Origin of the sequence: Methanoregula sp. (genome assembly GCF_028712425.1) — an archaeon.
In the GTDB taxonomy this organism is placed as follows: domain Archaea; phylum Halobacteriota; class Methanomicrobia; order Methanomicrobiales; family Methanospirillaceae; genus Methanoregula.
On record NZ_JAQTQD010000006.1, the window covers coordinates 111371 to 152410 of the forward strand.

Sequence of the window (41040 nt, forward strand, 5' to 3'; positions counted from 1 at the left end):
GTCCCGAGCCGATGCCGGATGCAGCGGCAATGGATGAATTTTCTGAGAGGCAGCCGGCGCAGATAATGCAAGCGGCAAGGATCAGGAGGGTGATGGCAATATACCGGGAAACAGGCTTGTAACGGTCTCGTATGTCCGCACTATCACCATCTTTTCCCGATTTCATCCCGGATAATCTCGTCTTTTCCCTGTATTACTCTTTGTTTTCCTGCCGGCCAAACCTGCCTTCAAGAGAGAAGCCGGTGTACCAATTCGTACACCAGTTCCTTCTTCCCTTTAATCTCCCGGATATCCTTCACCGCGTCCACGCTGTCGATCAGTACTTCGCCCGCAGGTTCGATCCCGCAGTTCTGGAAAAATGCCTTTGTGACCTTTGTTATGCAGACAAAATTATCCCCACCCTTCCGGCCGGCGACCGAGAAGAGGAGCCCCTGCTGGTCGCTCCTGCCCCCGGATAGCGTCCGTTCTGCGTGATAGGCCTGCATCCGGTCGATCACAAGCTTGAGACCGGCCGTGACGGTGTTGGTATAAACCGGAGAACAGACAATGATGAGCCGGGCCCTCCTCACCGCATCGATGATCCCGGTCATGTCATCGCCAAACACGCAGGTACCGGTATTGTAGCACTGGTAGCAGCCGATGCAGCAGTGGATGTCGAGGTCGTGCGGGTAGATCACTTCCACCGTCCGGCCGGCCTTCCGAGCCGCCTCCGATGCCCAGCCGGAGAGGATTGCACAGTTGCCGTCCGGACGCGGGCTGCCCTGCAGGATCACGAGATCTGCGGCCGGTCGTTTCGCCGGCTTTGGCTTTCTGTCCGGGAAATCATGGAGAATGCGGGCCGGGTCTGTTTTGAGTTCATTTGCCCATTCGCCGGCCTTTTCCAGCGCCACCGATTCAGCCGTGAGCGGCGAGAGCGGGGAGTACTCGAAGGTGTTGGTCCGGAAGATTGCAAGCCGGTTCGTTCCGGCCGAGACTGCGAGGACATACCGGACCATGCGGGGATAGAGGGCCGAGAAGTCCTCGCGGTCGAGCGTGAGGGTGTATTCACGATCCCCGTTTTTCACCAGGACTTCCCGCAGCCGTTCCCGGACCGGATCCATGAGGGATCATATCGCGGGGGGGATGAAAGGATTAACGATGGGGGTCATTGCATTGGTTTCCTGAACAGGACCCAGAACCCGGATTCATCGTCAACCAGGTCGTACTCCCGGATCCCTGCACTCTCAAGGGCCGGCCGGAACCGTGCAGCATAGTACTGGCGGGATCGTTCCTCCCACTTACCCTCCCACGCCGGATCACGCTCCCGCATGGTGGTAAGAATCTCATCGCGGATCCGGGCACTGCCAAACCCGTTGCCGATGCACGCGGCCCCCCCGGGCCGGAGCACCCGGAGGCATTCCGAAAAGCCACGGGAGAGGCTGTTCCAGTAGGGGACCGTTCCCCTGCTGACCACGAGGTCCATGGACCCGGAGTTCAACGGGATCGCGTCCACATTACCGAAAATGGCCCGCACGCGCTGCTCCAGGTGGTACTTCCGGATGTTCTCCCCGGCAATGCTGCACATCGGGGAGGAATTGTCCATTGCGCAGACCTTCAGGTTCGAGAGGGTGGCAAGGGCAATGGCGAGATGTGCCGGGCCGCTCCCGATGTCGAGGCAGAAGCCGTGATCAATACCGGAGCGTTCAAGGATCTGGTTGGCGATGACCGGGTACGCGGGAAAGAAGACGGTCTGCGCCAGGGTATTGTAATATTCGGCCTTTTTCTGGTTTTCAGGATCCTGTTGCTGGCAACCGGCATTCATGTTGCGATGACCTCCTGGCTGTCAGCGATCCGGCTATCCGGAATCTCAACCCTCACCTCCGACTGCCATATCATAGATACTACGCAGAGACTGATAGAGAAGATACCAAACGCGATCATCTCAAAAAACGAGACATGGACCGCCGACTGGATGAGCAGGAAAAAGAAGAGGACCGTGGCGTGGTACACGTAGAACCCGGTAATCCGGCGGTCGATAACATCACAGGGCCGGATTGAGCCGTAAATCCGGGTATCATTGAAGGGATGGAAGAGTGCGATTCCCTTGCGGCAGCAGCAGTCCTCTGCAAGGTGGAGAATCATCCCGAACAGCAGTCCGGCAAGGAACCCCATGACAAGTATCACGGAAATCTCATCCCCGAATACAAATACCGGGACAGACGCGATTGCTGAAAGAATACCGAAGTTCAGGATTAACCCGGGAAGGGAATGGGTCAGCCATTTGTCGCCAGGATTACAATCAATCCTGAAGATCCTGCGATAAAACATGCACATGATCGGTGTGCAGATCCGCCGGCCAACCTGGGCAACCACCCATGCACTCGTCCGGAGCGGATTGTTCTTCGGCCGTTTCATCTGGATATCCGGAATGATGGCACCGAGACACGCACCGATGGCAAGCAGGAATGCAAGGAGCGGATCATAATCCATAATGGCGCTGCTGAGGATAACGCTGCACAACAGTACGAGCAGAAGATGCTGACGCGTGATCATTGCCGAATTCCGGGATTATGATGTCGGAGTCGCGGGAGTGGTAACCGGTTCAGGTGCCGGTGTTGCAGGTTCACAGGTATACTGCCGGGAATTCTTCTTCTTCGTGACCCAGACCAGGTCCCCCTCGGCAAACGCGAACGCCTGCATCAGGAGGACCTGCACATGAGGCGGGACAAACGAGGTGTCGGTAGCCTGCGGCGTGAGCAGGAATTTCTTCACCCGCGATCCCCGGCTTGAGGGAAGGGCGTCGAGCGCGGTTATGCACTCATTTTCCGGGATCTGATCGAACGATACGGCAATGAAGGCCACTTCATCGTGATACGATCGGTTGCGGGATGCCCGGTACAGGCCAGCCGGTGACTGCACTCCGGTGATCGGTGCACAATTCCATCCGTCGAATTCGGAAAAATACTGGCGGATGTCCCGCTCGGCAAAGGTTGTCATGACATCTTTTGAGCCCATAGTGATCAGGATCCGGTTGTGCGTTTGCCAATATAAGTTTTGGGAATTTGATTGATTTTATTATGATGTAAAATACAATTAATTACCTTGCAGGTTTTTTGCCTGCACCGGGCACTACCGGAAAAACCCATTATTCTTGCCGGACAACGGATTGGGGATGTAACAATGAGCGATTATGATATTCTGTTTGCAAAGGCACGGGAATTCCACGGCCATGTCTGCGCCGGGATCGTGCTGGGGACCCGGCTGACAATTGCCGGCCTCCGGGAACTGGCCATGAATCCCCACGAACACCACCGGGACCTCATTGTGTACATGGAGATCGACCGGTGCGGTGCCGATGCTGTGCAGGCGATTACCGGGTGTTCACTCGGCCACCGGAGCCTCAAGTTCCGGGACTACGGGAAGTTTGCGGCAACGTTTGTCGACCTGAAGTCCGGCCAGGCCGTGCGGATTGCCGTTGACGAGAAGAACCGGGCAAAGCACGACCAGATGGACCCAAAGGAGATGCTGGAGCACCTGGGCACGGTTCCCGAGGACGAGATCCTGAGGATCCAACGTGTCTCCATTGACATTCCCGAGAACGATATCCCGGGGATGCCGAAGCACAAGACGGTCTGAACGAGATGCGGCGAGCGGGTCATGGACGGCCGCGAGGTTGTGCGGGACGGTAAAGCCGTGTGCAAAGCCTGTGCGGACGGGGCGTATTACCGGGTATTGTGATCCCGGTCCCGGATCAGAGCCCCTCCCGGACACTCCGGCCGGGCTCATGTCCGGATTATCCCCCTTTTTTCGAACTAAAAGGCACCAATTAAGCTATTTTTGGAGCCTGAAATGACCTCCAGATACATAAAATAACGTTAATTTAACCGTTTTTTCAAAACTGTACCCTGTAATTCGGCAAAAAAAGCGATTTGTACAAAATCCGTTTTCCAAAATGGCCTCCGATCCGAAAAATAAACCCAAATTGAAGAGATAATTTTTCCACAAACCTGAACTCGAAGAACGCCGACGCGTTCTTCTCGACCTCCTGGTCTGATGACCAGTCGGTTTTTCAAAATGGGCTCCGTGTTCGAAGATTTCTGGAGAAATCTTCTCGACCTCCTGGTCTGATGACCAGTCGGTTCCGAAAAATAAGTCCAAATTGAAGAGATAATTTTTCCACAAACCTGAACTCGAAGAACGCCGACGCGTTCTTCTCGACCTCCTGGTCTGAAGACCAGTCGGTTTTTCAAAATGGGCTCCGTGTTCGAAGATTTCTGGAGAAATCTTCTCGACCTCCTGGTCTGATGACCAGTCGGTTCCGAAAAATAAGTCCAAATTGAAGAGATAATTTTTCCACAAACCTGAACTCGAAGAACGCTGATAGGTTCTGTTAACTCCTCGTGAGATCCAAAAGAGTGTTAACTGGCGTGGGATACTTTCATTTTTCATCTTTCAAATCCCATCCAAACCTGATGAGAGATCCAGCAAGAATCGCGACTATCCTTGAAAAGATGAATGCGCTGTGGCAACAGTATCCGGACATGCGGTTCGGGCAACTGATGTACACATTATTTGCCATGCTCCCGGAAACCAAGAGAACCGCCGGAAGCGGGATTGATTCTTTCCACGTTGAAGATGCCGATTTTGAAAAACTGGTAGACCGAGTGCTGGAAAACGGACTGGATTAAAAAGAGTTATTTTGCCTGTGCTGCGTTCTGGATCAGGGTCATCCACTTGTTTTCTCCCTCGACTACGATCCCGCAGGCTTCAGCTGGAGTCTTGCCATCAAGTGCTTCGTGCGGGCAGTACCTCGTTCATCCGGTCCCTTAGTTCCATGATGGAACAGACAAGATCGCGGTGAGCCGCTTCAAGTTTCCAGTACGGGATTTCCGGGTCTCGTTCACGCAGCTCATCCTCGGTATTTTTCCGGACTTTCCGGCTGGTGGTGTTCCTGCTCCGAACTGGAGTGCGCGGAGGCCGGTCCGGCGCTCCACGAGATGCGGGGTAGTCTTTGCAGGATCTGTACATGCGGAGGGACGAGCGAGATATCGCTAGCCTGGGGCGTGAGAAGGACCATTTTCACCCTTGACCCGCGGCTGGAGGGAAGAGCGTCAAGCGCGGTTATGCACTCATTTTCCGGGATCTGATCGAACGATACGGCAATGAAAGCCACTTCTTCGTGATACGATCGGTTGCGGGAGTCCCGGAACAGTGCAACAGACGATTGCATGCCATTGATCGGCGCTACATTCCACCCGTCGAATTCGGAGAACTGCTGGCGGATGTCCCGCTCAGCGAAGGTTGTCATGACATCCTTTTGTGAGCCCATAGTTATCGTGATCGGGCAGTCTGTTGGACCATGTAAGTTTTAGGAATTTGGTTAATTTTTTTAAAAATTAAACAAAAATAGTTAAATAACACCCTGAATCATTGGATATGGTTAAACCTGAACCCAATTTTCAAGGGAGAAATACGATGAATATCAACCCGGGCGAGAAGAAAAAACTGATCATCATTGGGGGCTTCTGCCTCCTTGCAATCACAGCACTCTGCGTTGCTGCATGGGGTACAGGATCCGCGATGACTGCCAACAAGAATGTAACCGGGAACCCGCAGCTCTCTGTAACTGAAGTCATTATCCCTGTCAGCTCGCCCTCATCGGTTACCTATTCGAGCAGTATGCAGAAAGGCGGCGTACCTCCAGGGATTTACCAGGGCCTGGTCATAAAGGATCTCAATGGTACGTTCGATCCCGCCCTTGCGGAGAGCTGGGAAGTATCTGCCGATGCGAAAACCTGGACATTCCACCTTGCGAAGGATGCCTTCTGGAACGATGGCGTCCCATTCACCTGCTCCGATGTGAAGTTCACGAATGATTACCTGAAAGCCAACAATGTTACGCTGGCATATGTACTCCATGATGTGCAATCTGTCGATTGTCCAGATGACCACACGGCCGTTTTCACGCTGAAGACTTCATATTCCGCGTTCCTTGACCAGATTTCACGCCAGCCGGGGATCACTATTTCTCCCCGGCATATCTGGCAGAATATCACTGACCCGCAGCATTATGAGGATACGAAGTTTATCGGAACGGGTCCGTTCATCTTTGATCAGAATACTGCCGGTTACACCCGTGTCCTGAAGAACGATGCCTACTATGGCAAAAAGGCACAGGTCAGCGGCGTTGTCCTCAAGGTGATCACCAACCCGGACAGCCAGGTGCTGGCACTGAAGAACGGAGAGATCGATGTCGTGTCCGATATCTCCCCTGCAGTGGCACAAAGCCTGAAGGGTGAGAAGAATATCGCGCTGTACTCAATAAACGATACAGGTGCATACGAAGTCGCTTTCAACCTTGCGCAGTATCCGTCCAACATCCCTGCGTTCAGAAAAGCGATGAGCCATGCCGTGGACCGCAACACGATCAGTTCGCTCTTTGGCACCGGTCGTCCCACAGAGACAACGTTCCTGATCCCAAGCCTTGCCGGAATTTATGTCAATCCGGCTGACGTGGGGATGTATAACTATGATCTGGCCGAAGCAAAGAAGATCTTATCGGACGCCGGGTTCACCTGGGATAAGAGAGGGAATCTTCTCGGACCTGATGGAAAAGCAATCACCCTGACAATCCCGACCAACACTATGGCCCAGACCGGCGGGACTGACAAGATCCTCTCGGTCCTGAAAAATGACTGGGGTAAGCTTGGTATCAGTATGAGCACGGTCACCTATGATGACAAAAAACAGTACCGGAAGGCTGTTAACGCCAATGCGGTCTTCATTGACTCGTTCCCCGTGACCCTCCATGACGATGCTGATGCGCTCTCGAATTTTGCCGTCACGCCACTCCAGGAGACGAATTATTACAACTATAACAACCCGGAATACAATGCACTGCTGGATGAAATTCATGATACCACAGATCAGCAGGAAATTCTGAAGAAGGCATATCAGCTCCAGGATATCCTTTCCCGGGACATCCCGACTGTACCAGTCTGCACTTCCGATACCATTGTTGCCTACCGGTCTGACCGTTTCACCGGCTGGGATCTCGGGCCCGGTTATTACAGTGTAACAGATCCACGAGTGCTGACAAATCTCATCCCTGTCCGTTGACCGGGTGTTCTCACCGGGACTCCTCCATGATTGACGGGCAGTATCTCCTTAGGAGGATCGGGTACAGCGGCGCGGCGTTCTTCGTCTGCGTCACGATCACCTTTTTCATCCTGCACCTGATGCCCGGTGATTACATCACCAATTACCTTCTTTCCCTGTCGAACACACTTCCAAAAGAGGCTGTGGAACAGTTCTACCAGCAGTATGGGCTGGATCGCCCGCTGCCGGAACAATACATGATCTATATTCTCAACATCCTGCAGGGCAACTGGGGGTATTCGTACCAGTACGGCCTGCCGGTTTTTCCCATGATCATGGAAAAGCTCTCCTGGTCGCTTGTCATCCTGCTCCCCGCTACGGTTACCGGTATCCTCATCGGGACCGTACTCGGGGCATGGTCCGGCTGGAAATCCGGGGGAAAGAAAGATCTCGCGCTGTTCAACATCATGATTGTCTTCCGGGCAATTCCGGAATTCTGGTGGGCGATCATGGCGGTATGGATCTTCGCTTTTTACCTCCAGTGGTTCCCGCTCGGGGGGTTCACGAGCATCAGTGTCCTGACCTCAGGGATGGATCCCTGGGATGTGCTGTACCACGCAATTCTCCCGATAGGCCTTATGGCGTCGTTCATCGCGGCCGGGAACTACTACGTGATGCGCAATTCGATGATCGCGGTAATCGGTGAGGACTATATCACGACAGCCCGGGCAAAGGGGCTTGACGAACGTGCCGTTCTCTGGCGCCATGCGCTGAAAAATGCACTTCTTCCAATGGCGACAATGACGACATTCCAGATCGCCGGCATTATCATGGGCAATGTCTTCATCGAGACTGTCTTTTCCTGGCCGGGCATCGGGCTTCTGACAACCGAAGCGCTCAGTATACGGGACCTGCCGCTGCTCGAAGGGATCTTCCTGTTGGATGCTCTCATGACGATCGGGGCCATGCTGACAGCCGACATCCTTGCATCGTACCTCGACCCGCGGATCCGGATGGGTGGCCATGACTAGGAATATTCTTCTCCTGTTGAGCGTGGCGATCCTCTGCATGTACTTCGCGATTGCCGCATGTGCTCCATTCATTGCACCCTATACCGCCTCGGAGATCACCGGGGCCCCACTCCAGCCCCCGGGCAACGGGCATCTGTTCGGGACAAATCAGGTAGGACAGGACATTTTCAGCCAGCTGGTTTACGGGGCGCAGATCACTTTGGTATTCGGGTTTGGATCAGCATTGCTGTCAGTGGCGATCAGTACCTGGGCCGGAACCGTTCTCGGTTATTATGGGGGGAGAGTTGATGAGGTGGTCTGCAGGATTCTCGATGTCATGATGCCCATTCCCACCTTCCCCCTCCTTATCGTGCTGACGGCATTCTTTAATCCCGGGGTTATCCAGGTCAGTATTCTTATGGGTGTCCTCGGGAGCATCCACGGGATCCGTCTTATCCGGGCTCCGGCACTCTCTCTATCGCAGACGCCGTTTGTTGAGGGGGCAAAATCCATCGGCGCTTCGGATTTCCATATCATATCCCGCCATATCCTCCCGAACCTGATGCCGATCGTAACAACGAAGTTTGTCTCATCCTCTCAGCACTATCTCGTCATGGGTGTGGGACTGAGTTTCATCGGGCTCTGGGACACGATGACGGTTGACTGGGGTTCGATGATCCAGAACGCCTACGCGTACGGCGCACTCTCTCTGGGGCTCTGGTGGTGGATCCTCCCGCCGGGCATCGCGGTTGTCGGCATCTCCCTCGCCCTAGCCCTCGCCGGGTACAGCCTTGAAGAGATCTTCAATCCAAGGGTCGGGGTAAACCGCATATGAGCCTGCTCACGATCAACAACCTTTCCGTCCAGTTCGAAACCGCAGGTGCTACAGTACCGGTGCTCGACAGGATCGATTTTGAGGTGGCAGCAGGCGACCATATTGCCCTCATCGGGGAGTCCGGGTGCGGCAAAACCGTACTCGGCATGTCGGTGATGCGCCTCCTGCCGCCCAATGCACGGATCACCGGAGCGATTCGGTACGCCGGTTCCGATCTCCTGCAGGTGGCTGAACGGGAGATGCAGCAGATACGCGGGAGAGGGATCGCCCTGATATCCCAGAATTCTGTATCTTCGCTCAACCCGGTCGTCAGGATAGGCGACCAGATCGCAGAATCGCTCTCCCTCCATACTCAATACAGGGGAGATGATCTACGCCATGAGGTTATCCGGCTGCTCGCGGAACTCGGGATCGAGCAGCCGGAAGAGAGTGTGCAAAAATTTCCCCACCAGTTCTCCGGGGGTATGAGGGAGCGCATCCTGGTTGCCATGGCACTTGCATGTAATCCGGATATTATAATTGCCGATGAGCCAACCACCGGGCTGGATGCACTGGTGAAAGTCCAGATCCTCCGGCTCTTAAAGAAGGCTATGCAGGGGCGGACACTCCTCTTGATCACCCACGACCTGGGGACAGCTTTTACCCTGGCATCCCGGACTGCCGTAATGTATGCCGGAGAGATCCTTGAGTGCGGCCCCACTTCAGAGGTATTCTCGCATCCCCGGCATCCGTACACGCAGGGGCTCCTTGCATCTTCACCGTCAGCAGGGTTCCACCCCATTCCCGGCCTGAGCCCGGCTCCCGGGCAGGTCCCGTCCGGCTGCCGGTTCTGTCCGCGATGCTCCTGTGCTATGGATACGTGCAGGTCTCTGCATCCCCATCTGAAAGAGACCGGCCGGGGCCGTCGGGTCAGGTGTTTCCGGTATGATTGAACTCTGCTCGGTCTCGAAGTATTATACGTCAGGCTTCTTTAAACAGAAACAGACGTACGCGGTACGGGACGTTTCGTTCTCCATCCGGAAGGGCGATACGCTCGGCCTTGTCGGGGAGAGCGGCAGCGGGAAGTCGACGATCGGGAGGATGGCGCTCCGGCTCACGGAACCAAGTGCCGGAAGGATCGTGTTTGACGGGATCGACCTGCTTGCCCAGAAAAAACCGGCCCTGCGGGAGATCCGGCCCCGGATGCAGATCGTCTTCCAGGATCCCGACACGGCGCTCGACCCGAGGTTCCCCATCGGCGAATCCGTTGCCGAGCCCCTGGCCGTGTGGCACCGGGCCTTTCGCCACGAGCGGGAGGACCGGGTTGCAGCGCTCTTCGAGATGGTCGGGCTCCAGCCGGAACTTGCGGGCCGCCGGCCCTTCGAGCTCTCGGGAGGCCAGAAGCAGCGGGCGGCCATTGCCCGGGCCATTGCGCTCGAACCGGAGTTCCTTGTGCTGGATGAACCGACCGCGGCGCTCGATCTCTCGGTCCAGGCCCAGATACTGAGCCTGATCCAGGTACTCAAAAAAAGGATGAACCTCACCATCCTCTTCATCTCCCACAACCTCGCGGTTGTAGAGCGGATGAGCGATTCTCTGGCCGTGCTGCATAAAGGAGTGCTGGTGGAATCCGGCAGGACTGCTGAGGTACTGGAGCACCCGCAGGATCTCTTCACCAGACAACTCGTTGATGCCGCGAACGGGAGTTATCCATTCTTCAGAAACCGGATTATCAGCGTAAACGAATAGAACCGGCCTGGAACAGTTTAGTGTGTTTTTGTGTTATGCGCATAGCCCGATGTTGTATTCCGACGTTAAGCAATAGTGATCTTAGCCCTGGAACCACGAATATGAGGTAAATAATTATTGTTTATATTACCTGACGAATTCCACCGGATTTATCAATAACAGGTATTCGCCGTGATAACCAAAGGTGCTTTAATAATACCATGCACTTCGGACTTTTTTTCAAATCGAAGTATTAATAATTAACATAAATTCATTAACAAATGATCGTTGTTAAATACTTTTAATTAAAATTACATGGCTGGCATGGCAGGACAGGTATACAGCTATGTGGCTGTCGCTCGTGCTCCGCCATGACTCGTCTCATGGACATTTGAGCAAGAGGAAATTATATGCATTATCTGAAAAGAATGACAAGAAAAAAAGGCGAAGATGCCGTTTCACCGGTGGTTGGCGTTATGCTGATGCTGGTCGTGACGGTCATCATTGCAGCAGTTGTCAGTGGATTTGCCGGGGGCCTTGTGGACGGTAAAGAGAAGGCGCCAACCATTACAATGAATGTGGAGATCAAGAACACCGGATCCTTTGCATCGAGTATTTTCAAAGCGGACGTACTCGCGGTGACTGAACCGATTGCCACAAAAGACCTGAAACTGGTCACCAGCTGGACAAATTCCGACGGGACACAGGGCGGTGCAGAAGTGACCGGGGTCAATAATACCTTTGGATGGGGTGGTGCAGGATTCCCCGATGAGGGTGTTGCCCCGTGGGGATATGGTCAGGGGGTTAAGAGTGTCAACACTGGAAAGCCAGGAGAAACTGAGCAGCAGTTCGGTAACTATATCCTTGTCGGTGGAACGACAATGTACGCCTACCCGGCAGGTCAGAGCGGAGGATACATGACCGGTAATGCTACTGCAGGATACGGTGTTGAGACAAATGGCGAGTACACAGATTGGGAATATACTGCTGGCACAACAGTTGATGGGATGCAGGCAGTCCTTGGTAAGGACTGGGAGACCCTGAAGACCGGTGACGTTGTGAGTGTCAAACTGGTCCATACCCCAAGCGGTATGACAATCTTCAAGAAAGATGTGGTGGTGGGCTGAAATGATCAAGAAGCGTATATCCTACAAAGATGATGCAGTGTCCCCGGTCGTTGGCGTGATGCTGATGCTCGTTGTGACAATCATCATTGCTGCCGTTGTCTCGGCATTTGCCGGAGGTATGGCCGACTCCCAGAAAGCAACGCCGTCAATGGTTCTTGAGGCTACCTACAGTCAGGCAGATGGTATGACCATCTCACACTCAGGTGGCGATCCGGTAGCACTCTCCGATGTTGAATTCCGGACCATCCCGTCGTCACTCTTCGGGCCTGATGCAGAGAAATTTGCCTATGCATTCCCCAAGACCATCCTCAATGCAACGGGCAGCAAACCCGTCATTAATGCAACAAGCGGCTACTATTACAAGTCTTCCTTCACTGCAGGGGATGTCCTTTCGATTATTCCTAAGGATGCTAAAGATTACATCACTGATGCTGAGATAGCGGCAAATTGTCCACAAAAGAGTGGAAAAGCCGCATGTCAGGCCCTCCAGGGTCAAATCAATCTAAATGCACAGATCTGGTGGGGAACTGTCAAAACAGATGATCCCAACGACAAGTCAGTCTATTTCCGCTCTTACCAGTTTGCCAACCCGGCCAACATCGGCAAGTACTTCTACTTGGAAATGGTTGACCCAACCGGAAACATCATCACTCGGACAAAGGTGCCCATCACCGCGTGAGAAGACAACAACCAACTTTTTCTTTTTTTCATGTCGTAAGAATTGCCAGACACAGAAAAGACATCCCCGGATGTCTGCCGGCAGATCTCCCACCAATAAAATCCCCAGGGAGAGGATCGTTTCTCAAAATAAAAGGGTCCCATTAGCGCACTTTTTCTTACAGAAGGAAAAAACCGAAATCCGGGCGCAATGCGAGCGATTTGAAACGATTTTGTCACCTTGTTTACACCAATTCCGCATTTTTTCGGCTGCCTGGAATGAGCGGCTTCCGGAGAAATCGCCCTAAAAATGCCCCGTTTCGGGAACGGGGCTCAATTTGAAAAGAGGGCGTCCCAACCCCGTGTGCCTCTCAAAAGCGGGAACTCCCACCAACGTAAGACGGTTTTCCGTCATGGAAGAAGCAAAGGATTGCCTGGTTTTCAAGCATTCACGGCAGTACCAGTCCCGGACCTGATCGGACATTCCGGGCGCGTGGATTTTTTAATTATTATTTTTTTAAAATATATGTTTTCGAATGGGTACTGTGCGAGTGCAATACAACAACGGTTTCTCCAAAGAGAGATGCCATCTTCCACGAATCGGAGATGAAGGTATAAAGTGAAAATATTGAACATCTTATCATTGATAATAACAAATAGTGATCGTATCATGCCCGGACTGACAACGGGGCTGCCCGCGGCGCACCTCCTGTTATCATAAGATACCGTGCAGGATATTCATGACCGACATCGATGCTATCGACTGGAACGACGCGTGGAAGACCCTCGACTTGAAGAAACGCGCTGAAGACGCTTTGGCGAACTGCACGGACCGGTGGAACGATACCGAACGGTGCAGGAAATTCAACCGGCGGGCACAGGAGAATAACTGGGAGCATGGGCGGGAACGGATCCAAATGATGCGGATCACCCCGACGGACCGTGTCCTTGATATCGGCGCTGGCCCGGGAACGCTCGCCATTCCTCTTGCCGTGATGGTCCGGCACGTGACTGCCGTCGAACCCTCTTCCGGCATGCTTGAATGCCTTCACGGGAATATCGCAGAGCAAAGGATTACCAACATCACGACACTCCAGAAAAAGTGGGAGGATGTCGATCCTGCAACGGACCTCGACTTGCCGTACGATGTTGTTGTCGCATCCTACTCGCTCGGCGTTTATGATCTTCGGGCAGCCCTTAAAAAGATGGATGCGGTCTCTTCGAAGTATGCCTATATCTTCTGGTTTGCGGACATGCAGTCGCCCCGGCTCCAGAACTATTGCCCGATATGGGAAGACCTCTTCGGTGTCCCCCCGAAAACCCGACATACACCAAACATCATATTCAACCTCCTTGGCCAGATGGGGATTTATGCAAACGTGGAGATCACCCGCACGGATCACGCGAGCCGGTTCTCGAGCGTGGACGAAGCTGTTGCCGACCAGCAGTACGATCTTGGCCTGACCGAGGAGCGGCAGGCAGACGTACTCAGGAGATTCCTGGAGAAAACCCTTGAGAGACAGAACGGGCATCTCATCCTGAAACGGAAGTCCTACCAGGCCAAGATCTGGTGGGAGAAGGAACTGTGAAATGAACCGATTTCTGCAAAGGAATGATTCCCCATGACCTCACCTCTTTCCCGGCCCGGTTCGATCCTTGACGAGACCATTGAGCAGGTCAGCGGGATACTCGGCAGCGATGCCGGGTCCCTCCGGATCGAGCGGGTGGTCATCGGGATCTTCTTCACCGCGGTAAAACTCAGCGATGGCTCCGCAGGCATTGCAGCAACGCCGATAAAAGAGATCCCGGAAGCAGTCTGCTGCCCGAGCTCGGCCCGGACCATGCCGCTTTCGGGACGGTTCACCGGCCGAGCCGCACTGGAGTTTGTCCGCAACCTCCCCGGGGAACCTCCCATGAAAAAGGCAGTTGGGATCGCGGTTCTCAATGCCCTCTCCGAATCATGCCGGCGCCGCAGTCCCGACCCGGACTGCAGGTATGAGACCGGCACGGATGCTCTCGATACGATCCCCCTGCCGGAGGAGGGGTACGTTGTCGTTGTCGGTGCGCTCGTTCCCGTTCTCAAGCGGCTCAAGATGCGGAATAAGCCATTCGGGATCCTTGAACTCGACCTGCGCACACTGAAGCCGGACGAGCTCCCCTTTGCGATCCCGCCTGAACGGGCGGACGAGGCTGTCGGCAGGGCAGACCTGCTCGTCATCACCGGCACCACGCTCCTCAACAACACGCTCGAACCACTCCTTGCCCGTGCAAAGCCGGGTGCAGAGATCGTTGTTGTAGGCCCCACGGCGGGCCTGCTGCCGGATGCATTCTTCCGGCGCGGCGTCACGGTACTGGGCGGGATAACAGTTACCCGGCCGGACGAGCTGCTCGGCATCCTTGCCGAAGGAGGATCGGGATATCATTTCTTTGGGAAATCTGCAGAGAAGGTGAATGTGCAGCGGCAAAGACCATCCTGAAGAACATGCTGAGAAAAACGCTGATCAACCGGAGTACACACGGATATCATGTTCTTGGGATTAGGGCCGGAAGGATCGCGTTCTCCCTGCAAATGTTATGGCAACACAACAGAACCAATTATTGTAATCGCACCTTGTCTTTCGGTCTTTTCCCTGGGCCACAGATGGATTGTAACGACGACGTCGCTAATAAAACGTAACTATTCTGCCTTCACGGATATCGCAGGAGGGACTGGAAAGACAATTCAAAAACATGCCGATGAACATCCTCCGGATTTTCGCCATGGTATGAGTAAGCGTATACCGCTCCGGCTATCCTTACCCGCTGCCTTGACCATGGCGTCACCGGATCCCAAGCCATGTTTTTATTGTGCCGGATTTCTCAACCGGCAGCTCCAGCAGCAGCATCCCCTCCGGTTCCTGCTCAAGGATCTCCTCGCACCTGAGCATGATCGGAGGGTTTCCCTCCGGGAAAAATGCAAGGACCTTATCACCCCGGGCAACCGGAGATGCACGGAATAGTATCCTTCTCCCGTCCTTTGTAACCAGGATGACGACTTTTTTGCCGGTATTCTCCGGGTTATGGTTCAGGATAGCGTACTTATCCCTGACCCTGAAGGCGAACAGCCGGGGGCCCTGTACGACTTCGTCATGTCCTGATGATGTGGTATCAGTGACGGTATTCGTCATGGATGTCATGTATTCCCCCGCTTTTCCAATTGGTGTTTAATTTAAAACACTTAACTTTTATGTTTTGTCAACAAAAATCACTTATCAAACGATTCGGCCTGCATCCGGTTCGATGCCGGTCCGGACAATAAAGACACAGGAGAATCACGACGATGGAATGCAGCTATTGTGAGCGGGCCTGCAACATCCCGGAGAACATGAGCGGGCACTGCCGGATGTACCGCAACGAACAGGGCATCATCACGGAGAATTACCCGGACGAATTCCTGAACATCTACCCGGTCAACAGCGAATCCATTCCGATGCTGCACTTCTGGCCGAACAGCACGTTCCTCCTTGTCAGCACCATCGGCTGTAATTTTGCCTGCGAGGGATGCATCTCCGAGTTCCAGACAATCCGGGAAGGCACGCTGGAAACGGTCCTCACCCGCTACACCCCGGAAGAGATCCTTGCCATCGCCCGCGAGGGGAACTGCCGGGGCATCTCCTTCTGCCTGAACGAGCCCGCCGTCTCGTTCCCGACCTTCCTCCGCGTTGCGCAGGCAGCGAAGAGAGCGGGACTCCTTGTCGGGTGCTCCAGCAATGGCTACATGACAGAACGTACACTTGCAGCCCTGATGCCGTATCTCGATTACGTGAATATCGGGCTCAAGGGGTCATCGGACGAGCGGTACCGGGAGTGCGGGGCCGCATCCGCAGGACCGGTCTACCGGAACCTGAAGATCCTGCACGATGCCGGCGTTGCTGTAGAAGTCTCGACAATGTACATCAGCGGCAGGGAACGCGAGATCATCGGGGCCGCTAAACGGGTCCATGCGATCTCACCGGAGATCCCGTTCCAGGTGATGCGGTTCATCGCCACGCATGAAGATATCGAACCATTGTCCCCGACCCGCGAGCAGGGGGAAGAGATGTGCCGCACGCTCCGGCAGCACCTCCACCACGTGTACCTCTTCAACACGCTCGCAACAACAGAACTTGACAGCCGGTGCCCGACATGCGGGGAGACGATCGTCCACCGCGTCTTCTTCGGCCCGATGGCAGCCCGGGTCCTCTCGGCCCGGAAAGACGGGGTCTGCACCTGCGGGTACAGGTTCCCCTGCCGGGGGGAGATCGAACCCGTCCCACAAGGTGAGATCCCGGTCCTTGGCGGGTACCGCTCGATCATGGGCGTCCAGTTCATCGGCGGGATCGCCCGGGTCCTTGGCGTAAATGACGAGCAGGAGATCGACCGCCTCAGCAATACCGTGATCGCGAACGGGTATCTCATGGGCCTTAACAAGCACACCGGGACTATTGCCGGATACCAGGATATGATCCGGTATGTCGGGTCGCTCTGCAAGCGGGAGGCGGCGGCACGGAGGATCGCGGACTACATCGGTATTGCAGTCGGGGAGGTCATCTCCCGTGCCCCGGGAACGGACAGGCCCCGTGTCCTTGCCTGCATGAGCCACCCGCTCCTTCCCATGTATGCCGACAAGGTCGTCAACCTGCTCGTGGAGATCGCTGGCGGCAGGAGCCTGAACCGGGAGCTTGACCTGCAGGAGAGCACTGATGCAGAGTACACGGTCGAGAAGTTCAACCAGCTCGACCCGGATATTATCCTCGTTGCCGGTCATTCCGAAAATCCGGTACCGGAATTTATTACGATCTGCCGGGAGCTGGGGATATCCGCCCGGGCTCTTGCAACCGGGAGAGTCTTTGCAGTCAATGCCACGTGCGCCTCCGAACCGCTCCAGCTGGTGCTCGGTCTTGAGGAGATTGCACATACCCTCCACCCGGAGATCTTCCGGTTTTCACCCGATGATGAGAAGGCCCGGTACGAACGGCTGACGAAACGCCCGGCCGGATGCGGGACGGGTTGCGGTTGTTCATCTGCGAGCGGTGAAGTATCCCCGGCAGTGCCGCCAGCCGGGTTCCCCGGGAAATGATCATGCAGCAGAATACTGATGTAAAAAACTGGCTGGACTGCTCAAGGGAATGGAACGGTCCGGACAACGATATCGCGAAACTCGGTTCGCCCGGGTTCTGGAATAAAGCATGGGAGAACCGCTCGGATCATACCGCAAAACGGCTCCGGCCAGGAAGGAAGGAACGGCTCATCTCCGATCTCTTCGGGATGCTGGAAGAGGCCGGTTTCCAGGCCGATGGTGCCCATATCCTTGATATCGGCTGCGGGCCGGGTGCGCTGTCAATACCGCTTGCCCGGGCAGGGGCGAAGGTGACCGCACTCGATATCTCATCAACAGCGCTTGATTTCATCCGGGAGACTGCAGACCGTGAGGGGCTCTCCATTGAACCGGTTGAGTGTTCCTGGTGGACCGCGGATATCGATAAGCTGGGGTTCCGGAACCAGTTCGACCTGGTGGTTGCCTCGATGACGCCGTCAATCAAGGATGTGAAGACGTTTGACCGGATGCGGGCCTGCTCCCGGAAGTTCTGTTACTACTCCGGCGGGGTCCCGGGTGGCAGGGAGAAACTGCACAAGGAGATCTTCCGTACCATCCTCAACCAGGATCCCCCGCAAAACCAACGGGGCGGATCCTGGTTCCTGTACCATTTCATGTACCTGTACCTGTGCGGGTTCAGGCCGGTTGTGAGGATCCATAAGATGAACCACCGGCGGGAGGCAGGGTGGGAAGAAGCGGCGGATATGGCGATCCGGTCCCTTGATCGCACGGGTGAATTCAGCGATGAATCAAAAGAGAAAATCCGAAAATATTACCGGAATGCTGCAGTCAACGGGAAATGCATATCACGGGCAGGAGGATACATGGGCATGATGGTGTGGGATGAGCGCCGGAGTAATCAATGATGACTGAGCGACCAAAAAAAACAGACATATCACAAACATACTGGCAGGACCGGTGGAAGGATCAGCGGCTCGCCCGGCTTGCCGTCCCGAAAAAAGACGGGCCTGATTCATTCTGGAACGATAAGAAACGGCTCTCGGACCATTTCATACAAAACCTTGACAGCTGGCGCAAAGGGGCTGAGGACAGGATTGCTGTCATGGGAGTAAAAAACGGCTCACGCGTACTTGACATCGGGGCCGGTACCGGCACGCTTGCCGTCCCGCTGGCAGTACATGACTGTGATGTTGTTGCTGTTGAACCCGCAGAAGCCATGCGGGACGCACTCGGGATCTATGCAGAACAGCAGAAGGTCCGGCCCATCCGGGTCATCCCGAAGCGATGGGAGGATGTGGAGCCGGAAGAGCTCGGGGAGCCGTTCGATGTCGTATTTGCATCGTACAGCCTCATGATCACGGATATTGTGCCGGCGCTGGCAAAGATGCAGGCGGTCTGTGACGGGCGGGTCCACCTCTTCTGGTTCCTGACCCAGCCGTACACCGCGATCCTCAACGAGGCACTCTGGCCGAGAGTTCATGGCGCGGAGTTCCCGGGCGAGCCTACGGCTGACTGCCTCTGGGAAGTGTTGTACGAAATGGGGATCTTTGCAAACCTTGCCGTGGAAGCGAGCTGCGAGCCGGCATATTTTGCATCACCTGCCGATGCTACAAAGGACTTCTGCAAACGCCTGGGATGCACAACCCGCGAACAGGAACAAGCTGTTCGCGAGTACTGTGAGACCTCGCTCGCGAAGACGGAACACGGGTACCGGGTTGCCGGTGATGCACTGGGGGCCCACCTCTGGTGGGATGTGAAACCGCGATGACAGAACCTGCGGGTGATCTGATGGGCTATTTTGATATAATTGTCTGGTGAACACCATGCCCCAGGTATTTCTTATCAGCGATATGCATTTTGGCGATGCTGATACACCCCGGGATATCATTCACCGGAAAAACCGCAGGGATCCGGGTACGGATGAGATGTATCCGGATATGGCCACGATGAATGCCGATCTGATTGCGCGGTGGAACCGGACGGTCCGGCCGGAAGATAAGGTATATTCCCTTGGCGATTTTGCAGAGAGCAGTGGCGAATTTCAGAAATACTCATCACAGCTGACCGGCATGAAACAATTCTTTTTGGGTAACTATGAGCTTGCATGGGATTTTGAAACACCAGATGACCGGAAGAATCCCGACCCCCTCTTTCCCGTCATGGGATTCCTTCCCGTGAAAAACCGGAATTTCCTGGTAACGCATGATCCGTGTGATGTTCCCTCCCGGTGGGACGGGTGGGTGATCCATGGACATTTCCACAACCATCCCAAATACCCCTTTGTCGATGGCAGACGAAAAAGGATCAATGTATCGTGCGAGCTCACCGGCTATGCCCCCGTGAATCTGGATTATATCGCATCTCTGGATCTGGACCGGATCGAATGGATGGGAGCCACCTATATGGAGCCGGCATTGTGGTGAGGGACTGATCGCCGGTATCAAGACCAATTCATCCGGATACGCATTCAGGGCATTATCGTGATAAAAAACAGGTGGACAGATGTATTACCAGTACGACGGACTGGGAAGCGTACGCGGCCTGAGCGACAGCAACGGAGACACCGTAAATGCGTATTCTTACGATGCCTTCGGAAAGCCAGATCTTGTAACGGTTTCTGCGGATAACAATTTCCCTTTCCCTGACCAGCTGCAAGATCCGAGAGAACCGTCCCGGCTGGTTCCCCGTTAAAGAGATCTCATCAGAATAGCATACCGCGGAATTGATGATATTATCATTACATATCATTGACAAATGAGATAAATTCAACAGATTTAATTACCCTATTTTTCAATCCTGATGAATGATACTTCAGAACGATAACGATTTTATGGCGGATCCGGGCAGGTGCGGCATATGCCCACACATCTCCGTATCTTACCGCAACAATCGTTTCAATCACAGGATGGTAGTGTTGCTCGTCCTGGGTTTCCTTCTCCTCGTCCCGTTCGCATCAGCTGCGGACTACATCCTTACCGCCACTTCATCCGACCAGTTCAGGAGCGGGATCCATTATACCGGAAAGGACGACCTCACGCTGGAGATCTGGGAAAATGTAACCATCGACAGCACCTCAGGAACCGGGATCGATTCCATTGTCCCTGTCATCATCAGGTCCCCCCAGGGAAAAACGCTTACCGTCAGGGTCAGGAACGATACCGGTGTTCTCTTTGGCATCACCGCGCCGTCCGTCTCGGTTGAAAGCGGAAATCTCGATATAACCGTAACGGGGAATATCGATGGAGAGAAAGGGCTTGCCTGCGGTATTTACTCCAGTGCGGGGAATGTCACCGTTTCCGGAGGATCCGTGTCCACGACCGTTGAGACAACCGGGCACAAGAACAAGGGCATCTATGCATCGCGCTATATCATCATCTCCGGCGGCAGGGTCAACGCAACCCAGCAGGGTGGGGCCAACACGTTTGGTCTCGACGGGGGCAATGCAGATATCAAAAAAACCGACACCGGGGTACAGGTGACGGGAGGATATATCCAGGTACATTCCGCGGGCGGACGGGCAAGGAATATCGGTATTGATTCCAAGTTCGGTACGGTGGATATATCCGGAAATACCGTCCTTGTCATCCGCACCGATGGGAGCGGTTCCCAGCAGAACTATGCATTCAACCCGGTTATTACCACCATCCATGGGGGAGGCACGTAAAAGCAGCGGGTGACCTGCCTGCCAGCGATGACTAAAAACAACACTCCGGGCAATCCGTTTCTGAAAAGAAGGAAAAAGGATACGGATCTGAATACATGCCCGGAGTGTTAGGGTCCTCACAGAAACTTGACTCTTTCGTGCGGTGTATGAATCAGTTTCTTTCCCTCAAACAGTAGTTTCCGGAAAAAAACCGGGATGTTTAAATCATATGATTGATAATGCGGTTAAATAAACCTATTTACATGAATACCAATCCACGGCAGGCCGACCCAGTCCGGGCGACGGCAGATGCCTGTCCCCCACTTCCCTTCCGCGAGCGCTGGCGCCAGCTGAAGCTTGCGCACTGCGCTGTCCCGAACTACGGCAACTCCCGGAAGTTCTGGGGCAGTAAAAAGAAAATCCATACCGTATACACGAAAGGCGATGGCAAACACGATGAGAAGACCGCCGCCCGTCTTGCTGCAATGAAGATTATGGAGGGATGCCGCGTCCTCGACATCGGTGCCGGGCCCGGGACCTACGCCATTCCGCTGGCAAAGATCGGGTGCAGGGTGACGGTTGTCGAGCCCTCACCTGTGATGCGCGACCTGCTCGCGACACGGATAAGGAAAGAGAAGGTCAAAAACATCGTGGTCATACCAAAGCGTTGGGAGGATGTGGATTTGGAAGAACTCGGGGAACCGTTCGATGCTGTCATCGCTTCCTTCTCGCTGACCATGATGGACATGGGCGAGGCCCTTGCAAAGATGAATGCCTGCTGCAAGGGAACCGTCCACCTCTTCTGGTTCCTGACAGAACCAACCTGGGCGCAAGTCAACAGAGATCTCTGGCCGCTGCTGCATGGCGGGACATTTCCCGGGGAGCCCACCGCGGACTGGCTCTGGCAGATCCTGTGCGAGATGGGGATCTATGCAAGCATCAGGCCCGAACCTCAGGTGTCGCAGTCGCGGTACGCAAATGAGGGTGAAGCTGCCGAGGAGTTCCTGCAGCGCCTGAATTGCACAACTGCTGCGCATGAAGAGATACTCCGGAATTATCTCCACAATGTCCTGAAGCGTGACGGCGACAGTTTCGTCCTCGGAAACGGGACCCGGAGCGCTCATATCTGGTGGAACGCGACCGATCAATAATTACCTGAACAGGAAACCCGAAGGAGAGAATTACGAGTACCATTATCGAATCCTGGTGAAGAGTATGAGTTTATACGAGACATTGTTCAACAAAGCAAAAGCATTTCACGGGCATGTCTGCCCGGGGATTGTTCTCGGAACGCGGCTGACCATCGCAGGGATGCGGGAACTCGGGATGGACCCGCTGGAACCCCAGCGCAACCTGATCGTGTACATCGAGATCGACCGCTGCGGGTCCGATGCCGTGCAGGCTATTACCGGCTGTTCGCTCGGCCACCGTTCTCTTAAGCACAAGGACTTCGGAAAGTTCGCGGCGGTCTTTGTCGACCTTGAAACAAAAAAAGCGGTCAGGGTTGCTGTTTACGAGAAGAAACGGGCCGAGCACGATAAACTCGACTCAAAGGACGTGATCCGGATCCTCGGCTCGTGCCCGGAGGAGGAGATCCTGAAGATCGAGCACGTAACGATAGATATCCCGGAAAACGACATCCCCGGCTATCCTCTCGGCAAAGCTGTCTGCAGTATCTGCGGGGAGCTGGTCATGGACAACCGGCATATTATTGTAGACGGGAAACCAGTGTGTAAAAACTGCGGAACGACCTCCTATTACACGGTGCTGGAACCGTGAAGGGTGTTCATCGCGGGGCACCGGATAATGCCGGCGACCCGGGTTCCTGTTCCTGGCAGGATCGCTGGCGGCAGATGAAACTCGCCCGCCTTACGGACCCGGCACTGGAACAGGCCGGAACGTACTGGAACAACCGGAAGAACGTGGCCGGGCTGTACGTGAAGAGCCGCACCCGCCAGGCCTGGCAGGGGAAGGTGGATGCGCAGTTCAGTGCCATGCGGATCCCGGAGGGTGCCCGGGTCCTCGACATCGGGGGAGGCACCGGGACCCACGCGGTCCCGCTTGCCACACGGGGCTGCGCTGTGACGGTGGTCGAACCCGCTACCGCCATGCGCGAGGAACTCGAAAAGAATCTGGCCGAATCGGGAGCCGGGAAGGTCACCGTCATACCCAAACGGTGGGAGGACATCGCGCAAGACGATCTCGGGAATCCGTTCGATATCGTGATGGCGTCGTACTCACTCTCCATGACAGATATCGGAGAAGCGGTTGCAGCAATGCAGGCCTGCTGCCGGGGATCGGTCCACCTCTTCTGGTTCCTGACGCCTCCGTCATGGGCCCGGATCAGCGCTGACCTCTGGCCGCTCATCTATGGCCGGGACTACCCGGGCGAGCCGCTCGCAGACTGCCTCTGGCAGGTACTGTATGAGATGGGGATTTATGCCAGCCTGACACCGGAGAGGAAGGGGGAGACAGTGTACCGCACGGTCGATGAAGCCGTAGAAGAATATCAGCAGCGCCTGAACTGTACCGGGCCCCGCGAAGAAGAGATCCTCCGCAGATATTTCACGGAGCAGTTGCGGCAGACTGGTGAGGGGCTGATTCTGGGGGGTGCGTCCTACAGCGCACATATCTCATGGCAATGCAAACAATCCTGAACTAATGGAGGTCCCGGTGAAAATCGAGAAAGAGATCCGGCTCGTGCACTGCAGTGACGGCAGGATCAAGAAGGAGTTCCTCCTGTCAGCACCGGTGACGAGGGAGTTTGCCGCAGCATGCCGTAAGTTCGGCGAGGTGAAAGAGATAGATGGCCTGAAAAAGCCGTTCTTCACCTTTCTCATACCGGACTGCCTTAACATCAAGGGATTCATCGGGGAGACCTCCATCGAGGCCTGGTTCCTGCCGGAATATGCCGGTGCAGGGGAGCGTTTCCTCATACAGCTTGTTGAAGGGGCGCAGGCAGCAGATGAGAGGCTCATGGAAGAGCGCCGGAGGCTGCTCGCTCTCATGGCAGGGTCACGGAAATAACCGTTGTTGTTTCCTTCGGGAAAATACGGGAATTGTCGCAGGGCCGGGACAGCAAAGATGCTTTATGGTTGCCGGACCACGAATAGAATGGGGAGCTATGTCCCCGCACGTGCTGTGCCGGACATAGTTCTGACAGGATTACCGTATGCCAGAACTCTTCACGGACCCGGTTCCCCCGTACCCGGGATGGGAACGGCGCCTATACCGGCTCTCCCGTCCGGTGACCGAAGCGGATATCCAGGCACTCTTAGGAGATCAGGATCTGTACATCCGCGAGACCCCGGGCGGCACGAGGGCCATAATCCACAAGTACGGACTGCTCGAGATTAACCTGATCATTGGCATGCGTGAGGCAGAGGTCTGGTTTGCACCGGGCAAAGGGGCCTATCCTTCGGAATACCTGGACGCACTCCTGCAGACCCGGTTTTAATTGCGGAAAGAGTAAAAAAAAGGGAATTAATCGACTGCCACCATCACTTCGGAAGCCTTGACAACTGCGTAGACTTTCGAGCCTTCCTTCAGTTTCAGGGATTCTGCCGAATGGGTGGTAATCGAGGAGACCATCTCATGGCCGCCGCCGATGTTGATCACGACTTCGGTGCTGACCGGGCCCTTCTTGATGGACTTGACGGTGCCCGCAATCTGGTTTCGTGCACTGATCTTCATGGTTTTCACCAGAGAGGAGATATACAGAATCCTTACATTATAAGGATATCCGTCTGTCTGGGATAAGGGGTTCAGTTGATTTTTGAATAGGTAAATCATTTTTTTTACTTTCACACGGGTACGGTCATCGACAATATCTGTAATAATGATGTCCCATGGGAGTGGAATGCGCGGATATGAAAATCATACAATTCTGCTAGTTCATAATATTCCATAGTAAAAGAACCTAAAAATGTTGATACGTGCTGTTGCTGGTTAATTATGAGATCTTTACAAAAACAAAAAATCAATAATTTGCCGTTAAAACAAGATTTTAATGCAATCCCTTTGAGTATCCGGCATAATGCCGGTAGAATACGGATTGGAAATCCAGACCAAACTGCATGAGGTATTCCCGCGGGATTACAAAATCATCCGCACGATCGCCGGTTTCCTTCTTATTCTGGGTGCACTATTCCTGCTCGATATTGTAACAACCGAGATCATTCTTCTGCGAGGAGGTATAGAGCTGAATCCTCTCATGGTGGGGATTGTTGAAATTCCGGCGCTGCACGCTGCTATCAAGATGGCAATCCTTTTCCTCATCTTTGTCGTATCGCTGGTTGCTGAAAAGTACATGACGAGATCGGGCACAATATTCTGTTGTATCATCATCACGCTCTACATACTCGTGGTTTCCAACAACCTGTTCGTCATCCTGCCTTGGCTTTCGGGATAATCCGACTTGACGGGGTAAGCGTCATATTCGCTGTGTCCGACCGGCCAAGTCGGATGAACATTCGCATGCCTGGCATGTCACCTCTGCACTCTCACTGTTTTTGAGGTGGCGATCAGTAGGCCTTGACCGTTATCTCGGTCGTCTCGCTGATAAGCGTGAGACTAGGGTAGGGTGCAGGTTTGAATGTCAGGCGGATCTCCCGCTTGGCGGGATCAATCAACGGGCGCTCCACATTCGCGCACGTAGCACGCATATTTTCAACGCTGTCGTTCACAGAGCCCCAGAGCGATGAGGAGAACCTGCTGGGGGGGTTCATGATCGTGAGGTTAAGGCTGGTTGCCTGCGGAACCGTAACTCTGGGTATCGTGGGTGGCGAGCTGCTGTTCAGGGCCAGCATGGCATTCCCGTTACCGCTTACCCGGTTGTACTTGGTATCCGGCGTGATATTAACCGTCCTCACGATGAGGGCAGAGCAGTTGCCGGGGGGATCGGAATACAATTCGACAGGCTCTATCTCTACAAGAATTCCGGCCAAGTCATAGGTAATATCATCGGGCTTCGCGTCCTTCAAGGGTGTTGTGAGGTTGCGCTCGCTGTTGAAAACATACACAATCCCGTTCTTCCACCCGTACCCCTGGTTCTGCCAGAAATTGTTCACAGGTTTGTAGGAGAACGCAACAAGGTTCAGGAAATGGTCCGGATTCTCCAGGCTCTTTTCTCCTGTCCAGTTCAGCCGCAGATATCCGTCAGGCGATGCATTATACACTTTTATTTCTCCCCCGGACCTGACAGGATCGAACAGGAAGTCACCGCCGCCAAGGGGGAGTGGTTCTGATAACTTTACATTCCTTTTCAGCGATACGGCTGTCTCTATATCGGAGGAAAACCGTAAGAAACCGGATTCAACATCCTTGATGTGGGCGATCTCGGACTGCGCCTTCATGGAAGGAACATAATATGCATTCCAGGCGGCAAAGAAGGTCACCACTACTGCAAGGATGAGCATCACGGCAACTACCGGGGCCACGCCATCCTCGCTCACAGGACAATCCTCCCGCTGAAGACTACCGTGCGGGGAGTGATGAGTTTAACCGTCTCATCCCCCTTGAATGAGTACTCCGTTCTCACGGTGAGGTTGCTTCCGACATCGAAAACGGTTTTGTCCGGAACAAGGATGAGATCACTTCTGGTAAACGATTGGCGGGATGTCTCGTTCATGATCACGATACTCAAATCCTCGGCCTGCACCCAGTCTCCCCCTTTGTGCCAGAGGGTAATATCCTGCCGGTCATTGGTCATCATAACACTGACGCTCGGGTCACGACCGGCAGGAAGGAAGTTGAAGAGGACGGCAGAGAACACAGAGAGCAGGATCACGACAAGAGCGATCATGAGCATCTCTCCGATAACTTCTGATGCACCTGATTCATTCAATCCTGATGTGTTCGTGTTCATTTTCCACCGGGATATTTCCTGAAGTAGTATTATTCGGAACTGCCGGACAATTCATGGAGATCTGAATAAAAGTCCTGTCACATTTGTTTGTCAAATTATTATGTTAAACTATTAGTATTGTTAAGTATAATTATTAAATAGATTTTCGAAACACACCATGCCCTAGAGATAATATGCAAAAACAGGTATGCAGAGATCTCCGGGTCATCCTGCCTGATAACCATGCGGAAACAATATCCCGATCGTTCCCTGAAAGATGATGGTGTATCTCCCGTAGTCGGGGTCATGCTCATGCTCTCGGTGACGATAATCATCGCCGCCATTGTCAGCGCTACGGCCGGTAGTTTTTCCTCTTCCCAGAAACCCGCACCATCGGCAGTTCTCGAAGTCCATTTCTACGAGAATAAATCCTATGGAACATTCTCGATCAACTCAATGACCATCGAGCATATCAGCGGGAGCCCCCTCCAGACAAAGGACCTTAGCATCTCCACCTATTTCCGGAATGAGTCCGGCCAGTTGATCAAAGGCACACTCTCAGGGGAGATGTCCGTGGAGATCGATTCGGGTCATTACTCTGCGCCCCTCTTCATCAATGACCAGGACCGGTTCGAGGGATCGCCCCTCCAGCATTCCTCATCAGCCCGGCACAGGAGCTGGTTTGGGAATTCATCTGCTGTCCTGATGGCCGGTGATGTCCTCGTCACTCCGGCTCAGTTCTGTGGATCGGTGGGCGACCATGAGAATCCCGGCCTGAACGCACTCCTGAATCTTGGCGAGAAGGCCTCGGATGACAGGTACAAGGCCGGGGATGTCATCACGGTGAAGATCGTCCATATCCCGAGCGGGCAGGTGATCTTTGACAAGGACGTGGTGGTTGTTTGAGGTCCCGGTCCGATCATGATACGGCTGTGTCACCGGTTGTCGGCGTCATGCTGATGTTATCGGTTACCGTCCTGATTGCGGCGATCGTGAGCACCTATGCCGGAGGATTCACCGGTGGCGCGGAAAAGAGTCCCCAGAGTTCAATCAGGGCAAGCCCGAACCTGCTCCAGCACCGGATCTATTTCGAGCACAATGGCGGCGACCCGTTCATGCTCAGTTCCATAAAAGTCGTTCTGAGGGAACATGATAATAAAACATCTTTTTCACTCAATGATGCCGAGACCAGCCTTGTCCGGAATTTCAGTGAAATTGGGAGCGGGGGTAATTTTAAGGACACAACAATTCAGGCAGGAGACACATTTTTCTCTGAGGGGGAAGACCTTGGCAGCAATGCTGGAATGAAATTCGGGAATGTTGTCCTGAAAACCGATACCCGGGCAACATGGCTTCTTGTGGATAAAGCAAGCGGCAGGACTATATCCATGGGATCATTTGTTGTCTAATCCCCATTGATCACAAACCAGGATTTATCACAATCTCTATGCTGAACGGGATCTCGCCCGGATATGACAGTAATGTCATAAAAAATGTTAAAAATTTTTTGATTTGTAAAACTTTTTTTGGAAAAAATCAATAAAAAGATATTGATTGCTAAAAAATGTTAATTTTAAAAACTAAACAAATTACAGCAATAAACCAGAGCACTTTTTAATACTGGACACAAAACATTATTCAACCTTCCATCATCGGATATATCGCGAAAACGGTTGCTGGTGATGCTGACACCACCTTTGCGGACTGAAGAATCTGAATATCGGAGGATTATGTTTCAGGAAATTCTGGTTGTTTCTTCAGCTGCCGTCATGCTTGTCAAAGCCGGTGGTTTTTTTCACTATTTAAGAATTTTACCAGAGAAAATCCGGATTCTCCAAACAACGTGCAACCGGTTTCCGGAATCAACCTGCCCGGAAAGGTACTCCCGGCAATGGAAACAAAAACCGCCAGTACAGGAATCATGAAGGTCTCTGCGCTTCTTGCAGAGCCGTCATGGAAAGGTCTGCTTGCATTCAGTATGGTTGCAGCCATCGCGTGCATCTCATCAGGTATTTTCCTCTTCATCGATCTCCCTCTTCCGGCCATGGCCGGCCTGGGACTTGTCACTCTTGTATCTGCTGGAATAACCCTTATAGTCCTGAAGGCCCGCTATACTGCGGGATCCTGGTTGCCTGGGGGCATATCCAGGAAAAAAACCACACCCGTCTCTTCTCCTTTGGATAAATCGCTGTTCGAACCTGAATCTACAGTACCATCGGGGTCATCAGGTCTTCCGGAAGGTAATACTCCCGCAACTCTCGAACGGTACTGGGTAGTCGAACCCTATTCATATGTTACAATAAAACGAGTGGGCAATGTGGGCTTTACATATGTCATCAGTGAACCTTCCATCTCGAAGAAAGAGATGACAATCCTTCTTGAGACTTACACGCATCTCAGGGACATTATTATCTATGATGAGACGGAAGACAGCCAGAAAACCCGTATCGACCCGGTTGCCGTCGCACGGATCATACGGGCTTTCGATCCGGAGATCGGCGAAGATCGTATTGCAATCCTGAATTATTACATCAACCGCGACCTTTCCGGTTACGGTCCGCTTGAGACCCTGATGCGGGACCCGGCCCTTGAAGATATCAGCTGCAACGGAAACGACCTCCCGGTCTTCATTTTCCACCGAGAGTACGGCAGCCTGCCTACGAATATCGTCTTCTCAGAAACGGAGCTGAACCAGTTCGTCCTGAGACTCGCCCAGAAAGCCAACAAGCAACTCTCGCTTTCGAGCCCGATGGTGGACGCAACGCTTCCCGATGGTGCACGTATCCAGATCACGTACAGCGAGGTTGTCTCGACAAAGGGCAGCTCATTTACGATCCGGAAATTCCGAGCCGAGCCCATGACACCGCTCGACCTGATCAGGTACGGGACGTATGACGCCAAGACTCTTGCATTCCTCTGGCTTGCTATCCAGCACCGGAAAAGCCTCCTTGTCGTCGGAGGTACCGCCAGCGGCAAGACTTCAATGATGAATGCGGTCTCTCTCTTCATCCCGCAAAACGCTAAGGTGGTCTCGCTTGAGGATACACGCGAGATCCAGCTCCCGCATAAGAACTGGCTTCCCACCCAGACCCGGGAACTCAATGCCGAAGGGATAAAAGGAGATATTGACCTCTTCTCGCTCCTCAAGGCCTGTATGCGGCAGCGTCCGGAATACATCATCGTGGGCGAGGTCCGGGGCAGGGAGGCCCAGACACTCTTCCAGGCAATGAACTCAGGCCACGCCACACTTTCGACAATTCATGCCGGGAGCGTGTACGAAGCTATCAACCGTCTTACCCATGACCCGATCAACGTGCCACCGGTCATGTTCCAGGCGCTCGACATTGTTGTTGTCCAGTCCATCTATACCCTCGGAAAAACCCGGATCCGCCGGTGCCTCTCAATCCACGAGATCGAAGTCAACAAAAACGGAGAGATCAACCCGACCCCGCTCTTCGAATGGGATGTCCAGAACGACACATTCCTGAAGCGCTATACAAAGTCCAGGGTCCTCGAAGAGATCGCATTCCATAACGCATGGGACGAGCAGGAGCTAAAACACCAGCTGGCAAAACGCGAGGAGTTCTTCTCCTGGGCGCTTGATGTACAGCCACCAACCCTGCGGGATCTGGCCAACGCTATTCATGACATGGGTGACTGAAAGGATGTTCATTCCCCCCGTTCTAAGGCGTGCCGAGAAACGGCTTACCGACTTTGAGCTGATACTCCATGGTACCACGTTGCGAAAAACCCTGCGTTCGGCCCATCTCCCCGTAACCGCGGAGGAATACCTCCGTACGGTCCGGGTCAACCTGGCCGGGACGCTGGTGATGTGCTTTACTCTGTGGCTCTTCTTTGCCCTCTTCGGGTTTGAACTGGAGATCTTCGGCCTGAACACAACCGGCACGCTTCTCTGGCTCCTGCTCTTTGTGCTCATCGTACCCGGGCAGTACGCCATGCATATGTACTACCCGCAGATCATTGCCCATGGACGGAAGAGCCGGATCGATCTCGATCTTCCGTATGCGATCTCCTATATGCAGGCCCTCTCCACGACGATGGCCCCGTACGCCATCATCCGCAAAGTATACGAAGAACATGACATGTTCGGGGAGATCGCCAATGAGTTCGGGATTATCGTCCGTGATGTCGAACTCTTCGGCGATGATCTGGACGCGGCGATAAAAGATCTCCAGCGGATCACGCCTTCAGCGAACCTCCGGGATTTCATCAACGACCTTGCAATTGTCATCGACAGCGGGGGCAACATCACGACCTATCTCGGCGCCAAGACTGAATATTATCGCGACCAGGCCAAGCAGGAAGTCGAGCTGGTCCTCAAGACCATCGAGATCATGGCCGAAGTCTATGTGACGGCATTCGTGGCCGGTCCCATCGCCCTTATCATCATGATCGTTGCCCAGGGCATGACCAACAGCCAGGAGATGTCCTGGATCCTCCCCATGATGTACATCTGCATTCCGGCCGGTGCGATCGTCATGATCTGGATCCTCTCTCTCATGCTCCCCCCGGAGAACCTCGAGATTTCCCGAAAAAAGACGATGGAGCAACATTTCGCTGCCGGTGTGACAACAACCGAAGGGACTGACTCAGATGACGATGAAGTGAGAAATAAGGCATTCTACAAGCGTATTGAGGACAACAAGCAAAAGAACTACTACCTGAGTTTGTTGCGTCATCCCATCAGGACATATATCCGGAGTTATTACTACGGGATTGCGCTTGGAAGTATTTTCGCAGGAATAATTGCTCTCATCTGGGTGAGCGGAGGATTAGGGGCATTGATCCCCCACGACCAGATGGAAACGGTCATCTGCCTTATGATCATCGGGTTCATGGCACCTGTTGCCGTCTCGTTTGAGGGCAGGCGATGGTATGTCCGGAATATCGAGGAACACCTGCCGGATTTCCTGCGCGAACTTTCCGATATGAAAGACATCGGGATCACCCTGCAGGAGGCCATTCACAGGATCTCCGGAGCAAAACTCGGGGTGCTGAGCTCCGAACTTTCGGTCGCATCCCGTGATATCGAATCAGGAGCGTATGTCAATTCCGCACTCATCAAGATGGAAGAGCGGATCGGTCTTGTATCCGTGAAACGTGCAATCTCCCTCCTCGTCCGGGCAAGCGAGATCACCACGAACTTAAAACAGATCTTCATCATCGCAATCACGGACTTCGAATACTATCTCAAACTCAAACGGGAACGGTCCAACACAACCATCATCTACGTGATGATTATCTACCTCTCCTTTGGCATCTATCTGTATACCGCGTACCAGCTCAATGTCCCATTCCTCTCTGCATTCAAAGGAATGAATATCGGCACCGATACCGCGGGAAACCTTACCGAGATGTTCCGGATCGGTGTCATCCTTGCAACATTCTCAGGTATCATGGCGGGCCAGTTCAGTTCTAACAGCATCCTTGCCGGATTTAAGCACAGCATCGTTCTCCTTGCAGCGACAATCGCGGTGTTTGTGTTCCTGATGTGATCAATGCGGGATGTCACAGATACCGAACAGTGATGATTCAGGAAAGAATCCATCTGGATAATCAATTTCCGGTCCAGTGAATCACCTAGAAGAATTCCTCATTCGATTCGGGTTCCGCATTTGAACTGGAAGTTGCGGGAGCAGAATCAGCTGGAGTTGCCCCGGTTTTGATCCGCATATCAACATCAAGGAAACTTCCCTCAAGGGTAATATGAAACACCCCGTCTCGGTATATTTTGATATACCGGGGGCCGGGAGTTGACGTTGTTGTAACCTCCTCATAACTGGCACTGGATAGCAGGCTGTCAGCAGTATTTTTTCCCGTATTACTATAGGTTGCCTTGCCAGTATCTGAACTGAACTCTCGTCCATATCCGTCTTCTGCAATAATCTCACGCGTTATGTTATCCCGCACCGTGATAGTAAGGTACGGCCGGTTAATTGATCGGGTTTTATCTCCGCGGCATGATGTTGGATCTTTCAGGCAGTCATTCTTGGGAGTGACGTCATAAATAATATAAAGGGGGCCTTTTGTTACATTGACAGTAAGGCCAACAGCATTCCCCGTCAGGGTATACTTCTTTTCGAATTCGTAAGGTCCGTTGATGATAGGATTGGTTGTTAGCGTCTGGTTGAATTGCGTGCCATGGATTACCGGGTAAGGGTCTGGTGTCAGGACCGGATCCGCTTCTTGTACAACGGCCGTTAACACAGGTTCTGGTTCAACAACAGAAATCTCAGGGACTATTGTGGCAGCTGGAACTGGGGTCGTAGGAGAACTACTTGGTGCAGGTATTTCCGGTGTTGCAGATGGTGGCTCAATCGTGTCCTGCACCTTTTTGATGCAACCACCGGTAAATACTAAACAAATACAGAAAATTATCACCAGAATGGGTATAATGGAACGGCCTTGCATAGAACTGCACAAGGGTATTGCAAAAATACTATTTATAGAGTATACAAATGTGTTTAACATCACACTAATGTTAAATGAACAATATTTCCTTCTCCTGAGGGCAATTTCATATATGATTACGCAATAGAATGATTGAAGATAGAGGTGCCTGAATCACTGGAAAGAAATTGAGTTATCAGAAATAATTTGGAATCTCGCTGACTTGGATCCGCTCTTTTCCTCTGCTGAAGGTCAGGCGATTTTAAGGGGCCAAATCTACTCACGATAAACTCCTGATGCTTGTTCAAAGAATGCATTACAGCCCTGATGTCAAATATCTTTGATCATTACATCAACCGGGTAATAATTCCCGGACGATTCTCTAACTCCTGTTTCAGTTTTCAGGGAAGTCGTTCGTCCAAAAGGGACGAAAAAGCTTTTCCGGGGATGGATATCTCACGAACTGATAAAAAAAAGGTATTCAACCAGTATTTCGCAATCAGTTTCATATAAATCGCCAAAAATCGCGACCTGAAAAATATCAGTTTTTCAAATCGGGAGCCGATTGGCAAACGGGGCATCTTACCTGGTTTAGTTCCCCAATCCATCCCTTGTAAAAAGTGAAAAAAGGGCATCAGGGTTTACCCTGACGGACTCCTGAACGGACTGAAATATTTCGCTACTATATCGTAAGATTCCCCCTTCACAGAGGATTGTTCCCGATCAGGAGCCGCATCACGGAATACCGGTCGCTCCGGCATCCGCCTCGCGGGAGAGCCGGTACATCCGGCGTGTCCAGCCCGGAAAAGGAGCAACCGGGTCGGTGAATGGTGAGGTCATCTGCTTCAACCATAGGTGATGGTTCCCGGTTCTTAATAATGGCGGAACCGGCCGAACGGATCAGAAAACAGCACCGGCAGGAGATGAGTTCCGGACGAGCGGATCACACCCTGATCGTTGTCATCACCGTACACGAAGAAGTAACAGGATGGGCGTATGCCAAACGAGTCGGGATTCGTCCCGGGAAATATTCACGGTGACAGGCACGGCAGTGGAGATTCTTACTGCCAGCCCGGACATGACGTACTGACTCACCGCTGCCGGTGCTGTTGGTCATCTCATGTCATAAAGGGGCGGCCTTCACGTGCCACCCCACCGGAAGATCCGCCCTTCTGCCCGGGTATGTCGAAGGCGATGGTTTTTCATGGCTGAAGGGCAATCACTCCGAAAAAAATCCTCGATTCCTGTCGGGAACCGGTCCAGAACGGAACCGGTCCGCTTCCAGGCCTGTCCTGCTTGATCGTTGATGAGATTCTTTGTGTGTGATCTTGTCCTGTTTGTATGTCCGTTCTGCTGACAACGCACCTCATTTCTCATGGCACCTGGTGTGTGATTACCGTGAATGGCATCGGTATTGTTCCTTCTCAGAAATGCGTTATCATCCATCTGGTACGCCGGAGCGGTATAAATAGTTAATGATTTCAATTTAATCTTAAGAGAGAATCAACATATTATAATTAATTATTCAGGATTTCGGTTCAGGAATCCCCGGCGGATCCATCGCGGACGCGAACAATCAGTCGTCGTCATCGTTCCGTGGCGACCCGTGCCGGTGCCGGCAGCCCTGGCCGGATTCCGGGATACGGGCGCCGGATCCACCCCTCTCCCGGACACTTTTGGCGGGCCGATGGACGAAAAATCCTTTTAGGCCCTGTTCGAAAAACGTCGCCGGCTTACTTCTCCAGCTCTTCCTACGCTTCGGGCAGGAATCGCTCATCCAAAAAGCACCAATTAAGCTATTTTTGGAGCCTGAAATACCTCCCATATCCGAAAAATACGCTCAAAAATCCAGTATTTCCAAAAACGTACCCTGTAATTCGCCAAAAAATGCGATTTCCCAAAACCCTGTTTTTCAAAATGGCCTCCGATCCGAAAAATAAGCCCAAATCAAAGAGATAGTTTTTCCACAAACCTGAACTCGAAGAACGCTGACGCGTTCTTCTCGACCTCCTGGTCTGATGACCAGTCGGTTCCGAAAAATACGCCCAAATAAAAGAGATGATTTTACCAGGGGGTGACAGTCGGATTTCCCCAAAAACCGGGGGTATCCCGGATCATCCCTCCGGCCCTCCCCCACCGCGACGGCCACCCACACGCCGCAAGAATATCCCTCCCCGTAATCCTGTCGCCCGCCGGTCCTTTCGCTGCAAGCGCTGACAGGGAGAGAATGGATCGCGGGAGCAGCATCCCGAAAAAATCTGCCTGCGGGACCTCAGGCATCGCCCGGTCCCGGTAATTCTTCCAGGTGGTGCGGTCGACCACGATACCCATCGCGGCAATGACACGGGCTGCCTGGCTTGAGGGCATTATAAGGGACTTTGTCAGATAAAAATCGATGACGGGAGACCCGATCCGCGTGCCGGGATAGAACGGTTCATCGGAGTAACAGAGCCGGCCACATGAGCGGCAGGTGAACCGTTTGACCCGGACCGTAAGGGTGCGTTCCTCGTCTCCATCCAGTACCACGGCGAACTTTTTCTGCCGGGTATCGTAGCCGGTCACCGGGCCGCCGCAATGCGGGCACTGTTCAAGGGTGGTGAATCCGGCTCCATCGACTACAGAAAGGGCGGTCTGCACAAGGTCAGTTACCATGGGGGGGATTCGGGGGGATCGCATACAGAATCGTGTATTTTTATGTTTTTGGAAATCGAGCTATGCTGTGCATTAGTGCTGCGCGATTTCTCGGTTTCCGATCACTTGGTTATAAGCTATCCGATATATGCCCACCGATAATCATCAAAAATCTGATGTAAACCCTATTCATTTAATAATGCCCTTTTGTCAACTATTATTGTTTGAGGATTGGAACATGGATTTCACGTACGTATCAAGCACCTGCCCCTACTGCGGCAACGGGTGTGGTATCAACCTTGTCGTAAAAGACGGCAGGGTTGCCGGGATCTCTCCCTGGCACCGCAACCCGATCAATGAGGGGAAGGTCTGTATCCGCGGCAACAAATCGTTCGAGTTTGTGAACAGCCCCGCCCGCATCACAACCCCCCTGATCAAGAAGGACGGGAAGTTTGTCGAAGCCAGCTGGGAAGACGCTTTTAAAGAAGTTGCCGATGCGCTCAAGGCCGCAAAAGGCGACGCAATCGGCTGCGTGGCCTCGGCCCGGACCTGCAACGAGGACACGTTTGTTTTCAGGAACTTCGCAGCAAACGTCCTGAAGACCGCAAACATCGACTACTGCGGGCGCAAGTGCAACGCGGACGCGGTCAGGGGACTTACCGACGCCTTCGGTGCCGGCACAATGACAAACTCGATCACGGACCTCTCCGATGCACAGGCCATCTTCGTTGTCGGCAGCAACCCGCTCGAAGAAAATCCTCTTGCAGGCCGGAGGATCATCCTTGCAAAGCAGAGAGGTGCAAAGATCATCGTCGCCGACTCCCGCAGGACCGCGACCGCAAAGATCGCCGACCTCTACATCGCAACCAATCCCGGAAGCGAGGTCGCACTGGTCAACGGTATCGTCAACGCGATCGTCATGGCCGGCAAGGAGAACAAAGACTTCATTGCCGAGAAGACCAGCAACTTCGACAAGTGCAAGGCAGCCGTTGCATCGGCAACTCCCGAAGCTGTATCCAAGACATGCGGAATCGCAGAAGACGTAATCACGAAGGCTGCAGAGATCTTTGCAGCAGCCCAGCCGGCAGCAGTCGTCACCTCAGCAGGAGCCGGCAGCGGCGACCTTGTCCGTGCTGTCGCAAACCTCCAGATGGTCACCGGTAATATTGGTAAGGCCGGCGCTGGCGTCAGCCTCCTTCGCGGCAAGAGCAATGCACAGGGCGCGGCCGATGTCGGTGCCGTGCCGGGCGAGAACGGCCTGACCCTTCCCGCCATGATCGATGCCGCGATTGCCGGCAAGATCAAAGTCCTGTACGTCATGGGAGAGAACATCGCGCTCGCGGGAGCCCACGTTGCCGATGCCCTTGGCAAACTGGACTTCCTCGTGGTCCAGGACATGTTCATGACCGAGACCGCTGCCCGGGCAAACGTTATTCTGCCCTCGGCATCATTCGCCGAGCGCGATGGGACGTACACCAACAGCGAACGGCGGGTCCAGAGAGTCCGGAAAGCCGTCGAACCGGTTGGCAGCACAAAGGCTGATTGGGAGATCGTTGCCGGAATCGCAAAGGCAATGGGACACGAAAAGGACTTTGCGTTCAAGGACGCCGAGGCAATCTTCAACGAGATCGCGAAGGCCGTGCCCGCATACGCCGGCATCACCTACGCGAAGCTCGAGAAGCCCGAAGCAGTCCAGTGGCCGGCAGCCGGCGGCGTATTCGGTACCGCGGTCCTCTATGCCGACAAGTTCGCAACCAAGGACGGCAAGGCGGCCTTCGCAGCTGTCGAGTTCAAGCCTGATGGCACCGCTGACAACGCGTTCCCGTTCATGGTCGCCAGCCAGTGGCCCATGGGAACCCTGTCGGTCAACACACCGTCCATTGTCCGCGAGTGGCCGAGCCCGGTCGTGTACATCAACAAGGAAGATGCAAAGGCGCTGAAGATCACGACCGGCCAGAAGGTCAGGGTCTCCGACAAAGCCGGCAGCGTAACCCTTGCAGCAAACGTGACATCCGACATCAAGAAGGGCGTTGTCTCACTGCCTGCCAACATGGCGGGGGCGGCTGTCAGACTCGAGATCGCCCCGGAGGGAGCATAACATGGCAAAGAAAGGCGACATGCTCTATGCATGGACCAATGATGCAGAGATCCAGAAGAAAGCCGAGCTCGGTGGCGCTGTCACCGCACTCTGGAAGTACGCCCTTGACTCAAAGGCAGTCGACGCAGTCCTCGTCATCTCCAAGGGTAAGGACCTCTACGATGCAAAGCCGACGCTGGTCAAGGACTCAAAGGAACTGGCAAACACCGCCGGGTCGCTCCACTGCGGAACGCTCCTCCTGCCCAAGCTGATCAAGAAGTACTTCGATGGCGCTGCTGACATGAAGATCGGAGTCACCGTCAAGGGCTGCGACGCGATGGCGTTCTACGAACTCGCCAAGAGGAAGCAGATCAACCTCGACAACATCGTCATGATCGGTGTCAACTGCGGGGGGTCGGTCAGCCCGGTCGTCGCCCGCAAGATGATCGCCGACAAGTACGGTGTTGACCCGGACGTTGTCCACAAGGAAGAGATCGACAAGGGCCAGTTCATCATCGAGTACGAAGGCGGACACAAGGGTATCTCCGTGGACGAGCTCGAAGAGCACGGCTATGGCCGGCGCTCCAACTGCCGCCGCTGCAAGATGAAAGTCCCCCGCCAGGCTGACCTTGCCTGCGGTAACTGGGGTGTCATCGGCCCGCGGGCCGGCAAGGCAACTTTTGTCGAGGTCTGCTCCGAAAAGGGCGCAAAGCTGATCGATGGTGCCGTCAAGGCCGGCGTCCTTGCAACCGAGGCACCCAACCCCAAGGGTCTGGAGATCCGCGGGAAGGTCGAGGGAGCCATGCTCAAGCTCGGCGACAAGTGGCGCAAGAAGGACTTCGAGGCACTCGGCGAGGGCAAGGACCGGTTAAGGAAGATCATGACCGAGACCTCCCGCTGCATCAAGTGCTACAGCTGCATCTCGGCCTGCCCGATCTGCTACTGCGTAGACTGCACGACCAGGAACCCGTCGTACGTCACCCCCGGCGAGGTCCCCCCGAACTTCATGTTCCACCTCATCCGCTTCGCCCACATTGCATCGAGCTGCGTGAACTGCGGCCAGTGCCAGGAACTCTGCCCGTCGGAGATCCCGAACGCACTCTTCATGCACTCCCAGCAGGTCGAGCTCGAGAAGATGTTCGGCCACGTCCCTGGCCGGGACATGGAACTCCCGATCCTTGCGTATGCAGAGGAGAGAGAGGAGCGCGCCCGCCTGCACAACACCGGCAGCGACATGATCTACGAGAACGTGTTCAACCCGATGCCGGGCAAACATTAATCTTTTTTTCCTTCTTTCCCACGCAGCGAACACTCCTGGCAGTTCCTGCTGTACGCTGCAATGGTTCAACCGGAAAATCCGGCTTTTCTGGTTAACAAATAAAACAAGTAAATCAATAATTATTTATTAGTGTCCGGTCGATCCCTGATCCTCGGAATGATTTCCATGACCCAGAAACAGAACACAACACTCATCATCAGTATCGCACTCGTCATCCTGTTCATCGCAGCGGCATGTGCCGGCTGCACCGCGCCATCGCAGGAGACAAAAAGCACCGCAGCGGCAACAACCGCAGTTCCCGCGGAGAGCATCCTTGTCTTCTCCGGCGCGGGCCTCAAGGCCCCGATGGAAGACGCCGGGAAGGCATTCACGCAAAAGTACGGCATCGGCGTCCAGTACAGTTATGGCGGAAGCGGGGTCCTCATCACGCAGATGAACCTGACCCACAAGGGTGATGTCTTCATCCCCGGTTCCACGAACGAGTGGAAGACCGCAAAGGCCCAGGGCCTTGTCGATTCCTACCAGCTTGTTGCCTACCACGTGCCGGTGATTGTGGTGCAGAAGGGCAATCCGAAGAACATCGCCACGCTGAAGGATTTTGCACAGCCTGGCATGAAGATCGCACTCGGTGATGTCGATGCAACGGCCATCGGCAAGGCAGGGGCGAAGATGTTCAAGAAGCTGAACATTACCGCTGACGTTGAGAAGAATGTGGTGACCCGCACACCGACCATCAACGAACTGGTCACGATCATGAATGCCGGGCAAGCCGACGCCGCCATCCTGACGCTTGACAATGTCAAAACCGACAAGATGGACATGATCGAGATCCCGCTTACAGTAAACGAGGTCCTGATCACCCCCATCGGCGTGACCACGTTCACCCGGAACCCGGATGCCGCAGCAAAGTTTGTCGCGTTCGTTGCATCGGACGAGGGCAAGGCGATCTTTGCAAAGCACGGGTTCCCGATCTACCCGGACCCGGTCTATGCGAATGTCCAGCCGTAAGAGAGACCGTGAAGAAACCATGATGGACTTCCGCCCGATAGGGATTGCGCATTCAGAGCTCACGACACGCGGTGCACCCCCGTTCCAGAGCTCGCTCTCTCAGGCAGGGGGGACGATCGAGGTCTTCCCCGAATACCGTGAGGGGCTCCGCGACATCGAAGGATTCTCGCACCTCATCATCCTCTCCCATTTCAACCAGGCAGAGAAGCGGGCCCTCGCGGAAAAGCCGCTCCTGGACGGGGAGGCAAACCACGGGATCTTTGCCACCCGCCACTTCAACCGGCCCAACCCGATCGGGATCTCGTACGTTGCCCTGACAGGGATCGCGGACGGGACGCTCTCGGTGAAAGGCATCGACCTTCTTGACGGGACACCGGTCCTCGATATCAAGCCGTATATCCCGGCATTCGATTCCATTCCTGATGCCGTCTCCGGGTGGGTCACCACGACACATGTCGGGAGGCTCCGGGAAGCGGGAACAGGGATCCGGCCGCAGTAGCCGGGCAGGCGGAGACGTGGATGCGGAAAGTATCGCTGGCCTTAACCCTCATCCTCTTTCTTGTTATCAGCGGGATGCTCCTTGGCCTCCTCTTCTACTCTCCGCTCTCCACGCTTCTTTCGAGCCTTGCAAGCCCCGAGATCCAGTTTGCGATCCT

Annotated in this window: 43 protein-coding genes and 1 pseudogene (1 of these 44 running past the window's edge); 32 read left to right on the plus strand and 12 right to left on the minus strand. The window is 54.0% G+C overall.

The window, feature by feature from the left end:
• The 5 genes from PHF39_RS04955 to PHF39_RS04975 all read right to left on the minus strand — a co-directional run.
• Positions 1-166, minus strand: partial view of a transglutaminase domain-containing protein gene (locus PHF39_RS04955; RefSeq protein ID WP_300220969.1) — the beginning only. It extends 692 nt beyond the left edge of the window; only the first 166 of its 858 coding nucleotides appear in the window; it begins with the start codon at positions 164-166; its stop codon lies off the left edge, out of view.
• Positions 167-227: 61 nt separating this feature from the next.
• Positions 228-1100, minus strand: a complete 873-nt coding sequence (locus PHF39_RS04960) for a flavodoxin family protein (protein ID WP_300220972.1) — start codon at positions 1098-1100, stop codon at positions 228-230.
• Between the two features lie 44 nt (positions 1101-1144).
• Positions 1145-1801, minus strand: coding sequence for a class I SAM-dependent methyltransferase (locus tag PHF39_RS04965; RefSeq protein WP_300220974.1), 657 nt, complete (start codon positions 1799-1801; stop codon positions 1145-1147).
• Positions 1798-2532 (minus strand): metal-dependent hydrolase, encoded by a 735-nt coding sequence (locus PHF39_RS04970; protein ID WP_300220976.1) that lies wholly within the window; start codon positions 2530-2532, stop codon positions 1798-1800. Before PHF39_RS04970 ends, PHF39_RS04965 begins: the two co-directional genes overlap by 4 nt.
• A gap of 15 nt (positions 2533-2547) precedes the next feature.
• Complete coding sequence (locus PHF39_RS04975) at positions 2548-2994, minus strand: hypothetical protein (protein ID WP_300220979.1); 447 nt, start codon at positions 2992-2994, stop codon at positions 2548-2550.
• Positions 2995-3159: 165 nt separating this feature from the next.
• Here PHF39_RS04975 and PHF39_RS04980 point away from each other — a divergent pair, with 165 nt between their 5' ends.
• The 3 genes and pseudogenes from PHF39_RS04980 to PHF39_RS04990 all read left to right on the plus strand — a co-directional run bounded on the left by PHF39_RS04980 (position 3160) and on the right by PHF39_RS04990 (position 4667).
• The gene (locus tag PHF39_RS04980) at positions 3160-3615 is read left to right on the plus strand and encodes a formylmethanofuran dehydrogenase subunit E family protein (RefSeq protein WP_300220982.1); all 456 of its coding nucleotides are present in this window, start codon (positions 3160-3162) and stop codon (positions 3613-3615) included.
• A gap of 15 nt (positions 3616-3630) precedes the next feature.
• Positions 3631-3717 (plus strand): annotated as a pseudogene (locus tag PHF39_RS04985) (formylmethanofuran dehydrogenase); the annotation flags it as partial.
• A gap of 734 nt (positions 3718-4451) precedes the next feature.
• Positions 4452-4667 carry a hypothetical protein gene (locus PHF39_RS04990; RefSeq protein ID WP_300220985.1) on the plus strand — a complete coding sequence of 72 codons (216 nt, stop codon included), beginning with the start codon at positions 4452-4454 and terminating at the stop codon, positions 4665-4667.
• 221 nt (positions 4668-4888) lie between these two features.
• Here PHF39_RS04990 and PHF39_RS04995 read toward each other — a convergent pair whose 3' ends face one another.
• Positions 4889-5287: a hypothetical protein gene (locus PHF39_RS04995; protein ID WP_300220988.1), complete on the minus strand. Its 399-nt coding sequence runs from the start codon at positions 5285-5287 to the stop codon at positions 4889-4891.
• 167 nt (positions 5288-5454) lie between these two features.
• On the opposite strand from PHF39_RS04995, the gene PHF39_RS05000 reads away from it, so the two are divergent.
• From PHF39_RS05000 to PHF39_RS05040, 9 genes are all read left to right on the plus strand, one after another.
• On the plus strand, positions 5455-7098 hold the full coding sequence (locus PHF39_RS05000; RefSeq protein ID WP_300220991.1) for an ABC transporter substrate-binding protein: 1644 nt from the start codon (positions 5455-5457) through the stop codon (positions 7096-7098).
• A gap of 26 nt (positions 7099-7124) precedes the next feature.
• Entirely contained in the window at positions 7125-8108 is a 984-nt protein-coding gene (locus PHF39_RS05005) for an ABC transporter permease (RefSeq protein ID WP_300220994.1), read from the plus strand.
• Positions 8101-8922, plus strand: a complete 822-nt coding sequence (locus PHF39_RS05010; RefSeq protein ID WP_300220997.1) for an ABC transporter permease — start codon at positions 8101-8103, stop codon at positions 8920-8922. The genes PHF39_RS05005 and PHF39_RS05010 overlap by 8 nt, the downstream gene beginning before the upstream one ends.
• The gene (locus tag PHF39_RS05015) at positions 8919-9854 is read left to right on the plus strand and encodes an ABC transporter ATP-binding protein (RefSeq protein WP_300221000.1); all 936 of its coding nucleotides are present in this window, start codon (positions 8919-8921) and stop codon (positions 9852-9854) included. The genes PHF39_RS05010 and PHF39_RS05015 overlap by 4 nt, the downstream gene beginning before the upstream one ends.
• Positions 9847-10650, plus strand: a complete 804-nt coding sequence (locus PHF39_RS05020) for an ATP-binding cassette domain-containing protein (protein ID WP_300221003.1) — start codon at positions 9847-9849, stop codon at positions 10648-10650. The genes PHF39_RS05015 and PHF39_RS05020 overlap by 8 nt, the downstream gene beginning before the upstream one ends.
• A 407-nt stretch (positions 10651-11057) precedes the next feature.
• Positions 11058-11756 carry a type IV pilin gene (locus PHF39_RS05025; protein ID WP_300221005.1) on the plus strand — a complete coding sequence of 233 codons (699 nt, stop codon included), beginning with the start codon at positions 11058-11060 and terminating at the stop codon, positions 11754-11756.
• 1 nt (position 11757) lies between these two features.
• Complete coding sequence (locus PHF39_RS05030) at positions 11758-12435, plus strand: type IV pilin N-terminal domain-containing protein (protein ID WP_300221008.1); 678 nt, start codon at positions 11758-11760, stop codon at positions 12433-12435.
• A gap of 718 nt (positions 12436-13153) precedes the next feature.
• A complete protein-coding gene (locus tag PHF39_RS05035; protein ID WP_300221011.1) occupies positions 13154-14002 on the plus strand; it encodes a class I SAM-dependent methyltransferase in 849 nt (282 codons plus the stop codon).
• Positions 14003-14035: 33 nt separating this feature from the next.
• Positions 14036-14890 (plus strand): DUF364 domain-containing protein, encoded by an 855-nt coding sequence (locus tag PHF39_RS05040; RefSeq protein ID WP_300221014.1) that lies wholly within the window; start codon positions 14036-14038, stop codon positions 14888-14890.
• A gap of 342 nt (positions 14891-15232) precedes the next feature.
• Here the strand turns inward: PHF39_RS05040 and PHF39_RS05045 are convergent, their stop codons facing one another.
• Positions 15233-15589, minus strand: a complete 357-nt coding sequence (locus PHF39_RS05045) for a hypothetical protein (protein ID WP_300221016.1) — start codon at positions 15587-15589, stop codon at positions 15233-15235.
• 143 nt (positions 15590-15732) lie between these two features.
• On the opposite strand from PHF39_RS05045, the gene PHF39_RS05050 reads away from it, so the two are divergent.
• From PHF39_RS05050 to PHF39_RS05095, 10 genes are all read left to right on the plus strand, one after another.
• Entirely contained in the window at positions 15733-17511 is a 1779-nt protein-coding gene (locus PHF39_RS05050; protein WP_300221019.1) for a radical SAM protein, read from the plus strand.
• 2 nt (positions 17512-17513) lie between these two features.
• Positions 17514-18395, plus strand: a complete 882-nt coding sequence (locus PHF39_RS05055) for a class I SAM-dependent methyltransferase (RefSeq protein WP_300221022.1) — start codon at positions 17514-17516, stop codon at positions 18393-18395.
• Positions 18392-19258, plus strand: coding sequence for a class I SAM-dependent methyltransferase (locus PHF39_RS05060; protein WP_300221025.1), 867 nt, complete (start codon positions 18392-18394; stop codon positions 19256-19258). The genes PHF39_RS05055 and PHF39_RS05060 overlap by 4 nt, the downstream gene beginning before the upstream one ends.
• Before the next feature lie 55 nt (positions 19259-19313).
• Complete coding sequence (locus PHF39_RS05065; protein WP_300221028.1) at positions 19314-19913, plus strand: hypothetical protein; 600 nt, start codon at positions 19314-19316, stop codon at positions 19911-19913.
• Between the two features lie 482 nt (positions 19914-20395).
• Complete coding sequence (locus PHF39_RS05070) at positions 20396-21154, plus strand: hypothetical protein (protein WP_300221031.1); 759 nt, start codon at positions 20396-20398, stop codon at positions 21152-21154.
• Positions 21155-21396: 242 nt separating this feature from the next.
• Positions 21397-22284 (plus strand): class I SAM-dependent methyltransferase, encoded by an 888-nt coding sequence (locus PHF39_RS05075; protein WP_300221034.1) that lies wholly within the window; start codon positions 21397-21399, stop codon positions 22282-22284.
• A 64-nt stretch (positions 22285-22348) separates the two neighbouring features.
• Positions 22349-22912, plus strand: coding sequence for an FmdE family protein (locus tag PHF39_RS05080; protein WP_300221037.1), 564 nt, complete (start codon positions 22349-22351; stop codon positions 22910-22912).
• A complete protein-coding gene (locus tag PHF39_RS05085; RefSeq protein ID WP_300221040.1) occupies positions 22909-23790 on the plus strand; it encodes a class I SAM-dependent methyltransferase in 882 nt (293 codons plus the stop codon). The genes PHF39_RS05080 and PHF39_RS05085 overlap by 4 nt, the downstream gene beginning before the upstream one ends.
• A gap of 16 nt (positions 23791-23806) precedes the next feature.
• Entirely contained in the window at positions 23807-24160 is a 354-nt protein-coding gene (locus PHF39_RS05090; RefSeq protein WP_300221043.1) for a hypothetical protein, read from the plus strand.
• 145 nt (positions 24161-24305) lie between these two features.
• A complete protein-coding gene (locus PHF39_RS05095; protein WP_300221046.1) occupies positions 24306-24590 on the plus strand; it encodes a hypothetical protein in 285 nt (94 codons plus the stop codon).
• A gap of 26 nt (positions 24591-24616) precedes the next feature.
• Here the strand turns inward: PHF39_RS05095 and PHF39_RS05100 are convergent, their stop codons facing one another.
• Entirely contained in the window at positions 24617-24826 is a 210-nt protein-coding gene (locus PHF39_RS05100; RefSeq protein WP_048111115.1) for a TOBE domain-containing protein, read from the minus strand.
• Between the two features lie 343 nt (positions 24827-25169).
• On the opposite strand from PHF39_RS05100, the gene PHF39_RS05105 reads away from it, so the two are divergent.
• A complete protein-coding gene (locus PHF39_RS05105; protein ID WP_300221055.1) occupies positions 25170-25544 on the plus strand; it encodes a DUF5658 family protein in 375 nt (124 codons plus the stop codon).
• Between the two features lie 112 nt (positions 25545-25656).
• On the opposite strand, the gene PHF39_RS05110 is transcribed toward PHF39_RS05105, so the two are convergent.
• Together PHF39_RS05110 and PHF39_RS05115 are read right to left on the minus strand one after the other, a co-directional pair.
• Positions 25657-26586, minus strand: coding sequence for a hypothetical protein (locus tag PHF39_RS05110; RefSeq protein ID WP_300221058.1), 930 nt, complete (start codon positions 26584-26586; stop codon positions 25657-25659).
• Positions 26583-26999 carry a type IV pilin gene (locus PHF39_RS05115; protein ID WP_300221060.1) on the minus strand — a complete coding sequence of 139 codons (417 nt, stop codon included), beginning with the start codon at positions 26997-26999 and terminating at the stop codon, positions 26583-26585. Before PHF39_RS05115 ends, PHF39_RS05110 begins: the two co-directional genes overlap by 4 nt.
• 222 nt (positions 27000-27221) lie before the next feature.
• On the opposite strand from PHF39_RS05115, the gene PHF39_RS05120 reads away from it, so the two are divergent.
• From PHF39_RS05120 to PHF39_RS05135, 4 genes are all read left to right on the plus strand, one after another.
• The gene (locus PHF39_RS05120) at positions 27222-27884 is read left to right on the plus strand and encodes a type IV pilin N-terminal domain-containing protein (protein ID WP_300221063.1); all 663 of its coding nucleotides are present in this window, start codon (positions 27222-27224) and stop codon (positions 27882-27884) included.
• A gap of 26 nt (positions 27885-27910) precedes the next feature.
• Entirely contained in the window at positions 27911-28387 is a 477-nt protein-coding gene (locus PHF39_RS05125; RefSeq protein ID WP_300221065.1) for a type IV pilin N-terminal domain-containing protein, read from the plus strand.
• 434 nt (positions 28388-28821) lie between these two features.
• A complete protein-coding gene (locus tag PHF39_RS05130; protein WP_300221068.1) occupies positions 28822-30639 on the plus strand; it encodes a type II/IV secretion system ATPase subunit in 1818 nt (605 codons plus the stop codon).
• Positions 30640-30643: 4 nt separating this feature from the next.
• The gene (locus PHF39_RS05135) at positions 30644-32494 is read left to right on the plus strand and encodes a type II secretion system F family protein (protein WP_300221071.1); all 1851 of its coding nucleotides are present in this window, start codon (positions 30644-30646) and stop codon (positions 32492-32494) included.
• Between the two features lie 85 nt (positions 32495-32579).
• Here PHF39_RS05135 and PHF39_RS05140 read toward each other — a convergent pair whose 3' ends face one another.
• Positions 32580-33380 carry a hypothetical protein gene (locus tag PHF39_RS05140; RefSeq protein ID WP_300221074.1) on the minus strand — a complete coding sequence of 267 codons (801 nt, stop codon included), beginning with the start codon at positions 33378-33380 and terminating at the stop codon, positions 32580-32582.
• A gap of 887 nt (positions 33381-34267) precedes the next feature.
• On the opposite strand from PHF39_RS05140, the gene PHF39_RS05145 reads away from it, so the two are divergent.
• Complete coding sequence (locus PHF39_RS05145) at positions 34268-34429, plus strand: hypothetical protein (protein ID WP_300221077.1); 162 nt, start codon at positions 34268-34270, stop codon at positions 34427-34429.
• Positions 34430-35453: 1024 nt separating this feature from the next.
• On the opposite strand, the gene PHF39_RS05150 is transcribed toward PHF39_RS05145, so the two are convergent.
• Entirely contained in the window at positions 35454-36041 is a 588-nt protein-coding gene (locus tag PHF39_RS05150) for a hypothetical protein (protein WP_300221080.1), read from the minus strand.
• A gap of 217 nt (positions 36042-36258) precedes the next feature.
• Here PHF39_RS05150 and PHF39_RS05155 point away from each other — a divergent pair, with 217 nt between their 5' ends.
• The 4 genes from PHF39_RS05155 (at position 36259) to tsaA (ending at position 40883) form a co-directional block, all read left to right on the plus strand.
• The gene (locus PHF39_RS05155; protein ID WP_300221083.1) at positions 36259-38118 is read left to right on the plus strand and encodes a molybdopterin-dependent oxidoreductase; all 1860 of its coding nucleotides are present in this window, start codon (positions 36259-36261) and stop codon (positions 38116-38118) included.
• Between the two features lies 1 nt (position 38119).
• Positions 38120-39376, plus strand: coding sequence for a Coenzyme F420 hydrogenase/dehydrogenase, beta subunit C-terminal domain (locus PHF39_RS05160; RefSeq protein ID WP_300221086.1), 1257 nt, complete (start codon positions 38120-38122; stop codon positions 39374-39376).
• A 165-nt stretch (positions 39377-39541) separates the two neighbouring features.
• Positions 39542-40384, plus strand: a complete 843-nt coding sequence (modA, locus tag PHF39_RS05165; RefSeq protein ID WP_300221089.1) for a molybdate ABC transporter substrate-binding protein — start codon at positions 39542-39544, stop codon at positions 40382-40384.
• Between the two features lie 19 nt (positions 40385-40403).
• Positions 40404-40883, plus strand: coding sequence for a tRNA (N6-threonylcarbamoyladenosine(37)-N6)-methyltransferase TrmO (tsaA, locus tag PHF39_RS05170; RefSeq protein WP_300221092.1), 480 nt, complete (start codon positions 40404-40406; stop codon positions 40881-40883).
• Positions 40884-41040 lie beyond the last annotated feature (157 nt).

What these genes read in the sequence shown, in the direction of transcription:
- PHF39_RS04960 (WP_300220972.1), bottom strand. Translation starts at nt 1,100, where the DNA reads ATGGATCCGGTCCGGGAACGGCTGCGGGAAGTCCTGGTGAAAAACGGG.
- PHF39_RS04965 (WP_300220974.1), bottom strand. Translation starts at nt 1,801, where the DNA reads ATGAATGCCGGTTGCCAGCAACAGGATCCTGAAAACCAGAAAAAGGCC.
- PHF39_RS04970 (WP_300220976.1), bottom strand. Translation starts at nt 2,532, where the DNA reads ATGATCACGCGTCAGCATCTTCTGCTCGTACTGTTGTGCAGCGTTATC.
- PHF39_RS04975 (WP_300220979.1), bottom strand. Translation starts at nt 2,994, where the DNA reads ATGGGCTCAAAAGATGTCATGACAACCTTTGCCGAGCGGGACATCCGC.
- PHF39_RS04980 (WP_300220982.1), top strand. Translation starts at nt 3,160, where the DNA reads ATGAGCGATTATGATATTCTGTTTGCAAAGGCACGGGAATTCCACGGC.
- PHF39_RS04990 (WP_300220985.1), top strand. Translation starts at nt 4,452, where the DNA reads ATGAGAGATCCAGCAAGAATCGCGACTATCCTTGAAAAGATGAATGCG.
- PHF39_RS04995 (WP_300220988.1), bottom strand. Translation starts at nt 5,287, where the DNA reads ATGACAACCTTCGCTGAGCGGGACATCCGCCAGCAGTTCTCCGAATTC.
- PHF39_RS05000 (WP_300220991.1), top strand. Translation starts at nt 5,455, where the DNA reads ATGAATATCAACCCGGGCGAGAAGAAAAAACTGATCATCATTGGGGGC.
- PHF39_RS05005 (WP_300220994.1), top strand. Translation starts at nt 7,125, where the DNA reads ATGATTGACGGGCAGTATCTCCTTAGGAGGATCGGGTACAGCGGCGCG.
- PHF39_RS05010 (WP_300220997.1), top strand. Translation starts at nt 8,101, where the DNA reads ATGACTAGGAATATTCTTCTCCTGTTGAGCGTGGCGATCCTCTGCATG.
- PHF39_RS05015 (WP_300221000.1), top strand. Translation starts at nt 8,919, where the DNA reads ATGAGCCTGCTCACGATCAACAACCTTTCCGTCCAGTTCGAAACCGCA.
- PHF39_RS05020 (WP_300221003.1), top strand. Translation starts at nt 9,847, where the DNA reads ATGATTGAACTCTGCTCGGTCTCGAAGTATTATACGTCAGGCTTCTTT.
- PHF39_RS05025 (WP_300221005.1), top strand. Translation starts at nt 11,058, where the DNA reads ATGACAAGAAAAAAAGGCGAAGATGCCGTTTCACCGGTGGTTGGCGTT.
- PHF39_RS05030 (WP_300221008.1), top strand. Translation starts at nt 11,758, where the DNA reads ATGATCAAGAAGCGTATATCCTACAAAGATGATGCAGTGTCCCCGGTC.
- PHF39_RS05035 (WP_300221011.1), top strand. Translation starts at nt 13,154, where the DNA reads ATGACCGACATCGATGCTATCGACTGGAACGACGCGTGGAAGACCCTC.
- PHF39_RS05040 (WP_300221014.1), top strand. Translation starts at nt 14,036, where the DNA reads ATGACCTCACCTCTTTCCCGGCCCGGTTCGATCCTTGACGAGACCATT.
- PHF39_RS05045 (WP_300221016.1), bottom strand. Translation starts at nt 15,589, where the DNA reads ATGACATCCATGACGAATACCGTCACTGATACCACATCATCAGGACAT.
- PHF39_RS05050 (WP_300221019.1), top strand. Translation starts at nt 15,733, where the DNA reads ATGGAATGCAGCTATTGTGAGCGGGCCTGCAACATCCCGGAGAACATG.
- PHF39_RS05055 (WP_300221022.1), top strand. Translation starts at nt 17,514, where the DNA reads ATGCAGCAGAATACTGATGTAAAAAACTGGCTGGACTGCTCAAGGGAA.
- PHF39_RS05060 (WP_300221025.1), top strand. Translation starts at nt 18,392, where the DNA reads ATGATGACTGAGCGACCAAAAAAAACAGACATATCACAAACATACTGG.
- PHF39_RS05065 (WP_300221028.1), top strand. Translation starts at nt 19,314, where the DNA reads ATGCCCCAGGTATTTCTTATCAGCGATATGCATTTTGGCGATGCTGAT.
- PHF39_RS05070 (WP_300221031.1), top strand. Translation starts at nt 20,396, where the DNA reads ATGGTAGTGTTGCTCGTCCTGGGTTTCCTTCTCCTCGTCCCGTTCGCA.
- PHF39_RS05075 (WP_300221034.1), top strand. Translation starts at nt 21,397, where the DNA reads ATGAATACCAATCCACGGCAGGCCGACCCAGTCCGGGCGACGGCAGAT.
- PHF39_RS05080 (WP_300221037.1), top strand. Translation starts at nt 22,349, where the DNA reads ATGAGTTTATACGAGACATTGTTCAACAAAGCAAAAGCATTTCACGGG.
- PHF39_RS05095 (WP_300221046.1), top strand. Translation starts at nt 24,306, where the DNA reads ATGCCAGAACTCTTCACGGACCCGGTTCCCCCGTACCCGGGATGGGAA.
- PHF39_RS05100 (WP_048111115.1), bottom strand. Translation starts at nt 24,826, where the DNA reads ATGAAGATCAGTGCACGAAACCAGATTGCGGGCACCGTCAAGTCCATC.
- PHF39_RS05105 (WP_300221055.1), top strand. Translation starts at nt 25,170, where the DNA reads ATGCCGGTAGAATACGGATTGGAAATCCAGACCAAACTGCATGAGGTA.
- PHF39_RS05115 (WP_300221060.1), bottom strand. Translation starts at nt 26,999, where the DNA reads ATGAACACGAACACATCAGGATTGAATGAATCAGGTGCATCAGAAGTT.
- PHF39_RS05120 (WP_300221063.1), top strand. Translation starts at nt 27,222, where the DNA reads ATGCGGAAACAATATCCCGATCGTTCCCTGAAAGATGATGGTGTATCT.
- PHF39_RS05135 (WP_300221071.1), top strand. Translation starts at nt 30,644, where the DNA reads ATGTTCATTCCCCCCGTTCTAAGGCGTGCCGAGAAACGGCTTACCGAC.
- PHF39_RS05145 (WP_300221077.1), top strand. Translation starts at nt 34,268, where the DNA reads ATGGCGGAACCGGCCGAACGGATCAGAAAACAGCACCGGCAGGAGATG.
- PHF39_RS05150 (WP_300221080.1), bottom strand. Translation starts at nt 36,041, where the DNA reads ATGGTAACTGACCTTGTGCAGACCGCCCTTTCTGTAGTCGATGGAGCC.
- PHF39_RS05155 (WP_300221083.1), top strand. Translation starts at nt 36,259, where the DNA reads ATGGATTTCACGTACGTATCAAGCACCTGCCCCTACTGCGGCAACGGG.
- PHF39_RS05160 (WP_300221086.1), top strand. Translation starts at nt 38,120, where the DNA reads ATGGCAAAGAAAGGCGACATGCTCTATGCATGGACCAATGATGCAGAG.
- modA (WP_300221089.1), top strand. Translation starts at nt 39,542, where the DNA reads ATGACCCAGAAACAGAACACAACACTCATCATCAGTATCGCACTCGTC.
- tsaA (WP_300221092.1), top strand. Translation starts at nt 40,404, where the DNA reads ATGATGGACTTCCGCCCGATAGGGATTGCGCATTCAGAGCTCACGACA.